The following is a 50,542-nucleotide window of genomic DNA, read 5'->3' on the forward strand; positions in this document are numbered from 1 at the left end:
GCGGGCGTAAACCATGCAGCTGTCCGAAAACCAGCTCAGCTTTTTGCAGTCCTTGCCGCCGGATTGGCGGCATTCCGCCACCGCCGCGGCCTCGGCCTGTTTGCCGTTGGTCTCGGGCAGGACCCAGTAGATCTTCGAATGCTTGCCGTCGGTGGCGATGCCGCCGTAGAGCTTTTCGGCGGCGGCGGGCGACGCCAGCCCCGCAACCAGAGCGAGAGCGGCGAATGCGGCGCGGATCAGGGGAAGAAAGCGGGCGGGCGTCATCGTCGGTTACCGGGATCCAGTGGATTGAGCGGGGACGATGTTAGCAAGCAGGTCCTCGTTCCGTCCCTCTATGCCTGAACAACCCGGGCATATTAGGTAACAAATTTCACAGTTCTCGGGCCGGACTCCGGCCCCGTTTCTCGGTAAGAATATCGAACTTTCTGAAGCGGGCCGTAATCAGCAAGGCGGCCCGCGCCAGGGCGCCGGACGCCATTGGGCGGTCCGCTTGTCACGAAGAGAAACAAATCGCGTTGAGGCCACCCGATGCGCTCTGCCCAGGCGGAGCGCTGGTCCGACCACCAACGGAGCACGGACAGCAAACCATGACGTCGCAACAGCATTCCCACGGTTCCCGCAGGTTGTTCCTTCTGCCGGCCTGCGTGATCGTCGCGCTGGCCCTGAGCGGCTGCGCCCCGATGCCCACCGGCGGCAGCTCCACCATGCCGTCGCTGGGACAGATCTTCAAGTCCGGCGTGTCTTTTTCGCCCAGCGTGAATGTGGCGAAGAACATGGAAGGCCGCTCCATCAACGACGCCATCGCAGCGCTGGGCGAACCGTCCAAGATTCGATCCGTCGGCAACACGATGGAACTCGAATGGTCCGACTACCAAACCGCCCCCTACACCGAATGGGTGGTCGACAGCTCCAGCCAGCAGGTCGTGGGCATGATCCCCGCCACCAACACGACGGCCGCCACCCCCGTGTTCCAGACAAACAGCACGGGCCACTACGCGAACCGCAGCCGCGTGTATGAATGCAAGGTGCTGATGCGCATGCAGGACAGCGTCATCGTCGACACCAGCGTCGACGGCAACGTCTGCCCGGAGTTCATCGCCGCGCTGCGCAAGTGGGCGGGCGAAGCCGACGCGAAGAACTACGTGGTCAAGTGACGCGGGGCGCACCCCGCCCCACTCAAGTCCCTGATGCCAGTGCCCGAGGCGCCCAGGCGCTATCCGCGGCGCCTCGGACAAGCCGGCGGCGCGTCGCGATAGCCATCCAGGCATAACCCAGCCCCAACGCCAGCGCAGTCGCATCCACCCCCAGGGTTGCGGGCGACGTATGCGCCCACAGGCCGCTAGCGGGATATACCGCTCCCAGCAGCGAGGTCGCCGGAATCGCCAGGGTCAGGGCCGACGCCAGCCACAGCAGATGAACGCCCCCTGCCGCCCCGCCGCGCAGGAACGACCACGCGATGCCAGCGAAGAACGCCAGGTAGTAAAGCCCCTGCAGCCAGGCGTTCAAGTCCCCGACCCGGCCGCTCAGCCATTTGGCGGCAATCATCATCAGCGAGATGCCGCACACGCTGCCCAGGCACACCCCCACGGTCGCCGACGCCATCAGCCGCGTGTCCAGGCGCTGCACGGGCAACTCCCCGGTCCGGCGGTCCGCTCGCTTGCGTCGCGTCTCGATCCAGAGCAGGTTCCCGCTATAGAACAGCCATGCGCCCGCCAGTCCCAGCAGGAAGTACAGCCATTGCACCGCCGCGCCGCCGAAGGACGCCATGTGCAGCGCAAAGAAGCTGCTGATCCACAGGTTGGCCGCGTCCTGCCTGCCCGGCAGGTAGTCCGTGTTCACGACCTTGCCGGAGTACGGGTCGATCGCCACGAATCCGCCGCGCGCCCGCGGCGACACTGCGGCCGGATCCTTGCCCCAGACCCGCACCATGGCGCGCGGCCCCGTCGCCTGCGTGTATTGCAGGGCGTAGGGCTCGAACGACGGCGACAGCCCGCGCACCCGCGCCAGCAGGTCCTGCGGCGCCAGCATGGACGACGGGTCACGCGGGGCCGCGTCCGGCGCGGCCCCGCCGGCCCGCTGGAACACCGATTCCAGCTTGCCGTCGTACATCAGCCGGTCCTGAATGTCGTAGATCCCGTCATGAAAGGCGAAGACGATTGAACTGAGCGCCATGACGATATGGAACGGCAGTGAAACAATGCCCACCACGTTGTGCGCGTCCAGCCACATGCGCTTGAGGTTCTTGCCCACGCGCAGCGCAAAGAAATCCTTGACCAGCGACGGCAGCAACACGATGACGCCGGACACCAGCGCGACGGCATACAGCGCAGCCACCACGCCCATGAACCAGCGGTTCGGATCGCTGTCCACGGGCAGGCCCACCACGCGATGCAGCACGTCGATGAAACCGCCCAGCCCGCTGGACTCGGCCTGTTCGACCTGCACCGCGCCGTCCGCGTCCAGCCGCGCCAGGTAGTGCCGCACGGACGATTCGTCATGATCGTCGGCCTGCGGATCGCGCACTTCCCACCCCAGGCGCGCCGGGATGTGCTCGGCCTCCTGCAGGTGGATGGTGAAACCCTTGGCCACCTCGGGCCGCGCCGCCAGCGTCGCGGCGATCAGCTTGGGGGCCGATTCCAGCGGCGCCATCGCGGCGGCCGGCTGGGGCGATGCCCAACGGACAATGGGTTCCTTGAACACGGTCAGCGCCCCCGCGTAGAACGCGATGAATAGCGCCATCCCGGTAAGGATGCCGGTCCAGGTGTGGACCGATTTGTAGATGCGGATGTAGTCGGCTCGCATGGTCGCGGCCCTCCTGCTCAGAGCGCCCCGGCGGCGTACAGCCCGCCATAGAGCGCCAGGCACGTCCCGCCCAGCCAGCCCCAGGCGCGCAAGCCGCTGCCGAAGAAATACACGGTGGAAAGAATGCCCATCCAGACGGGCGGCACCAGCCACATGGCGAGCTGCGAGCGCGTGGCGAGCGGCACGCCGGACGTCAGCGACGCCAGCAGCGCGCTGCATCCCAGCGCAATGGCGAAGCCCAGCACGGCCCCCGCCAGGCTCTTCGAAATCCAGTCGCGGCGGATGGGCGCGGGTTTAGCGGGCTTCATTCGCGTCTCCCCGGCGCAACTGCCGCATTACGCCGATGTACGGAATCAGGCAGAAGAACAGCATCAGCGCCGTACAGAATACGAACACGGCCGCCACCACCGAAAATCCAAGCAGGCAGCCCCAGCCGCCCAGCGCCAGCAGCGCGATGCCCGCGATCCTCGCGGGCGCGACGGGCCACGGCGCGCTGCCCCAGCGCTGGTTGGGCGAAGCGCGATAAATGCAGAAACAGCCCAGGAACACGGCAACCAGGCTGGAGAGAATAAGGACTTGCATGGTTGTCCTTCAATGAACAAACAATCTGGCCCGCCCCCGCATCCCGGCTCTGGCGAGCGGGATGCGGCGCGGGCTTGGCTGACGCCGCCCGTCAGAAGCTGATGGTGGCGGACGCCATGACGCTGCGGGCCGGCCCCAGGGTCGCGATCGGTGTCGTGTCGCTGAAGATGCCGGCGTAGTAGTACTTGTTGAACACGTTGTTGACGTTCAGGCGCAGCACCACGTCCTTGCCGTTGACCTTGGTGGCGTAGCGCGCGCCCAGGTCGACCTGGCCCCAGCCCGGAATCTCGATCTTGTTGGCCGAGTCCGCGTACTGGCTGGACGTTGCCTGGATGCGGCCGGAAAGCGTCAGGCCGGGCACCCAAGGCGTATCCCATTCCAGCCCCGTGTTGGCCTGCCAGCGCGGCGCGCCGACGGCGGTGTTGCCGTTATACCGGCCATACGAGGTCTTGACCTGTGTCCCCTGCGTGTAGGTCACGCCGCCCAGCACGCGCACGCCCTGCGCGATTTCCCCGAACGTATTCCACTCCACGCCGCGCACGCGCTTTTCGCCGCCGTCCGCGTAAGTGGGGTTCGACGTCGACCCCTCGGTCACCAGCATGGGCTTCTCGATTTCGAAGAGCGCCAGCGTGTTGGTGAAGGTGCCGGCGTTCCACTTCACGCCCAGTTCCTTCTGCTTGGTCTTGTACGGCGCGAAGACTTCGCCGAAGTTGGTCGCGGTGGTGTCGGTGACGCTGTCGCCCTTGCTCAAGCCTTCGACGTAGTTGGCATAGAACGACAGGTCCGGCCCCCAGGGCTTAACGACAATGGCCACCGCCGGCGTGACGGCGTCTTCGTCGTAGCGCGCCGTCGTCTTGCCCGTCTTGTCGAAATTGCTGGTCTTCACGCGCTGGTTGCGCAACCCGGCGGTCAAGAGCAGCTTGTCGTCCAGGAACGACATGGTGTCGACCAGCGCCACGCTGCTCAACGTGTTCTCGCTGGTCTTGGGCGCGCTGCCCGGCACCGCCGGCATGACCGGCGTGATCGGGTCATAGATGTTGGACTTGAACACCGAGGCCGGGCCGGTGGCCGAACCATCCTCAAGCTTCAGGATGGACGCCTGCAGCACCAGCTCGTGTCCCACGCTGCCGGTCTTGAAGCGCGAACGCAGGCCGCCCTCGGCGGTCATCGCGTCCGTGTAGGCGCGCTGGCCCACGATCTGGCCGGTGAAATTGCCGTTGGCGTCGATCTGCCGCGCATGCGTGCCATTGATAAGCCCCGACTGATCGCTATCACGCCAGCCCACGCCCGCGAAGGCCGACACCTTGTCATTGAAGCGGTACTCGGCCTGCGCCATCACGGCGTTGCTCTGTATGTTGCCGTAACCCGTGCTGAACTGGTTGATGCGGGGATCGGGCGCGACCGGCACGACCGGGCTGGCGAACCAGAACATGGCGGGAGTGCCGCCCGTGAACGATTCCTGGCTGTGGTACGCGTCGATGGACGCGGTCAGCGCGCTGCCGCGGTAGTCCAGTCCGGCGGAGAAGAACTCGCGCTTCCTGGACTGGCCGTCCAGCGTGGTGGCGCCGTCGCTGAACGAGCCATTGACGCGCGCGCCCCATTCATTGCTGGCGCCGTAGCGGCGGCCGGCGTCTATTGTGGTGCCGAGCTGCCCGTCGGACAGCCAGTTCACGCCGAACGTCGCATTGGGGGTGTCGGTGGCGCGCTTGGGCACCAGGTTCACCGTGCCGCCCACCGCGCCGCTGGGCGCCATGCCGCTGAACAGCGAATTGGGCCCCTTCAGCACCTCTACCCGCTCGACGAATTCCACCGGCGTGCGCCCCATGGGCGCCAGGCCGAACATGCCGTTGATGGCCACGTCGTTCTGGTTGACGTCGAACCCGCGGATGCGAAAGTTCTCGTACGCGTGGCCGCTGGACGTCGTGAACCGCACCGACGGGTCGTTGGCCATCACGTCCGCGAGCGTGCGAGCCTGCTGGTTCTTGATGAGTTCGGAGGTGTAGCTGGTGACGTTGAACGGCGTATCCATCACGGACTGATTGCCCATCAGGCCCAGCCGGGCGCCCTCCGCGACCTGCCCGCCCGCATAGGCCGGCGGCAAGTCTCCGCTGCTCACGGCGCCAGCGGTGACGGTCACCGGCTGCAGCGTAGTCGTTTGCTGCGCATCCTGCGCCCAGGCCGCCGGCAGCGGCAGCAACATGCTGAGCGCAAGGCAAGGCGCCATCCGCAGCGCCCGCGCCTCAATTGAAACAGCCCTCTCGTCAGACATTTTCCCTATCCCTTATTTGTAAATGCAAATGGGAATGATTGTCGATTATATAAGCTGACGAGCAACTGAACGAGGCAGGCTTCGCAGCCGCAACATGCGGCTGCCTTGCGTTTGGACAAATGCGCCCCCTTCCGGGGAATATCTCCAGGCCAGCACCTCTAGGCGAGCCGTGCCAATTCCTCGGCCAGAAAGTCGATGAACAGGCGGGCGCGCGCCGGCGCCTGGCGGCCGAACGCGTGCAGCACCGAAACCGGCACGCGCGGAAGCGGCGCCTGTGGCAGCAGCACGACCAGGCGGCCGGCGGCGATGTCGTCGCGCACCGCCAACCCAAGAATCTGGATGATGCCCAGCCCGCCCAGCGCCGCCGCACGCAGCGCCGTCCCATCATCCGTATCGAACACCCCGGGCGGGTCGACGACCTGGCCCGAGGCGAAGGTAATGGGGAACGCCCTGCCCGCCAGCAGATAACGCACGTGCCGGTGACCGGACAGATCGTCGATGTCGCGCGGCGCCCCATGGTGTTCCAGATAGCCCGGCGACGCCGCCAGCACCAGCGGCAGTTGCGCAAGCTGACGCGCGTTCAGCTCCGAATCGGCCACGCGGCCCGCGCGTATCGCCAAGTCGAAGCCCTCTCGGATCAGGTCGACATGGCGGTCGGCCAGGCTCATTTCCAGCTTCAAGGCCGGATGCGCCGGCAGGAACCGCCCGACGATGGGCTCCATCAGCAGCCGGCCCAAGTCGCCCGGCGCGGTCACGCGCAGGCGGCCCTGCGCGGTGGCCTCCGGCCGCATGACGTCGCCGGCGTCGCCCAGCGCCCGCAGCAGCGGCGAAACGCGCTCGTAATAGGCCTCGCCCTCGCGCGTCAGCGTGAGGACGCGGGTGGATCGCTGGAACAGCCTGATGCCGAATCGCTGCTCCAGCCGCGCGATGGCCTTGGAGACGGCCGACGGCGAAGTGCCCAGGATCCGGCCCGCCGCGCTGAACGAGCCAGCTTCAACCGTCGTGGCAAAGGCGACCAGCGCGGAGGCGTCGGGTAGCGCTTCCATTTTTGACCTTTAGGAACAAGTGATAGGAATCGAACCAGCTATTTAACGCCAATTGGAATAGATAAAGTGGGTTTCCCCTCATCATTCAGAGAAAAATCATGAACCAACTCTCGGGCAAGGTCGCGCTGGTCACCGGCGGCAACAGCGGCATCGGCCTGGCGTCGGCCACGGCGTTCGCGCAGGCCGGCGCGCAGGTCGTCATCGTGGGCAGAAGGCAGGACGCCGTTGATGCGGCCCTGAAATCCATTGGACACGGCGCCGTGGGCATCACGGGCGACGTGGCCGACCTGCACACGCACGATCGCATCATCGACGACGTACAGCGCCGCTTCGGCGGCCTCGATGTCTACATGGCGAACGCGGGCGTCGCCATCCTGGAGCCGTCGTTAGAGGTATCCGTCGACAGCTTCGACCGCCAGTTCTCGACCAACGCGCGCGGCGTCTTCTTCGGCGTGACGAAGGCCCTGCCCGCGATGAACGACGGCGCCTCCATCATCCTGGTCAGTTCGATTGCCAGCGCCAAAGTGCTAGAGGGCCACGCCGTCTACGCGGCCAGCAAGGCCGCGGTCGAAGCCTTCGCCCGCAGCTGGGCGCTGGAACTGAAGGACCGCCGCATCCGCGTAAACGTGATCAGTCCCGGCCCGGTGCAGACTCCTATCCTGGACAAGCTGGGCATCGGCGCCGAGGCGCGCGCGGGGCTGGACCAGGCCATGGCCGCGGCGATCCCCCTGAACCGCATGGGCCAGGCCGCCGAACTGGCGCGGGCCGCGCTGTTCCTTGCCAGCGACGAAAGCAGCTTCGTCACCGGCACCAACCTGAAGGTCGACGGCGGCATGGCGCTGACGTAACGGCTGCGCCGTGCCGGCCGCGTCACGCCGCGGCCGGCCCCCCGGCCGTTCCGGGCGGCGCCAGGCCGCCCGGCAATCGGCGCTACAATCCGCGCCGGATTCCCGCCGTCCCGCACCCGTGCCCGACGGCCGCGCCCAAGCGCATGGCATTGCCCCCCAAGCCAGGCGAACCATGACGCATTCCCCCCAACCCCACCTATCGTTTGTCCGGTCGCACCGGATGCTTTTGCTGTTCTGGAAATCGAGGATTTCATGTCTCGGCAGTTGTTGGGCCTGGTGCTCGGGCCCCTTCTTGGCTTGTTCGTTGTCTGCATCGGCAACGCTTTCATCTCTTCCCTTACCACCCTGCAACTGGACGCGGCCGGCGAATCGGCCACCGTCATCGGCATCATCTCGTCGTCGTACTTCATCGGCCTGACGCTGGGCGCCATCTTCAACGACCGCCTGATCCTGCGCATCGGCCACATCCGCGCCTACAGCAGCTTTGCCTCGCTCATCGCCGTGACGGTGCTGCTGCAGGGCCTGATCTTCAACCGCGAAGCCTGGTTCCTGCTGCGCCTGATCAACGGCTGGGCCAGCGTCGGCGTGTTCCTGGTCGTGGAAAGCTGGCTGCTGCTGGCTGGCGACGCCAAGATGCGCGGGCGCCTGCTGGCGCTGTACATGATCGCCCTGTACGGATCCGGCATGCTGGGCCAACTGGAACTGGGCGCGATCACGCGGCTGGGCGACATGGCGCCATTCATGGTGGCCGGCCTCTTGGCGTCGCTGTCGGTCCTGCCCATGGTCATCATCCCGCGCGTGTCGCCGCTGGTGGAACGCGTGGAGCCGCTGCTGCCGCACCACCTTGCCCGCATGACGCCCACCGGCGTAATGGGCTGCTTTGGCTCCGGCGTGGCGATCGCAGCCGTCTACACCCTGCTGCCGCTGTACCTGCAGCGCATCGGCCTGGACGTCGCGCAGGTGGGCAAGATGATGGGCGCCGTCATCCTCGGCGCCATGGTGCTGCAGTATCCCGTGGGTCGCTGGTCCGACCTGCGCGACCGCCAGGTCGTCCTGATCGCGCTGGCCGTGTTCTGCGCGGTGCTCAGCCTGCTGATCCTGCTGCTGCCGCCCTCGTCTTGGCTGCTCATGCCTCTGCTGTTCCTGCTGGGCGGCGGCGTGTTCGCCATCTACCCGGTAGCGGTCAGCCACGCGGCCGATCGGGCCCCCGCCGATGCCCTGGTGCGCATGATCCAGGGCCTGCTGCTGATCAACTCGCTGGGGTCGGCGCTGAGCCCGCTGGCGATCTCGCCCGTGATGGCGAAGTTCGGCGAGGCTGGCCTGTTCTGGTGCTTCGCCCTGCTCAACCTGTGCCTGGTCACCTTCTTTGTCTGGCGCCGCAACGAACGCCCGGCTCCGGCTCCCGTCGCCCCCTTCGCCGCAGCCGCGCAGATGTCGCCCGTGGGGGTGGAACTGCGCGTAACCGAAGACCTGATCCAGGGCGCGCTGGACCACGAAATGACCGAAGACCTGACGAATGCGGTGCCAGGCGCCGAGGCGGCCGAGCCGGTGCTGTCGGCCGCGCAGGACGCGCCTGCCACCCACTAGCGGGCTGGGCGTTGCCAGGGCGGCCGCTAGCGTGCGCGCCGTCCCCGCTACCCGCGCTGGCTCAGCGCCCGCCCGATGCGGTTGCGCGCCACGGTCGTGCGCGGCACCTTGAACGGGAACCAGCTGCGCACGTCCTCGTCCAGGCCGATGCCGTGCATGTAGTTGTAGATGGCCTTCTTCAGGCCCTTGCCCAGCGCGTCGTGATCCACGCCAGTGGGGTCATGGAAACCCACGTCGTTCTTGGCGAACGTAACTTCGGGCAGCGGCTTGAGCCGGATGCCGTATTCGTCGGGATTCTGCCCCACCGGCGAATGCACCGTACAGGCAAAGCGGTGAAAGAAACCGCTCTGGATGCAGTCGTTTTCAAAGAGCTGGCGCACGTATTCCAGCGCGTCCACGGTGTCCTGCACGGTCTGCGTCGGAAAGCCGTACATCAGGTAGGCGTGCACCAGCACGCCGGCATCGGTGAAGGCGCGCGTCACGCGCGCCACCTGGTCGATCGACACGCCCTTCTTCATCAGATTCAGCAGGCGGTCCGACGCCACTTCCAGCCCGCCCGACACGGCGATGCAGCCGCTATCGGCCAGCAGTTCGCACAGTTCCGGGCTGAAGGTTTTCTCGAAGCGGATGTTGCCCCACCAGGAAATGCCGGCATTGCGTTCAATGAGTTCGGTCGCCAGCGCCTTAAGCGCCTTGGGCGGCGCGGCCTCGTCGACGAAGTGAAAGCCGGTCTGGCCGGTCTCTTGCACGATGGCTTCGATGCGGTCCGCCAGCACCGTGGCCGACGCGCCTTCGTAGCGGCCGATGTAATCCAGGCCCACGTCGCAGAAGCTGCACTTCTTCCAGTAGCAGCCGTGCGCCACGGTCAGCTTGTTCCAGCGGCCATCGCTCCAGAGTCGGTGCATGGGGTTCAACATGTCCAGCAAGGACAGGTAGCGGTCCAGCGGCAGGCCATCCCAGGTCGGGGTGCCTACTTCAGCAAACGCCACGTCGGGCTCGACCATGTTCACGTAGCGGACCGCGCCGGTCTCGCCGTCGCGCAGGAAGGTGCGCACCAGCCGCTGGCGCGACCGTTTGCCCTGCACGTGCTCCAGCAGCGCCAGCAACGGGCGTTCGCCTGCATCGAGCGTGACGTAGTCCACGTAATCGAAGACGCGCGGGTCTTTCAGTTCACGCAGTTCGGTATTGACGAAGCCGCCGCCCAGCACGGTGATGATGCGCGGGTCGTGCGCCTTGATCGCCTGCGCAATGCGGAAGGCGGCGTATACCGCCCCCGGAAACGGCACCGACAGCAGCACCATCGTGGGCGCGTGGCGCGCCACCGCTTCCATGGTCAGTTCGCGCAGCGTCTCGTCGACCAGGTTCAGGGGCGCGGCCAGCGCCTCCGCCAGGGGGTCGAAGGTGGGCTGACTACCGGCCAGCGATTCGGCGTAGCGCACGAATTCGAAGCGCGGGTCGACGGCGTCGCGCAGCACGTCGGCCAGGTCGTTCAGATACAGGGTGGCCAGGTGTTTGGCCCGGTCGTGCAGGCCCAGCGCGCCGAACGCCCAACCCAAGGGATCGCCCCCGTCTTCATCCATGTAGACGTCCAGCGAGCTGAAGCGCGGGCCCTCGGGCAGGAAGTTGCGGCCGACGATACGGTGCGCCAGCGTGGGATCGCGGCCCTGCAGGAACGCGATCGCGGGCCCTATCGTGGCCAGGTAGCGAGCCTGCATGGCCACGAAGGCCTGGATGGCCGGCGTGTGCCGTTCAAGCGGGAGGGCGTCGATCTTCTGCGCCACGGCGCGCAGGCCGTCGGCCGACAGCAGGCGCAGCACCAGGGCAAGCGCCAGATCTTCCTGGAACGACGTCACCCCGCGCGAACGCAGGAAGCCGGTCAGGTAGGCGGTGGACGGATAAGGCGTATTCAGCTGCGTCATCGGCGGAATGACCGACAGCACGCGCAAAGGCAAGGTGGACATGAGACACGGCAAGGCTGCCGTCAAAAAAAGCGGGGATCGCCGCAATTATAGGCAGCGCGCCGCGCCAGGCCCCGTCCCCGGGGCTACAGCACGCCGTCCAGCCAGTCGAGCACCCGGCGGTTCAACTGCGACCGGTTGAGCGATTCGCAGTGCTCCCCCGCCCCCTCGTCCGCCGAAAAGCGCAGCATTTCCTTGGGGCACCGCAATTTATCGAAGATCGCCTGCACCCCGGCCGCCAGGGGATCGTCCTGGGCCTGCGTCAGCAGCGTCGGGCACGCAATGGCCTCGATTCGGCCGTCCAGCGTAAAGGGTTCGATGGCGCGCAGGTAATCGCGCAGGTTGCCGACCCCATGCACCCAGAAGCCGCGCTGGACGATTTTCCACCTCAATCCCGGGTCGGCCATCACGAACTGCTCTAGCTGCTGCAAGACGGGTTCCTCCAGCTCTCCCAAGTTGGCCGCCGTGGCCGGCGAGGCGCCCAGCTTGACCGCCAGGGGACGGAACAGATCCGCGATGCTCCATTGCCCGGGGTCCGCGACGCAGGCCGCAAGGCGATGCTCGCCGGAGGCCGCGCGCGGCGCAAGATGGCCGCCCAGGCTCCAGCCGCTGAGCGCGATGCGTTTGGGGTCAACGATGGGAAGCTGGACCGCGCAGTCGATCACCGCTCCCACGACGGTCTCCCAGTCGGGGCGCAGGCTGATGTTCTGTTCATAGAGCGTCCCGCCCTGACCGGGGCCGTCGAACAGCAGGCTGTGATAGCCCCTGCGCGCCGCGGCCACGGCGGACGCGAAGTACATGTCGGTCACCGTGGCGTCATACCCGTTGGTGAAGATGATGAGCGGCCGCACCTCGGTCTCGCGCCCCTCGGCGGGAATCAGGTAGGCCGGCATGACGGCGCGTTCAAAAGGAATGCTCATCGGCGCCACCGGATGGTCCCCCAGGGCCAGTCCCTGGTCGAACGCCGCAATCTGCTGGCGGAAGGCGGCCACCAGGCGCGGGTCCGCCGGCGCGCCATAGAGCGGCCGGTAGGACGTGGCGTAGAAGGCGCTGGCGCGCAGAAACAGTTCGCGGGCGCTGGCGAGCCGCCCGCCCCGCATGGCGTCGTCGGCCTGCGCCGCCAGCCGGTCGCCGGCGGCTACCCACGCCTGCAGAAAGGCCGCATCGTCGCCGTCACCCACCGCCCGGCCCACCGCCAAGATCTCGCCCAGGTCGGCCCCGCCATAGGGCAGATACGCAGCCGGCCGCATGCCGAAATCATCGTGCAGGGAATTCTTGAAGGCCAGGCCCATGATGACGCTCCGCAGCAATCGGGGTTAGCGCAACGCAGCGGGAGCGCGCATCGGCATGTCCCGGAATATGCAGCCTACCCGACCGCCGGATCCATGGCGATCCCCGCTATCCCTGATGCGGGACACGCGGCAGCGCAATCACAATCTTCAAACCGGCGGACTATCGTTCAATACGTCCCGATGGCCGGCTGGCACATTGCCGGGGTCCCTCACCCCAGGCATCCGAAGGAGCCACCCCATGCCCATCACCGCGACCCCCACCCCCGGCGCCAAGCTGCTGTCCCCGAAAGATCACACGCTCATCATGATCGACTTCCAGTCGCAGATGGCGTTCGCCACGCATTCGATCGACGCCGTCACGCTGCGCAGCAACGCCGCGCTGGTCGCGCATGCCGCCGCCGGCTTCGGCGCATCGGCCATCCTGACGACCGTGGCGGAAAAGAGCTTCTCCGGCCCGATGTTCGAGGAAGTCACCGCCCCGTTCCCCGGCCAGGCGCTGCTGGACCGCACGTCCATGAACACCTGGGAAGACGCCGCCGTCATCAAGCAGGTCAATGAAATCGGCAAGAAGCGCATCGTGCTGGCCGGCCTGTGGACCAGCGTGTGCATCGTGGGCCCGGCCCTGTCGGCGCTGGACCAGGGTTTCGAGGTCTATGTGATCACCGACGCCTGCGGCGACGTGTCGGCGGAAGCCCACAACCGTGCCGTTGAGCGTATCGTGCAAGCTGGCGGCCAGCCGATCACTGCCCTGCAGTACCTGCTGGAAATGCAGCGCGACTGGGCCCGCACGGACACCTACGACATGACGACCGGCATCGCCAAGAAGTTCGGCGGCGCCTATGGCCTGGGCATCATCTACGCCAAGTCCATGTTCAACGCGCACGAAGGCTGACCGGAGAACGCCGATGAAGGTCTACCTGGTATCGCTGGGGCTCGGCCTGCTGGTCGGGATCATCTATGCGCTCTTCAACGTGCGTTCACCGGCGCCGCCGGTGATCGCCCTGGTAGGCCTGCTCGGCATCCTGGCGGGGGAACAGATTCCCCCGCTGGTCAAGCGCCTGCTCGCGGACGAAGCCACGCGCACGTCCTGGATCCACGAGCAGGTCAAGCCCCATATGTTCGGCGAATTGCCCAGCTGCCCCAAGCCGGCCGCCGATTCCGCCCGCCAACCCGCCGATGCATGTGGAGACAAGCGCAATGGCTGACACTCTGGACCCCGCGCGCCAAGGCGCCCCCGACCTGATCCTGCACCAGGGCCGCTTCACCACCCTGGACCCCGCCAATCCCACGGCCGACGCCGTGGCCATCAAGGACGGCCGTTTCACGCGCGTGGGCGCGGCCGCCGACATCCTGCCCCTGGCCGGCTCCGCCACCCGCGTGATCGCGCTGAACGGGCGCGGCGTGCTGCCCGGCCTGATCGACAACCACCTGCACATCATCCGCGGCGGCCTGAACTACAACATGGAGCTGCGCTGGGACGGCGTGGCCAGCCTGGCCGACGCCATGGCCATGCTGCGCCGCCAGGTCGCCATCACGCCCGCCCCGCAGTGGGTGCGCGTGGTGGGCGGCTTCACGGAACATCAGTTCGCGGAAAAGCGCCTGCCCACCATCGAAGAGCTGAACGCCGCAGCGCCCGATACGCCCGTGTTCATCCTGCACCTGTACGACCGCGCCCTGCTCAATGCCGCCGCGCTGCGCGCCGTCGGCTACGACAAGAACACGCCCGCGCCGCCCGGCGGCGAGATCGTGCGCGATGCGGCAGACAACCCGACCGGCCTGCTGCTGGCCAAACCCAACGCCTCCATCCTGTACGCCACGCTGGCCAAGGGCCCCAAGCTGCCGATCGAGTACCAGCTGAACTCCACGCGCCATTTCATGCGCGAACTGAACCGCCTGGGCGTCACCGGCGCTATTGACGCCGGCGGAGGCTTTCAGAACTACCCCGAGGACTACCAGGTCATCCAGCAATTGGCCGACGCCGATCAGCTGACCATCCGCCTGGCCTACAACCTCTTTACCCAGAAGCCCAAGCAGGAAAAGGAAGACTTCCTGAACTGGACGGCCACGTCGCAGTACAAGCAAGGCACCGACTACTTCCGCCACAATGGCGCGGGCGAGATGCTGGTGTTCTCGGCCGCCGACTTCGAGGACTTCCGCCAGCCGCGCCCCGAGATGGGTCCGGAAATGGAAGGCGAGCTCGAGGAAGTGGTGCGCATCCTGGCGCAGAATCGCTGGCCCTGGCGCATGCACGCCACCTACGACGAAACCATCTCGCGTTCGCTCGACGTGTTCGAGCGTGTCAACAAGGACGTGCCGCTGGCCGGCCTGAACTGGTTCTTCGATCATGCCGAGACCATTTCGGAACGCTCGATCGACCGCATCGCCGCGCTGGGTGGCGGCGTTGCCGTGCAGCACCGCATGGCGTATCAAGGCGAATACTTCGTCGAGCGCTACGGCGCTGGCGCGGCCGAGGCCACGCCGCCCGTCAAGCGCATGCTGGAAAAAGGCGTGAACGTATCGGCCGGCACGGACGCAACCCGCGTCGCGTCCTACAACCCCTGGGTCTCGCTGTCCTGGCTGATCACCGGCAAGACGGTGGGCGGCCTGCGCCTGACGCCCCAGCGCAACTGCCTGGACCGCGACGCGGCCCTGCGCATGTGGACCGAGAACGTCACCTGGTTCTCCAACGAACAAGGCAAGAAGGGCCGCATCGCCGCGGGCCAGCTGGCCGACCTGATCGTGCCGGACCGCGACTTCTTCTCCTGCCCGGAATCGGACATCGCCGACACCACCAGTCTGCTCACCATCGTGGGCGGCAAGGTGGTCTGGGGCGCGGGCGAATTCGCCGCGCATGACGACGCCGCCCCGCCGCCAGCCATGCCGGACTGGTCTCCCACCCGTCTCTTCGGCGGCTATGGCGCCTGGGGCGACAACGAAGGCAAGCCGCTGCAGGCCACGCTACGCGAAGCCGCAGCCGCCTGCGCCTGCGCCAACGACTGCAACGTCCACGGCCACCAGCACGCCGGCGCGTGGGCCAGCAAGCTGCCCGTATCCGACCTGAAAGGGTTCTGGGGCGCGCTGGGCTGCGCGTGCTGGGCGGTATGACGGAGCGCCCGCATGTCCGGATCTGACCGCACTCCCCACGCGCCCGCCGCCGGCGGCATGGCCCCGCTCAAGCACACGCTGTTCGCGGTGCTGTGGGGCGCCACCATCCTGGGCAATATCGGCAGCTTCATGCGCGACGTGGCCAGCGCCTGGCTGGTGACCGACCTGTCGTCCAACCCCGCCGCGGTCGCCATGATGCAGACCGCGGCCACCCTGCCCGTCTTCCTGCTGGCGATTCCCGCAGGCGTGCTGTCCGACATCCTGGACCGGCGCCGCTTCCTCATCATCATCCAGGTGCTGCTGGCCTGCGTCAGCTTCACGCTGCTGATGATGGCCAAGACCAACACGCTGACCGTGGAATACCTGATCGCGCTGACCTTCCTGGGCGGCGTGGGCACGGCGCTGATGGGGCCAACCTGGCAGGCAATCGTGCCGGAACTGGTGCCCAAGCCCGAGCTGAAGGCCGCGGTGGGATTGAATTCGCTGGGCATCAACATCGCCCGCGCGCTGGGCCCGGCGCTGGGCGGTCTGCTGCTGGCGGCCTTCGGCGCCGCCGCCGCGTACGGCGCGGACGTGCTCAGCTATGTGTTCGTCATCGGGGCGCTGCTGTGGTGGAAGCGTCCGAAGAAGGTCGACGACGGATTGTCCGAGCAGTTCTTCGGCGCCTTCCGCGCCGGCGTGCGCTATGCCCGGGCCAGCCACGATTTGCACGTGGTGCTGTTGCGCGCCGCAGTGTTCTTCATATTCGCCAGCTCCGTCTGGGCGCTGCTGCCGCTGGTGGCGCGCCAGATGCTGGGCGGCACCGCCGGCTTCTACGGCCTGCTGCTGGGCGCGGTGGGCGTGGGCGCCATCCTGGGCGCGCTGGTCCTGCCCAAACTGCGCCAGAAGCTGAACACGGACGGCCTGGTGCTGGCCGCGGCCATTGCCGCGGCTCTGGTCATGGCCGCCCTGTCCTTCGCGCCGCCGCAGTGGGCCGCCGTGCTGCTGCTGTTGCTGCTGGGCATGGGCTGGATCGTCGCCCTCACCACGTTTAACGGCGTGGCGCAGGCCATCCTGCCCAACTGGGTGCGCGGCCGCGGACTGGCGATCTACCTGATGGTATTCAACGGCGCCATGGCCGCCGGCAGCCTGGGTTGGGGCCTGCTGGCGCGGCAGATCGGCGTACCCGCCACGCTGCTGGCCGGCGCCATCGGTCTGGTCGCGGCCGGAGTCGTGTTGCATCGCATGCGCCTGCCTCAAGGCGAAGCCAACCTGGACCCGTCCAACCACTGGCCCGAGCCGCTGCTGGACGCGCCGGTAGCGCATGACCGCGGCCCCGTCATGGTGCAGATCGAATACCGAATCCGCGTCCAGGACCGCCCCGCCTTCCTGCAGGCGCTCAAGGCGGTGGCCGAGGAACGCCGCCGCGACGGCGCGTACGCCTGGGGCATCGCGGAACACACGGGCGATCCGGAGCGGGTGCAGGAATGGTTCCTGGTGGAATCGTGGGCCGAGCATCTGCGCCAGCATCAGCGCGTGTCGCAGGCCGACGCCGACCTGCAGGGCGAAGCCCAGCGCTTTCACGTCGGCCCCGACAAGCCGGTCGTGCATCACTTCCTGGCGCTGGATATGAAATCTGCCGGGCCAGCAGCGGCCGGTTCCCACCCGGCCCCGCCCGTCTGAGCCGCGCCGGCGCTCAGTGCGCCGAGGCGTCGAGGAAGCGGTGCACCACCCGCACCGCGGCGGCGCCTTCGGCGATGCTGGCCAGCACATGCTTGACCGACCCGGCGCGCACCGCGCCGACCGCAAAAACGCCTGGCTGCGAGCTTTCATAGGCCCGGGCCTGCATCGAACCCGCGGCGGCGCGGCCGGTGTGGATGTAGCCCTGGTCGTCAGTGTCCAGCCAGCCGTCCAGCCATGCCGTGTTGGCTTCGGGCGCCGCATCCTCCGCCGCCGCATCTTGCCTGCCGGTGGCCACGATCAGGCTGCGCGCCTCGACCATCCGGCCATCGTCCAGCCATACGCGATACGGGTAGCAGCCGCCATCGAACCCGCTGACGGTGCACCGGGCCAGCACATGCGCGCCGAAACGACTGCTCTGGTTCTCGGCGCGGCGCAGCAGGCCGCCATCGCAGAGGCCCGAAATAGTGCCTGGGAATCCCGACAAGGCGTCCAGGCCGGGCGCCTCGCCACAGGACAACGAACCGCCCACCAGCAACGTCTGCAGCCCCTCGGACGCGGCGTAGGCCGCGGCGGCCAGGCCAGCCGGGCCGCCGCCGATGACCGCCAGGTCCATTACCGGGTCATCCTCGCCGACGCGGGCGGCGCAACGCAGGATGGCGCCGCCGTATGGGCGCTGCCGCAGGTAGCCGATGCGCCGCAGAATGAATGCGCGCAGCAGGATCCCCGCCAGTTCGCGCTCGGCCAGGATCAGTTCTTCCAGCGCCGCGCGGCTCACCCGCAACAGGCGGCTGGCGGACACGGCACGCACCGTAACCGCGTTGGGGCGGTCGGTGAACAGATCCAGGCTGCCCGTAAACTCCCCGTCACGATGCACGAGCAGACTGTGCATGGCCTGGTCGGCCTCGCATTCCAGCACCTCGATGTAGCCTTCCAGCACGATGTAGAAGGCGGCCTCGCGGGCGCCGCTGGCCAGCAGCACGCTGCCGGACTCGACCGAGATCTCCATGCCATAGGATGCGGCCCGGGCGATCATGGCGCGGTCCAGCATCGGAAACGCCTGCGCATGCAGCATGGCCAGGCTGGGCGGCGGGTTGGCCGGCGGAACGCCGGCCGTAAAGCGGTTCATGTGGACACTCCCGGATCATCCGAGGAAAGCGGCAGGATAGCGGACAAGTTAGCCCCGGCCGTGCGGACCAGTCTTGCGCACTTGCATCCTGGTTTGTATGAAAGAGTAATGATCGCACTCTTGCCCGAACGGGCTGCTGTAGCCTGTTTCAGGGCTATCAGTGCGCTTTTGTCCAAACCAGCGCACTTGCGTCCAAGCCTGCGCAGGCGCGCATCCCTAGCATGACGGCGTATTGCAACCAGCGCCTGACGCCAACGCAAACCCACCGAGATTCCAGCCTCCGGACCATGCCAGCCTTGCTTGACGCGCCAACCAGCCTGCTCGACGCCTATCCCGGCGCGTCGGTCCAGGCTATCCGCACCAGCCCTGGCTGCAAGGCCGCGCTGGAGATTGCGCGCGTGGGCTATGCGCGGCCGGGTTTCGGAACCGCCCGCTCCGCCGGGCACGGCGACGGCTTCCTGCTCAGCGTGTCGCTCACGGGCGCCCAGCGCGTGCTGTACACCCCGGACCTGCCTTGCTCCACGCCGCTGGCGCCCGACGAGATCACCATCCGGCGCGCAGGCGATCCCTATCGCGCCGAGCTGAGCTCGCCCTTCGACTTCCTGTATTTCCGGGTCGCGCCCGAATCGCTTTACCGGCTGTCCGACGACCTGGGCGTGCCGAACGTCCAAACGCTCTCGTGCGAACCCGGCACATCCGATCCCGTGCTTGCCCGGCTGGGCAATGCGCTGCTGCCGGCGCTGGCCGACCCCGCGCACGCAGACCCGCTGTTCGTGGACCAGATGGCATTGGCCGCGCAGGTCCACATGATCCAGGCCTACGGCGCCGCCATCGGCCCGCAGGCCGACCTGGCGCCCGCGCGCGGCGGACTGGCGGCCTGGCAAGAGAAGCTGGCCAGGGACATGCTGACGGCCGACCTGCATGCCGACGTGTCGATCTCGGATGTCGCCCAGGGCTGCGGGCTATCGCGCAGCTATTTCATCAAGGCCTTCCGCCAGACCATGGGCACCACGCCGCACCGCTGGCTGCTGGAATGCCGGGTCGAACAGGCGAAACTGATGTTGCTGCAATCGGATGCGCCGGTGTCGGACGTCGCCCGCGACTGCGGGTTCTCGGATCAGGCCCACCTCACCCGCGTCTTCGCCAGCGTGGTCGGCGCCCCGCCCGCGGCCTGGCGGCGGCAGAACCGCAGCTAGGGCCGGGCCGGCGCCTCAGCCCACGTTTTCCCTGCGCCACGCGCCCGGCGACACGCCCACCACGCTCGTGAACACCCGCGTCATGTGCGCCTGGTCGGCAAAGCCGCACAGCAGCGCCACATCGGTGATCGACCGGCCCGGCACGCGCAGGAGCTCCTGCGCCTTCTGGACGCGCTGCTCCAGCAGCCAGCGGTGCGGCGTGGTGCCAACCGTCTGGCGGAAGGCCTTGATGAAATAGCTGCGCGACAGATTGCAGGCCTCGGCGATGTCCGCGATGGACGCGTTCTCGCGCAGGGTCGCCAGCAGCATGTCTTTGGCCCGCGCCTCAAGCTTGCGCGACAGAACCCGCGCTCCGCCCGTGTCGGCCCACCCAGAGGTGGCGCCCGCGCCGTACTGGCCAAGCACGTGCGTCCCGATAGCCAGGCTGAGGTGATCCACGAACAGGCTGCTGCTGGCGGCGGGATCGGCCACCACGCCCGCCAGTACCTGCGACAGATGGGCCAGCACCGCATCGCCCTCGCCAGCGCGCGGCAGCAGGCTGCTGACGCGCGGACCGCCCTTTTCATCGTTCACGCGCTCGATGAAGTCGCGCGACAGCTCGATCAGCATGAAATCGAAACCGCCTTGCAGGTCCGCCCGATAATCGTCGGTGAAATCGCGGATGTAGATCGAGCCCTGGTCGAAATCGTGGGTCGACGCGTGGTTGCCGTGCAGGATACGGCGCCGATGACCGCCGCGCATCGCGACCCCCACCAGAAAGCCGCGGTCGGATGCCGGCGTCGCCACATTGCCAAAGCGCTCGTTGTCGGTGCTTTTGCGATAGAAGGTCAGCCCGCCTCCGTGGAACTCCTGGTTCAGCGCCAGTTTGCTGGCGGAGCAGCCCAGCGCATCGGTCGATGGCGCGGGCTGTGCTTCAAGAAATTGGCGCTGTTGGGCAGGCATGGCGGTAGTCCAGATCGCGGCTTGCGCGTTTCGGACTCGAAGATAGCAGGCCATGTTGCTTGGCAACAAGCAACAATTCGCAAAAATCGACGGCCCCGTAGCATGCCCTCTTCGCAGCCGCCGCAGGCCAGATAGAAAAGCACGGTGTCGCATGAGTGCAGATCCGCCGGGTTAGTATGAGACGCGGCAATCCAGCAACCCGCACGGACATAACATCAAGAACCGGGATCCCATGGCCACCGCTACGCCCCGCCCCACCGACAAAACAGCTCCATCCTGGCTGCGCTGGCTGCCCGGGCTGGCGGTCCTGAAGTCCTATCAGGCCGCCTGGCTGCCCAAGGATATTGCCGCGGGTCTTGTGCTGACGACGATGCTGGTGCCGGTGGGCATCGCCTACGCCGAGGCCTCGGGCGTGCCCGGCGTCTACGGCCTGTACGCCACCATCATCCCGATGCTGGTCTACGCGCTGTTCGGCCCCAGCCGCATCCTGGTGCTGGGACCGGATTCCGCGCTGGCGGCGCCCATCCTGGCGGTGGTGCTCAGCGTTTCCAACGGCGACCCCATGCGCGCCATCGCGGCCGCCAGCTTGATGGCCGTCGTGTCCGGACTCTTTTGCATCGTGCTGGGCCTGATGCGCCTGGGCTTTATCACCGAACTATTGTCCAAGCCCATCCGCTACGGCTACATGAACGGCATCGCGCTGACAGTGCTGGTAAGCCAGTTGCCCAAGCTTTTTGCCGTTTCCATCGACGACGCGGGGCCGCTGCGCGAAATGCAGCAGTTGGCGCAAGCCGTGATGGAAGGGCAGACCCATTGGCCCAGCTTCGCGGTGGGCGCGGCCAGCCTGGCGGTGATCCTGCTGCTCAAGCGCTTTGACCGCGTGCCGGGCATCCTGATCGCGGTGATCCTGGCGACGCTGGCGGTTAGCCTGTTCAATCTGGACCAGCAGGGCGTCAAGGTGCTGGGCGAGATTCCGCAAGGACTGCCCAAGTTTGTCTGGCCCTGGCTCAGCGACGCGGACCTGATCAAGATCGTGCTGGGCGGCTGCGCCGTGGCGCTGATCGCCTTCGCAGACACCAGCGTGCTGTCGCGCACCTATGCCGCGCGCACCAACACGCGCGTGGACCCCAACCAGGAAATGGTGGGATTGGGCGTGGCCAACCTGGCCGCGGGCTTCTTCCAGGGGTTCCCGATCAGCAGCAGTTCATCGCGCACGCCGGTGGCCGAGGCCTCGGGGTCGCGCACCCAGCTCACGGGCGTCGTCGGCGCCCTTGCCGTGGCCGCCCTGCTGGTGGCCGCGCCCAACCTGCTGCGCCATCTGCCCAACAGCGCGCTGGCGGCCGTGGTGATCGCCGCCGCCATCGGGCTGTTCGAATTCAAGGACCTGCGCCGCATCTACCGCATCCAGCAATGGGAATTCTGGCTGTCCATGCTGTGTTTCGCCGCCGTGGCGGTCTTCGGCGCAATACCGGGCATCTGCCTGGCCGTGGTCATCGCCGTCATCGAATTCCTGTGGGACGGCTGGCGTCCGCACTTCGCGGTGCTGGGCCGCGTGCCCAACCTGCGCGGCTACCACGACCTGAAGCGCTACCCGCATGCGGCGCTGATCGACGGACTGGTGCTGTTCCGCTGGGACGCGCCGCTGTTCTTCGCCAACGCCGAACTCTTTCAGCAGCGGCTGATGGAGGCCGTTCAGGCCTCGCCCACGCCCGTGCAGCGCGTGGTGGTGGCGGCCGAACCGGTCACCAGCGTCGACGTCACGTCGGCGGACATGCTGCGCGAGCTTTGCCAGAATCTGGCCCAGCAGGGTATCGCCCTGCACTTTGCCGAAATGAAGGACCCCGTGCGCGACAAGCTCAAGCGCTTTGAACTGGCGCGCCTGTTCCCGGACAACCATTTCCATCCTACGGTGGGAAGCGCGGTGGACGCCTACCTGGGCAAGACGGAAGCACGGCGTCCCGGCGTCTAGCGCGCCAGGCCGGGGCCCCCTCTGTCCTGGCGGCGCCGCGCTGCGCCTTCAGCCCGGCGCCATCGCCTTGACGTGTTCCTTCAGTACGCGAACGAAGCGCTGCACATGCCGGCTGGGCGTATCGAAGCGCGACCGGACCAGGCTCAGCGCCAGCGGGATAGATTCGCGCAGCGGCCGCACCACCACGCCCGGCCACCCCGCCCCGCCGACCGAGAACTGGTCGACAATCGCCACGCCCGCCCCCGCGCGCACCAGGGCGCAGGCCAGTTCCGCACGCACGATATCCACCGACGGATTCCAGTCCACGCCCGCCCGCTGGAACGCCGCGGCCACCAGCCTGCCGAACGGGATATTGCGGCTATACAGCACCAGCCGGCAGGCCGCCAGCTCCGCCAGGCCCACGTCCGCCTGCGCAGTCAGCGGATGTCCTTCGGGCAGGATGCAGACCATTTCGCCGGTGGCGAAGGGTTCGACGACGAGGTTGGGATGGTCGATGGGCAGCACCGATACCGCCAGCTCGGCCTTGCGCCCCAGCAGCTCGTGCGCCATGTCCGCCAGCAGCGTCGTGTGGAATTTCACGCGCACGTTCGGATAGCGCTCAAGATAGCCCGCCACCACCGGCGGCAGGAAATTCAGCGCCAGGCTGGGACTGGAACACAGCGTCAGCGCGCCTTCAGGCCTGGCCGCCAGGTCGCGCGCGAACTCGTCGATGCGCAGCGCTTCTTCGAACAGCGGCCCCACTTCCTCGAACAGCCGGTGCGCTTCCTGCGTGGGCGTGAGCTTGCCCTTGTCGCGGTCGAACAGCTGCAGCCCCAGGCTTTGCTCCGTATGCGCGATCAGCCGGCTCACGGCCGGCTGCGATACGAACAGCAGCTTGGCCGCCCCGTTCATGGACCCCGTCAGCATCACCGCCCGGAACACTTCCATCTGCCTCAGCTTGAACCGCATAGTCTCCATCCGATAATCATTTGTTATATCCCCGAGCCAACTTAGCATAAGAGAAAATCCGGCCGCATCGGTAGCATCCCAGGACGTCGCCGGACGTTTTGTCCGGTCGCTTCGATAAAGGAACTGCATGATGTTGAAGCTGGGATTCGTCGGCCTGGGAATGATGGGCCTGCCGATGCTAGAAAACCTGGCCGGCGCGCGCGACGTCGCCATCCTGGCCCATGACCGCGATCCGGCGCGGCTGGACCGCCTGAAATCGCACCCCGCCTGGGGCGTCACGCTGCGCCCGGCCGCCCGCCTGGCTGACCTGGCCGACTGCACCGTGGTGATCACCATGCTGCCCAACAGCGCCGTGACCAACGCGGTGATTGAAGGGCGCGCCGATGAACCCGGCCTGGCCGCCCTGCTGCCGCGCGGCGCCACGCTCATCGACATGGGCTCGTCCAACCCCGCCGAGACGCTGCGCCTGGCGCCCCTGCTGCGCGAAGCCGGCGTCACCCTGATCGACGCGCCGGTGTCCGGCGCAGTGGCCAAGGCCGCCAACGGCACACTGGCCATCATGGCGGGCGGCGACGCGGCGGATCTGGAACGCGTTCGTCCCGTCCTGTCGCACATGGGCGCGACGCTGATCCACACCGGCGCCGTGGGCTCGGCCCACGCCATGAAAGCGCTGAACAACTACGTCTACGCGGCCGGACTGTTCGCCGCCAGCGAGGCCATGCTGATCGCCCAGGCCATGGACCTGGACGCGGACATCTTCACGCAGGTGCTCAACGCATCCAGTGGCCGCAACGTCGCCACCGAAACCAAGCTGGCGCAATTCATCGTGCCGCGCACCTTCAACGGCGGCTTCGCGCTGGCCCTGATGGCCAAGGACCTGCGCACGGCCGACAGCCTGCAGCAGCTGAGCGGCATGCCCGCGCCGCTGCTGTCCCTGTGCGCCAGCACCTGGGGCCAGGCGCAGGAAGCGCTGCCGGCCACGGCCGACAACACCGAGATCTACCGCTACCTGGAAGCGCAGCGCGACGCCGCCTGACGCCATCCCGCAAGCGGAACCACGGATGGACCGGCCGCCCGCCACGCGGACCGCGACACCGACAACGACACCCATAGAGGGGAGACAATCCATGCACAGAAACACCACCTCCATTGCCCTGGCGCTTGCCGCGGCATTGACCGCCGCCGGCCCCGCGCTGGCGGCGCCCTATCCCGAACATCCGATCCGGATGGTGGTGCCCTTCCCGCCTGGCAGCATTACCGACGTCGTCGCGCGCAGCCTGGGCAAGCACATGGCCAGCGACCTGGGCCAGCCCGTGGTCGTGGAGAACAAGCCGGGCGCAAACGGCATCATCGGCACCCACGACGTCGCCCGCAGCAAGCCGGACGGATACACGCTGGTGGTGGTTGGCGTGTCCACGGCGGCCAGCGGCGTCAGCCTGTTCAAAGACCTGCCGTACAACCCCGCCAAGGACCTGGCGCCCATCGGCGCGGTGGCGGAAACGCCTTATCTGCTGGTGGGCACGCCCAAGGTCGCCGGCGCCAACGTGGACGAACTGTTCGCCTATGGCCGCCAGCACCCCGGCAAGCTGACCTATGCCTACGGCTCGGGCAGCGCGCAGGTGTTCGGCGCCAAGCTGGCGGCGATGGGCAATATCAACGTGACCGCGGTGCCCTATCGCGGCGGCCCCCAGGCGCTGACCGACGTCATCGGCGGCACGGTCGACCTGACCTTTACCGATATGGCCAACGGCCTGCAGCAGGCGCGCGCCGGCAAGGTAAAGGCCTATGGCGTCAGCACGCCCGAACGTTTTGCGCTGGCTCCCGACATTCCCACGCTGAACGAAAGCGGCGCGCCCGGCTTCGACCTGACGGTCTGGTTCGGCCTGATGGGGCCCGCCGGCCTGCCGCAGCCCGTCGCGGACCGCCTGGCCAAGTCGCTGAACCTGGCGCTGGCCGACAAGGAACTGCAGGAAACCTATGCCCGCCAGGGGCTCACCGTCAAAACCCAAAGCCCCGCCGAGTTCGGCGCCTTTATCGGCGCCGAGATCGACAAGTGGGCCGCCATCGTCAAGGAAACCGGCATCCCGCCGCAATGACTCCCCAGAAGGAACCGCAATGTCGTTGATCGCTATCCGCAAACGCTGCCTGATCGTCGAAACCAGTTTTCACGAAAACGGCCCGCCCCCTGCGCGGCCGCTGAAACTGGCCGCGTCCTGCGCCGTCATCAAGAACCCGTACGCCGGACGCTACGAACCGGACCTCATGCCCTTCATGGCGGAACTGCGCGAACTGGGCACCCTGTTGGCCACGGAACTCGTGGACACCCTGGGCAAGGACAACGTGGAGGTCTACAGCAAGGCCGCCATCGTCGGCCTGAACGGCGAAATGGAGCATGGCGCGGTGTGGCACGAAGCCGGCGGCTGGGCCATGCGCACCGTGCTGGGCGAACCCAAAGCCATGGTGCCGGCGGTCAAGGCCGTGGCCGTGGCCGGCTACCGCATGATGGTCCCGGTCCACTACATCCACGCGTCCTACGTGCGCAGCCACTTCAACAGCATCGAGATCGGCATCCAGGACGCGCCGCGCGCCAACGAAATCCTGTTCGCCCTGGTAATGGGCACAGGCGGCCGCGTGCATTCGCGGCTGGGCGGCCTGACCAAGGAAGCCGTGTCGGTGCACGACGGCCAGCGCTGACGGATCCGCTGGCCGGGCGCTTCAGGCGTCGCGCAGATACGTCTCGGCCAGCCGGCTCCAGAACGCCGCCCCCACGCACAGGTTGTCGTCGTTGAAGTCGTAATTGGCGTTATGCAAGGCGCGCCCGCCGTCGGCGGGCCCGTTGCCGATCCGCACCAGCGCGCCCGGGACGGCCTGCATCATGTACGCGAAATCCTCGCTGCCCATCAGCGCGGGCATGTCGCCGATCACCTGTTCCTGGCCGACCAGCGCCCGGGCCACTTCCAGGGCCAGCGCGGTTGGCGCAGCCGCGTTGTCCACCACCGGATAGCCCTCCACATAGTCGATCTGCACGCTGGCCTCGTGGCTTTCGGCGGTGGATTCGCAGATCCGCACGATACGCTCGCGCAGCCGCGCCCGCACCTGCGGGCTGAATGAACGCACCGAGATACCGATCTCGGCCTCGCCCGGAATCACGTTCAGCGCATCGCCCGCCCGCAGCCTGCCAACAGACACCACGGCCGCCTGCGAGGGATCAATGTTGCGCGACACGACCGTCTGCAGCGCCATCACAATGGCCGCCGCCGCCACCACCGGATCGGTCGCCAGCTGCGGGCGCGCGGCATGCCCGCCGTTGCCGATGACCTTCACGAACACCCGGTCGCCCGCCGCCATGAACGATCCGCTGCGCGTGAGGAACTGGCCCACGGGCGCGCCCGGATGATTGTGCATCGCCAGCACCATATCGCAGGGGAACCGCTTGAACAGCCCCTCTTCCACCATGCGCTTGGCGCCGCTGTCAAAACCGCGCTCTTCCGCGGGCTGGAAGATCAGGTGCAGCACGCCCGAGAACTTGCGCGTACGCGCCAAATGGCGGGCCGCGCCCAGCAGCATGGCCATATGGCCGTCGTGTCCGCAGGCATGCATGCGCCCTTCGGCCTGGCTGGCATAGGGCAGCCCCGTCGTCTCGCCGATGGGCAGCGCGTCCATATCGGCGCGCAGGCCCAGCCGCCTGGCCCCGGAACCGGCGCGCAGCGAGGCCACCAGCCCGGTGCCCGCCAGGCCCGTCATGACCTCATACCCCCATTCCGTCAGCAGCCCGGCCAGTCGGGATGCGGTGGCGTGCTCCTGGAACGCCAGCTCGGGGCGCTGGTGCAGCGACCGGCGCAACGCCGTCAGCTCGGGCTTCAGGTCTTCCAGGTCTGCCACCGTGGTGGGCGCTGCGGCGTTGCGGGCGGCCATCACGCGATCCCGTTGGCGCCGACCAGCTTCACCAGCGCGCCCCATTTCTCGTACTCGCGCTTGAAGAACGCGTCTAGCTCGGCCTGCGACATGGGCGCATACGGCGGCACGCCTTCGTTTTCCAGGCGCGTACGGATCGCGGGATCCTCCATCGTGCCCTGCACCGCCTCGCGCAGCTTTGCGACGATCTCCGCGGGCACGCCCTTGGGCAGGCAGAACGCATTCCAGGTCACGATGTCGTAGTCCGTCTCCAGCACTTCGGCGACCGTCGGGATCTCGGGCGCAGCCTTGAGCCGCTCCGTTCCCGACACCGCCAGCGCCACCAGCCGACCCGCCTTGACCTGCGGCCCCAACACCGACCATGCGTCAAAGGCGAACGTAAGCTGGCCGCCGGTCAGGTCGGTCAGCACCTGCGGACCCTGTTTGTACGGCACGTGCAGCAGCTTGGGCACACCCATCTTCTGCGCCAGCACGTGGCACGCAATATGGCTGGACGTGCCGTTGCCATTCGAGCCATAGCTGGCCTTTTCCGGATTGGCCTTGACGTGCGCCATCAGTTCCTTGAGCGTCTTGATTCCCGAGCTGGCCGACACGACCAGCACGACGGGAACCTGGATCGTCACCGCCAGGGGCTCGAACGCCTTGACCGGGTCAAAGGGCAGGTTCGCGTAAATGTGCGGGTTGATCGCGTAGGTGCTGGCGGTGCTGTACAGAACGGTGTAGCCGTCGGGCCTGGCGCGCGCCACGGACGCCGCGCCGATGTTGCCGCCGGCGCCGGCCTTGTTCTCCACCACGATATTGGCATCGAGCCGCTTCGCCAGCCCCGTGCCGATCATCCGCGCCACGATATCCGTGTTGCCGCCGGGAGCGAACGGAACCACGACCGACACCGGCTTGTCCGGATAGCCCTGCGCGGCCTGCGCGCTGCGCCACGGCATGGCGCCCGCCAGCGTAAGCAGGGGCAGCCCGGCCAGTTGTGCGCAAAGAGCGCGACGTTTTTCATTCATGATTTCCCCTTGTAGGTTTATTTGGTGGCATCCGGCGCAAACCGGCCCACGTGTGCGCTCACCTCGAAGCGGCCGGCATTGGCCGATGCGCGGTGATAGTCGCTAAGCGCCATCGGCGTCGCCCACCACACGCCCTCGGCCTTGGCGATATGGGCAAAGAACTTGTCCAGCAGCCGCAGGCGCTGCGCGCGGCCCGAGATCCAGTCGTGGACGGTGATCATGCACAGGCCGCCCCACTCGCGCACGCCCTCGAATTCCTCGATCCAGCTTTCTAGCACCGCGTTCGGATTGGCCGGATGCGTCTTGTCGCGCGGGCCGTTGGTGTAGCGGAAATACAAGGCGTCGTCGATGGTCCAGGTGACAGGAACCTGCACCAGGCCGTCGATCGTGTACGGGTGGTCAAAGCCCATCAGCGAACTGTCGTAGGCCAAGCCCGCGCGGCGCAACGACGCCAGGCTGGCGGGCGAATGCTCGAACGACGGCGCGCGGTAGCCGCGGCAGGCCGTTCCGGTCTGCTTCTGGAAGACCTCGATGCTGCGGCCCAGATAATCGTCCAGCGTGGCATCGTCCAGCGTATCCAGCCGCTCGTGGAAATACCCGTGATAGCCGACCTCGTGTCCCGCCTTCAGCAGCGTAGGCAGCAGATCCGGATAGGTTGCGGCCACCACGCCCGGCACGTAGAACGCGCCCTTGATGCCCCACTTGTCCAAGAGCGCCAGGATCCGCGCCACGCCCTGCCGCGGGCCGTACCGGCGCTGTTCCAGCTCGCCCAGCGCCAGGGGCTGCCGGTCGCGCGCGGTCCAGAAATACGGGGACTCCGCGTCCAGGTCCAGCGTGAACGCCACCGCGCAGCGCTTGCCCTCGGGCCACGCGTACGCCGGAAACGAAATGCGGCTGTCTTCATGCATCGTGATTGCGCGCATGGAGGTATCCATCGGTTTTCTCCTTGATGATTCGTTGGTCAGACCTGGGCGCGGCGATTGATGCCGCCCCCGCCGTCCACCGACAGCACCTGGCCCGTCGTGAACGACGCCGCGTCGCTGGCAAGAAACAGCACCGCCCGCGACAGTTCCCCCGGCTGGATCATGCGTCCCAGCGGAATCGCGGCCGCGATGCTGTCCAGATGCGTCTGCGGCAGCAAGGCGCTGTTCTCGCCCTGCGCCAGGCCCGGGCGGACGGCGTTGACGCGGATGCCATGCGGGGCAAGCCTGACCGCCAGAATGCGCGTCATCTGCTCCAGCGCCGCTTTCGACGGCCCGTAGATCGCGCCGTTGCCGCGCGCCACCTCGGCCGACGCCGAACTCACATTGACCACCACCCCGCGGATCCCGGCGGCGATCCAGCGCCGCGCCAGCGCCTGCGTCAGCTGCAGCGGACCCAGCAGGTTCACGTCCAGGATGGCGCGGCACAGTTCCGGCGGCGCATCCAGGATGTCCGCGAACGGAAAGATCGCCGCGTTGTTCACCAGCACCCGGGGCAGCGACGCATCGTCCCAGCCGGCCACCAGGCGTTCGATCGCCGCGCCGTCCGTCACATCCAGCGCCACGTGCCGCCCGGCGCCGGCGTCTTTGGGCTCGACGGCGCGGTCGGCGCCGGTCACCGCCGCGCCCGCCTGCGCAAAGGCTTGCACCAGTTCGCGCCCGAAATGCCCGTTGCTGCCGGTCACCAGCACGTGCTGATCCAAAAACGCGCTCATGCCGCGGTCTCCATCAGCGCGTCGAGGTTGGCGTTGCCGAAGTCGCGGCCGCCAGACTCCATCTCGCGGATTATCGCGATCAGGCGCGACACCGTCGGCGTTTCGATGCCGGCGGCCTGCCCGTGCGCCACGATGTCCGTGATCTGCGGATCCACTTCCGTCGGACGCTTGCGCACGGCCAGGTCGCGCCACACGCCGCTGCGCGGCTTGCCCACCCAGCGGCGGCAATGGTCCGTGATCTGCTGCATCTGCGCCCAGGCGTCGTCGATGCTGGCCGACGCGGTAAAGGCGTCAGGCGCAAAACCGTCGAACGGCGCCGGATCCACGCCGCTGGCGCGGGCCACTGTCACCACTTCACGGCACAGCGCGCGCCACAGCGGCAGGTAATGCCGGTTGCCAAGCTGCTCCACGATCGTGTCGTTCGACATCGCGGTCGTGAACAGCAACGACCCGATCGCCACCTTGCTCCACTTGTAGCCCATCAGGCGGTCCGTCCAGCCGGACTGCGGATCCACCTGGCGCAGCAGCGCCTCCACCTGGCGCGACCGGGCCGTATCGGCGCCGTCGATCTCGCCCACCCGCAGGCTGCCCTGGCCGCCGAACTGGATGCGCCCGGGACCCACATAGTCCGACGCAAAATTCACTAGCGCGCCCAGCGTGCGCTCCTGTCCCACCACCCCAGCGATCGTCGCCTCGGTCAGGCCGTTCTGCAGCGCCAGCACCCAGCCGCCGGCGGCGAGGCGCGGCGCAATCATCTGCATGGCCTGGCGGGTGTGCTGCCCCTTCACAGACAACATGATCCGCGAATACGTGCCCTGCGCCTCGGACGCCAGGCAGGCCTGCATCCGCGAGAACGTGCTCTTGCCGTCCGGACCGACGATCTCCAGCCCATGGGCGCGTACCGCCTCCACATGCTCGGGCACCACGTCCACCAGCAGCACATCCTGACCGGCGTCCGCCAGCTTCGCCGCCACCACGCCGCCAATCGCGCCGCCGCCCCACACCACAATCGGATCCTGACTCACTGCCTACCACTCCCTTGTTACCCGCGCACGTCCAACGGCCGGCGTCAGGGAGAAATTCTGAAAGCAGCAGACATATAATTCAATTTCGAAATTTGCTCGAATACTTGCGCATTGCGCATGTATTTCCGAAGAGGGGAAAACCGGCATGAACTACCGCGCCTATGAGGCGCTGCACGCCTTCGTCGTGGGCGGCAGCGTTGCCCAGGCGGCGCTGCGCCTGCACCGCACCCAGCCCCAGGTCAGCCGCCTGCTGGCCCAGCTGGAAGAAGAAGCGGGCTTCGAAATCCTGCGCAAGACCGGCCGCCGCCTGGAACTGACCGACGACGGATACGAGTTCTACAAGCGTATCTACGGCCTGCTCCGCGCCCAGGACGCCGTGGCCGATTACGCCGAAGACATGCGCCAGGGCCGCCGCGACCGCGTCCGCGTCCTGGCCGCCAACCACATCATCGACGGCCTGGCCATCGAAGCCCTGGGCCGCTGCCGCCTGAAGACGCCCGGCTTCACCGCCGCGCTCAACGCGCGCATGCCCGCCGAACTGCAGTGGTGGCTGGCCCAACAGCAATTCGACCTGGCCCTGGTCCAGCTTCCGCTGGACCATCCCGCCATCGAAACCGAACTGCTGTGCAAAAGCGAAATCGTCGCCGTCATGCACCCCAGCCACCCCTACGCCAGCCGCACGCAGATAGGCCCCGAAGACCTGCAGACCGAGCCCTACATCAGCCTGGGCCGCCGCAGCATTCTTGAACAGCGCTGCCTGGCTGCCTTCGAAGCCACCAACGCCGCCGCGCACAGCGAACTGGAAGTCTCCTTCAGCACCATGGCCATCCAGCTTGCGGCCATGAACTGCGGTATTGCGCTGGCGGACCCCATGGCTACACTAGCCCAGCGGCACCTGGACATCGCCGTCCGGAAATTCCGCCCCGCCATCAAGCTGCACTACGGTCTGGTCTTTCCCAAAGGCAAGCGCCGCAGCCCCGCCACCGAGCAGCTCGTCGACGAATTGCGCCACGTCGCAAAGGCCAAGATCGCCGACCTGCAGCGACTGTTGGATGAGCGATCACTGGAGACGACATGAGCGAACAGACACGCAAGGAAACGCCCGCCCGCAAAAAAGCCTTGGCGCCACCCGGAGAAGTCGTCCTCCTGTCGGGCGGCAACCCGCAGATCCCCAAGGGAGACGGCGACGAGCCCGTGCAGGCCTACATCGCGGCCATGCCCGGCTGGAAATCCGAAATCGGTCGACGCATCGACGCCGTGATCGAGCAGACCGTTCCCGGCGTCGCCAAAGCCGTCAAATGGAATTCCCCCTTCTACGGCATCGCGGGCGACGGCTGGTTCCTCAGCGTCCACTGCTTCAACAAATACGTCAAAGTGACCTTCTTCCAGGGCGCCTCGCTGCAACCGCCGCCTTCCGGAAAATCCAAGTATCCCGCCGTGCGGTACCTAGACATTCACGAGGGCGAATTCGACGAAACCCAATTCGCCGACTGGGTCAGCCAGGCCAGCAAACTGCCCGGCGAAAAGCTGTAGGCGCCCGCCATCCCCGCGCAACGACCTCAACGTCAGACGTAAACACGCATGCAATCAGGCACCCTGGAAAAACAGCTGGATTTCCTCAGGGAAATCGACCGCCTCAAAACCGTCATCCGGCAATCCCCGCTGCTGGACAAGAGCCGCAAGGAAAACTCCGCCGAACACTCCTGGCACCTGGCCATGTATGCCCTGGTGCTGAGCGAGTACGCCTGTGGAACCGTCGATGCGAAGCGCGTCATACAGATGCTGCTCTTGCACGACATCGTCGAGATCGACGCGGGCGATGTGCCGATACATGGCGGGTCAGGCCAGGCATTGCAGGCGCAAAAGGAAGCCGACGCCGCGGCGCGCTTGTTCGGGATGCTGCCGGGTCGGCAATGCGAAGAGTTTCTGAGTCTGTGGCAAGAGTTCGAACAGGCGGAAACCGACGACGCAAAATTCGCAAAGGCGCTGGACCGGTTCCAGCCTTTGCTGATCAACGTGTTCACGGACGGCGGGACGTGGACGGAGAATGGCGTGTCGCTTGAGCAGGTGCTGTCCCGCTATGGTCCAGCCATTCATAGCGGTGCGCCGCAGTTGTGGGCGGTTTGCGAACAGTGGGTGAAGCGACACTTTGCACAGGCCGCGTCACGCGCTGGCGAGGCGCGCTGAGCCGGGCGCTGGCGAGGTTCACGGTTTCTTCGGTCCTCGCCGTGGCGGCAATCGGCAGATTGCCGCCGCCGGACAGGCAGTCAGTCTGCAGCTCTTACTTCAGCATGCAGCCAGTTCAAAGCTGGAATACATTGCTTCAGGGCGTAACTTGATAGCCCTTCTGCTGCATGCAACTGCTATAGACCGGCGACACGGCGGCTTTCTGCTGCGACTGATTCGCCCGGTCCTGCCGCCGATCCTGACGCTGCCGCGAACGGCCCACCACCCGCCCCGGTTACGTCCGCATCCTTCGCCTGATTTTGCCAATACTGCTGCTAAGTGTCGTCATCCATACGACCATAGACTTCCTCATGCTGCTGCCCGCGCGCGCCGGCAACCACCGCTCCGGCAGTTGCTCCAACTGCGGCGCCCCGGGGCGCGACCACCGCCCGCGTTCGGATTGTTTGAGCTGGTGCTAGGCGTGCCAGCCTTGACCTGGCGATGTCTTGCTGGGTGGTTTCCAGCGACCGGCGTTTGAACGGTGTCACAGTCGGGCCCGGGTGGATGGGCAAAATCCGGAGAGGATGAGCGCCACGCATGGAGTTATGGACATTTTCATGAAAAGCTCCATTGGTATTAGAGGGCCCTGGAGGATTCAAATTAGCGCTGAGGGTGCAGCGTGAGCAAGGTCGAACGTATTCTAATCCGGACACTGCCATACCATCCAACGTCAGCCATCGGCTAAGAATGGACTTGGATCACGACTTCTGCTCATTAGTAGCCCAACAACGCCTTCCGCTAAAACGCATTTCAATGTTTGAGCAAGGGAGCAGCCGACTCCTTACGCAACATATAGCGCGTCGACACCAATACTCAATATTAAGTATTCCGTCCCCGCTCTATCCTCCATAGCATTTTTCTCAAAGCCACACCGCGAAAGACAAATATTGGTGCATTACAAGTTCGCCAAAAATTTACCAATCCTAAAATTTTCTCAACAAAAGTTCGGTTTCATCTCACCATATTGTGTCGCAAAAGGCAAAAAAAGTGGAAAACAATGGCACTGAAGTTTCCGAAAGAGAAAAATGGGAAGTTGAGAAGAATTTTCGGCAACGGGAGATGACACTTCGTGAAGTCCAAATTGAAATTTCTAGGCAAGAAAGCACACAGTCCCAATGGAAAAATCCACTGGTCCTAGCAATACTTGCCGCGTCAATAGCCGCAGCAGGAAATGCAGTTGTGGCGGTTGTCAATGGAAATCTTCAGCGAGACTTGGAAGAACTGAAGTCCGAGCAAACTCGCATACTGGAAGTCATAAAAGTGGGAGGCAACCCGGATAAAGCTGCTGAAAATCTCGACTTCCTACTGAAATCTGGGCTTATTCGGAGCCCAATCCAAGTCAGTTCCCTTGGAAAATTCCTCTCTCAACGAGTGCCTGGAACCGGCCCTTCTTTACCAAGCGCCGGCGTAACAAATACACCAAGCACCGAAGCAGCGAACAAGGACGCGGCCGAGAAAAGTGCAACGATCATAATATCTATGCTCGAAAAAGCACAATATTCGGATTTGTGGGATTTCAACACCAGTGATTGGTTCAAAAAGCTAACGACCAAGGACGCGTTCGTAGCCAACTTGACATTAGGTCGGGCGAGATTAGGCCGCCTAATTGAAAGCAAGGTCTTGAGTAACGATTTCTCCAGTTTCGATCCGAGTAGCGGATACACGGGTCCTATTTACGCCATCACGTTTGTAAACTCGTACGCCGGCAGTAGAATCTTCGAACGCATTATCGTGATCCAAGAAAAGGATGGCAATTTTCGGCTCAGCGGGATATGGACTGACAAAGCAGACAAGGGGCGTTAATTAAATATAGGCACCTAGGCAAAAGGAACTAATCGCGCGCGAATTGCCGTACGACCGCAGGTTCGAAAGAGACTTCCACACAGGGAAAGCGGCTATGTTTATTTTATTTAAAAGCGTCACTTTACTAGCCCTCTCGCTATATTGCCTGGCTGCCCCAAGCAACGCACAGCCCCCCACCAGCTTCGATTACAGAAGATACCCACCGATTCACCATGCAGTGCCATTTCATCCGCAGCAGACTATGGTTTGGTGCTGGGTTGCCGCTGCGAAAATGGTGGCAGAATTTTATGGACGCAGCCCCGTCCCAGATCAGTGCTCAATGCTCCAAATACAATATCGTGCGCCTTGCTGCCAAAATCCACAGTTGTGTTCCCGACCGGGGCATATCACTGAAGTTCAAGCTTTAATTAGCAGATTTGGAGGACGATTTTCCACTGTTTCTCCGCCGGCCGACGGTTTCGCCTTATATGACATATTAAAGCACGGCCCCATCGTGATGCATACTCGACAAGGTGCCGGGCATTTCGTGATCGCGACTGGCATGCGAGTGGTTCCGTCCCCCTTCGGACCGCTTGGACGGGTGTCAATCAACGACCCTTTTTATGGCCAATACGAGGTCGACTTCCCAAGCCTGATGCAAGCGTGGACCGCCGCATTGGTTGTTTATTGAAGTGGTCACCCAATCAACAAGAAAAACAGTGCGCCAGCTGCTTCTTGCATCGCTTAGCAACACTTAGAATTGTGCATGCATTCATTCGCAGATATACCAACACGTAGTAATAACAGATTGCGGGAAGGCCGCTGCCGTAATGACTGGAGTGCAATTGCAGCCTGACACGCATTCCAGACACTCATTCAGCCCCCACCCTTAACCGTTCTTTAACAGGAACAGGACCAATCCAAGTAGGTCTGCAACGGCACCATACACGATGGCCAGAACAGCGAGCACGGCACACAAAACAGCTGCATAGGGAGCAACAGCATCAAGCAGCCGATGAGGCGTGAAACCAACTTTGTTGTACCAGCTAAAGAAGAGACCTGGAACGCCAAATCCGCAAAACGCAAGCATTACGATTGAAAATCCGATCCACGCCTCCCGCCCGGCGAGCACTGGATACATGCCTATTCCGGCAAGGAGCATAAACATGGTGAAAAGAAACGTCCCAATTCCCCTAGTGAGAATGGACGCGTATCCGAGGCACGCGTTAAGGTCAGCCACCGTGTCCTTGAACTTGCCATAAACACCGAAAGCAAACGCCCATACTGCAAAAAGTACGGCGGAATGTCGCACAAGTTGATCAATTATCCAGTCTCCTGGGTCCAACACATGTCGCAGGAGAGGATCGGCGGCGGTGTGGTCGATAAGCGATTGGAATGCGGCAGAGCTAAGAAACGGACCAAACACGCATAATCCGATGAGAAAAACCGTCAGATATGTTGCCCACCGAATAACTCGCCCCAAAATCGAGCGGGCCAAGTAGAAGGTTTGCAGTAGCGAGCTGATGTATTGCATTTTCGACCTAATCAAACTCTCCATGCCAAGCGAGCCACTGAGCTTGCGACCCAGTATTCAACCGATTGGCAGATGATCAAGAATAATTCATTGAAGTTGAGAACTGCCCTGACGGTCAGGGATGTGCGAAACGGCCAAAAATCCCTCGATCACACTTGGACGATTACAAGATGTTGGTCAGCGAGTTTTTTTGGAAACCTGTTCATACTCGAATGCGCTTTTTTCCTCCGTTGTCTCGCCTAGCAGAGCGGGATGATCCTGGTACTGCTCTCCACGCTGGTAAAGCCAGCGAGACAAGATGCTGGCGCCGCTACCCGCGTACAGAGTCTCGCCAACGTATGGATCAAAGTCAAAGCGTCGGTTTACGGCGTGGAGAGCATCCAGACGCCGCACTTTATGAAACGCGATGAACTCGGATTCGGAATATCCAGCCGAATCGGTAACCACGCTTCAGATATGCAAGATACTGAGAGGGTTGGATTCTTCAGTCTGGCGGCCAATCGAGGTGCGAGCTCATATCTTCCGGCTCGTATCGATTCAAAAGAATCCACTAATTTCTTTAGGTGGGATACGGCACCAGGAATAAGCATGAAAACTTCGCCCCTGCCGTGCTTCAGCCGGTGAATCTTCTGCAACAGATTGGTGGGCGATAGCGACAGATCTTTTAGGCTGTACGTACTTCCGATGCTCAGTAACTGAACGGGCGCCCCGCCTGGTCTATCTACGCTCAGCAACTGATCTGGCACCGTGATAGAAAGGTCGGGGAAATAGGCGATCACCGTCATACGACTTTCCGGTAATGTGGGGATCGCACCCGTCGCATTAAGCGCAGCTCCGGACTAGGCATCAGCAAGGATATCAGCAGCACATTGCACCCGACCCGACTGGATAAGATGAAAAAGGCCGCGCTCGATGTCCACTACCCGTAGGCTCGGAAGGTAAAGCCTCCGGATCTGCGCCAACCGCGCACACCATGCCTCATAGGCTGCCGAGTTGCTCGTATTGACGGGAATGGCGGTCTTCAACGCTCGCACGGCAGCAAGTACGGTAGTTGGTCGCAGCCTATGAATCTTCATGATCTGTTTGTCAAGCGTGGCTGAACCATTTGGGTCCAGAAACATTCGCACCTTGCTAACAAACGAGACACCGGAAAACTGCGGTAGTTTAAGACGCGCGATGGACACAAGACTCGGACATCGGCTGACGGCGAATAACTGCGCTGCCGAGGCGAGCTGGTCTTGGGTAACCGACGAACGGAAGCGGTCTGCGCGAATGACCGCTAATCCACCCATTTGGGCAAAGCCCCAGTAGAGGACGTTCGACAACCCGTCTTTCACCCCCTTCTCGCTCAGTAAATTTTGCCGAATCCGGCTTTCTACTTGCGCCATGGTCAATCCCATGACGGGGCTATTCATCGAAAAGTCATAATACGCAGGAGGGAAAGCGTAGGCGTCCACGGCTTCACTTAGGGAAGCTGCTTGAGTCGGAGTGAGTGGCATGACCCGCAATCAGTTTACGTTGCAATTGTTGCAATTAGTATAAACTAAATACCAAACTAAGGCCATGAAGCGACGTGGCTCAAGATCAACTTCCCTCTCGCAATGCAAGATGCGTACGTGTCACGGATATCTCTACCTGCTCGTCCAGCGTGACAGCGGAGTGTTCAAAGTCGGAATCAGCGAGGTGCCTACCCGACGTCTGTATAAACACGACCGCCAAGGTTTCGACGTCGCTGAGGGCGCTCTGTACAAACTGCCAAGTATTCAGGCAGCACGTCACATAGAAACGCTGATTCTGCGCTCACAACCCAACGCACGAGGCAAGGGAGCTAGTCATATCGCTGATGGTAGATCGGAGTGCTTTCGCCTCGGTTATTTGAACCTTGTTCGCTGCATTTTTGCTCGCAGCGCTGGAATCTCCATTGGGCGAGGGCTACGAAGAGTGCGACATCGACGGCCACGTTAAGGTTCGGTCGGCGCTGAATGGATGGGACATTCCGGAAGTACGCGCCGCACGCCGGCACAGCCCGCCATGCCGGGTGAACGGAGTAATGTACAAGTCATTTCGAGCCGCCTGGATCGCCCTCTTTGGCGAGACGATTCCAGGCCGTCAAACGGCCCGGCTCAGGTGGAAAGAGGCAGGTAAGCTGGGACCGCATGATCCCGTTCTTTACGTTCCCGCCAGCGATCCGCAAGGTGATTTACACCACCAACGCCATCGAGAGCATCAACGCGCAATTGCGCCGGGCGGTGAAAACGCGAGGACACTTCCCCAGCGACGAGGCCGCCACCAAGCTGCTGTGGCTAGTCCTGCGCAACATCACGGACGGCTGGGGCAGCGCCACGCATGACTGGAAGGCTGCCATGAACCGGTTCGCCATCATTTACGCTGAACGCTTCACCGATCCGTATCGCTGAGATAGCATCAACACGCCTGATCCTCCCTGGGATCAGGCATTGAGTGCCTTAAACACAAAAAACTGACACTCCCGGAAATCCGAGGCCTGTTGTTCGAAAAAATTTGAGGGACTTGGAAGAGCTTTTCCATTTGTAGTGCCGCAGCCGCACATTCGCCCAGGCGTACTCACAATCGAGCAAACCAATCGTGTGTCAGCGACTTCGTCCATCCATTCGTCCTCGGCAGCATGCAGTCTTGATTCCGTTCACAGCCCCGCCGCCACCTACTGCCCTCCCGCAACCTACTGCCCTCCCGTCACCTCCGACACATACTTCGCCAACGCCTGCACATCCGCATCGCTCAACGCATCGAACGCCGGCATCACCCCGATGCCATTGCGCACAGCCTGCGCCACCCGTCCGGCATCCGGCTTCAATTCATCCAGGTTTGGACCAATGGTTCCGGCCGCCCCGGCGTCCGCCAAGGTGTGGCACACAGCACAGGCCGGTGCAGTAGTACCTTTCAGGAATAGCGCGCGGCCGGCTTCTGCGTCATTGGCTTCGGCCGCAAGGGCCGAGCCACCTGCCAGAAACAGCAAACATGCCGCCGCGGCCCGCGACCGCCGCCCGACCGGGCGGCGGCGCACGACAGACTGCATCAAAATACTGCGCATCGACACCGCCATGACTAAGACACGTTGACCGTCAGACCGTGGTCGCGCCAGCTGCTGTTGACGTAACCGTCCGCGTTCTCGACCCGCGCTTCCACCTGCACGTTGCCCTCCGAGTCTTCGACCCTGCTGACCAGCACGTGCTGCCCCGCGGACAATTCAACCGGCAGCGCAAACTGCCGCCACGCGTATTTGCCCAGGTCCGGCCCGATCAGCGCAGCCTGCTTCCAGGTCTTGCCGCCGTCGATGGACACGTCGACCCGCTTGACCGCATGCATGCCGCCAAAGGCCACGCCGCGCACGACGGCGCGCCCGGCTTTGAGCGCCTGGCGATCCGCGCCGGGCGCCGTGATCCACGACTTGGGCTCCATGCCCCACACCGACGGGTTGTCGGGGCCCGGCTTGGAGCCGATGGCCGCCATCCGATAGCTGGTCTGCTGGATTTTTGCGGGGCTTTGTTCGGCAGTGAAGGCCAGCCGCTTGATGTACTTGACGTTGTTGACGCCGGTGTAGCCCGGCACGATCAGCCGCAGCGGACCGCCGTGAGCCAGCGTCAGCGGCTCGTTGTTCATTTCCCAGGCCAGCATGGCGTCCTGCATGGCCTCGCGCGGCACGGAGCGTTCCACCAGCAAGGTCTTGGGGTCCAGGCCTTCGGGCAGCGTTTCCCCGCCGGTGCCTGTCATGAAGCTGGGCGAGCCTTCCACGCCGCCCAGGTATTCGACCAGCGCGCGCACCGGCACGCCCGTCCACATAACGCAGCCGGCCGCGCCAACCTCCCAGGGCGTACCGCTGGGCTTGTGCGGAAAGAACTTGCGGCCATTGCCGGAGCATTGCAGCACGGTGGCCATCGTCTCCACACCCAGGGTCTTGAGTTCGCCGACGGTCAGGGTGCGGGGCTGCTTGACGCCCAGTATCTCCACGGTCCAGGCATCGCGGTCGTCAAGAATGGACGGGTTGGGCGGCGGCAGGTTGTTGCGCACGTAGAGCTGGCGCGTTGGCGTGATGATGCCGTCGCCAAAGGCGCTGCGCTTTGTCTCGATGGTGTTGGGGGTGTGCACGATGACGCTGTCGGCGTCTTTCCAGGCCGCATACGGCGGCAGCGGCTTGGCCGCCGGCGCGGGCGGTTTGGCGGGCGCGTCGCTGGCCTGCGCAATGCCCGTGGCGCCCAGGCCAGCCGCAGCCAGGGCGCTGGCGCTGCCCGCCAACAGGCGGCGCCGCGCGGGGTTGAGGGGGGTTGTCTCCATGGCATGCCTCTCTGGTGGCCGCACTGTTGCGCAGCGAACGCGGCGCTGTGCTTATCTTGGCCCGCCGGGTTGCGGGCCTCTGCATGATCGGCAATGCCTTTCTTTATGTCAACAGGTTCTAAAGAACTATAGATTTAGGGTCTGTTCAGATATAAGAATTTTGGATATCGGTCTGGCTTGCCCGGCGGCGCCCGTGACGTGCGGCGCCGCCAGCTTGCCTCACGGGCCGCCAGCCGTCAGAACTGATAGCGCGCCGTCAGCATCATGTTGCGCGGGTCGCCATAGACGTTGCTCGGGAAGCCAACGCTGCCGGACAGCGCGTTGTAGTACTTCTTGTCGAACACGTTGTTGATGTTCAGCTGCATGTCCAGCTTCGGCGTCGCCTGCCAGCCCACCACCAGATCCGTTACGGTGTAGCCGCCCTGGCTGATGCGGAACGGCACGCCGCTCGTGGCGCCCTGGTTGTAGATGGAATCCTGATGGTAGATCGAGCCCCCGACTCGCCAGCCCTGCAGGGCGCCGGACAGCCTGTACATGGTCGACATCTTGAACAGGTGCCGTGGCGTGTCGGTGTCGAACAGCTCGCCCACATTGTTGGGGTTCGCGTCCTTGCGATAGCGTGCGATGGCCACCGTGTAGCCAAGACTCACCTGCCAGTTGGGCGTAATGGCGCCCTGCACTTCAAACTCCACGCCCTGGCTGCGCACTTCGCCGGCGGCCGAATAGCAGGCGACGGTCGGGTAACCGGCGCACTGGCTTTGGTCCGTGCTGCGGAAGGCGCGATTCTTCTGGTCCATGCGGAACAATGCGGCCGAGGCGTTCAGCGCACCGTCGAAGTATTCGCCCTTGATACCGACTTCGTAGTTCTTGCCCACGACCGGATCCAGCAGATTGTTGCTGGCATCCAGGTAGTTCTGGGGCTTGAAGATATCGGTATAGCTGACATAGACCGAGTGCTGGGCGTTCAGGTCGTAGATCAGGCCCGCGTATTTAGTCAGCTGGTTGTTGATGCTGTAGCGGTTATGGGCGCTGACGGAAGGCGTGTTGGCGGCAAAATTCGGATAGGTGTTGACGGTGTCCTTGTAGTCAAACCAGTCCAGCCGCCCGCCCAGTATCAGCTTCAGCCGGTCGGCCAGATTCAGGCGTGTCGTGGCGTACACGCTTTGCTGGGTGATGTTGGCATCCATCCAGTCCCGCAGCGGGATGTTGGGATCGGGAACAGCGCTCGGGTCGAAGTTGTAAAGGTCCAGGTTGCTGTTAAGAACCAGGCCCTGGCGGCTATTGCCGTCGAAGTCGACGTTGCGGTAGCTGGCGCCCAGCACCAGCTCGTGCGTGCGGCCCAGCAAATCGAAGGGACCGTTCGCGTACAGGTCCACGCTGCTTTGCTTTTCCTTGTGGGCGTTGCGCGCGCCCAGCTGGCTGTATCTGCCCGTAGGCATGCTGTAGCTTAGATAGTGGCCTTCCATGTCGACCTCGGCCTGCGCGTAATAGGCTGACAGATGCGTACGCCAGCCGTTGCCGAATCGGTGGTCCAGCCCCGCGAAAGCCGAATTGGTGGTCTTGTTCCAATGTTCCCAGTCATTGGCGTAGGACGTGGACCGGGGCAGCCCCAGGTCGCTGCCGTCGCGGCCAACGGGAAGGCCGGTGAAACCGTTGCCGTGCAGCCGGTTCTCCTGGTGCAGCCCGCTGAGCGTGAGCGTGGTGGACGCGCCCAGGTCTTTCTCCAGGATGCCGTAGAAAATCTGGCCGTCGCTGCTTTCTCCGCGCTTGTAGCTTCCATAGTCCTGGGTTGCGACCACTGCGCGGCCGCGCAGACTGCCGTCTTTCGACAACGGCCCCGAGGCGTCCAATTCCGCCCTGTAGCGATCCCAATTGCCGGCGCTAGCGCTCAGGGATACCTGCGGCTCCGCAGTCGGCCGCTTGCGCACCAGGTTGATGGCGGCCGACGGGTTGCCCGCTCCCTGCACCAGTCCGGTCGCGCCTCGCACGATCTCCACACGGTCGTAGATCGCCATGTCGGTCGCCAGCAGGTCCTGCGACAGGTTGGAGCTGTCCAGGCCCACGGGCAGGCCGTCGTACATGATGTTGTCCACGTACATGCCGCGCGAGTAGAACGAGGCGCGCTCGGGTCCGAAGCGCCGGAAGGTCAGCCCGGTCGCGGTCTGCACCACGTCGTTGACCGTCGCCAGCCCCTGGTCCTGGATGCGTTGGCGGGTGATGACGGTGACCGATTGCGGCGTCTCGCGCATGGACAGGTTCAGCCGGGTGGCGGTGCTCATGCTGGCAGTGGTGTACGACTGCGTGCCTTCGGTAGTGCTGTCGGCCGCGCTTGCGCCGGTCACGGTGACAACGGGCAGCGTGGCGGCTTCGGCCGCCCCGGATTCGCGCCTACGATCGACGCGCAGCACGAACGCGCCAGTGTCCACCCGCACGGCTTCCAGGCCGCTGCCCGCCAGCAAGCGGGCCAGCGCGTCGATGGCCGAATATTTGCCATTCACGCCGGCCGTCTGTTTGCCCTCGGTCTGCTCGGCCGTAAAGGTCAGCATGATGCCGGCCGTGCTGGCCAGCTGGCGCAGGGCCGGCGCCAGTGGCCCGGCGGCAATATTGAAGTCCGCCGCGGCGCTCCCCGCGACAACTGCGGCGTCTTGCGCGCGTGCGGGGGCCGGCGCGCCGGCCGCAAGGGCGACAATCAGCGCCAGGGGCGCAAGCGCCATGGGAGATGGATGTTGGCGGCCCGAATCTTGGGCGCGGTGCGGCTTCGGCATGTTCTTCCTCTTGATTGGACCTCCGAAATTTCCGGTCCTCAGTAGGTAGGTGCCGCGAGAATGCCGATCGGGCAGTCGACATTCAAAAAAATTTTCGTGGCCCTAGCCCGCCGGTACTACCGTCGCCCAGAATCGCGTGCGCCACTCCACGCGTACGGGCAGCACGCTGGGCAGCGTGTCCAGGATGCGGTCGGTGTCCGCCAAGGGAAAAACACCTGAAAGGCGCAGGCCCGCAATCCGTGGATCGACGCGCAGTACGCCCCGCCGGTAACGATCCAGTTCGGCCAGGAAGTCGTCCAACCGCTGTTCGTCAGCCACCAGTTGCCCCCGTGCCCACGCCTGCGCGTGATCATCGGCCGACCGCGGCGCGTCGACCGCGTCGCGGCTGAACTGGGTCTGCTCGCCAGCGCGAAGCAGACGCGCACCGCCGGACCCGGCCCACGGAAAAATTTCCACCGCGCTTTCCAGCACCGCCACGCTGGTGCGATCGGCGCGCTGTCTTACGGTGAACCGGGTGCCCAGGGACCGGATGCTGCCTTCGGCGGTTGCCACCAGCAGCGGCCGCGGATCGGACTGCCCCGGGCCGTGCCGGGTGGCGATCATGATTTCGCCCGCCACCAGCTGGATGCGGCGCTGATTCGCATCGAAGCGCACGTTCACCGCGCTGTCCGTGTTGAGCGTTAGCTGCGTGCCATCATCCAAGGTGAAGTTGCGCCGTTCGCCCGTGCCGCTGCGCAGATCGGCCATGCTGGTCCGCCAGGCGCTGGTGCGGGAAGCGAGCAGCCCGGCGCCAACGGCCATCCCCCCCCACAGCAGCATTCGGGTCGCTCGCCGGCGGCCGGCGGAGGACGGCCGGCTGCTCGCCGCGTAGGACGACAGCGCCGTGTACGCCGGGGCGCGCTCCAGCAATTTCATCCGGCCCGTGACGGCCTCGACGTGCTGCCAGGCGGCTTCATGGTCGACATGCGCCTGGCGCCATTGGCGCCACTGGTCTTGCTGTTCATCGCCCGCCTCGCCGGACATCAGCAGGGTAAGCCAGTCCGCGGCGGCGTCCGCGGTGGCCCGGCTGATGATTCGACCGCTGGGCAGGGTCAGCGTATTTCTACTGGCGGCCATGGCGTCAGACCGCCAGCGCAAACATGCATTCGCGATTGGCCCGGGTCAGATATTGCTTGACCGAACTGGTCGACGCCCCCAAACGTTCCGCGATTTCGGCGTAGCTCAGTTCGACCAGGTGCGCCAACAGAAAGGCTTCCCGCACCTTGGGAGGCAGACCATCCAGCACGCGGTCGATCTGCTGCAGGCTCTCGACCGCCATCAGACGCGCTTCAGGCGATGGCGCCACTTCCTCCGGCAGGCGTGCAAGGGCCTCGAGGTAAGCGGTTTCGAGCAGTTGCCGGCGGTGGCGGTGCGCCAGGAGCCGCCCGGCCACTGTCGCCAGAAATGGACGCGGCTGCCGGATGTCGACAGCCGCGGTCTTGCGGTCAAGCAGGCTTAGAAACGTGTCCTGCGCCAGGTCAGCCGCCGCGAACGTGTCGCCTACGCGCCGGCGCAGCCAACCCTGGAGCCACGTGTTGTGCTCGACATACAGCCCCGCCAAATCTTCGGTGATAGGTTGATTCTGCGCAGGCATGGAGGCTGGACAATGGAGGCACAAATGCAATGAGAATTGATCTCATTATACATAATGCACCAACCAGCCTCGCAGCCCCGCCATCGAGTGTCCACGCCGGGGACATTTCGGCCCCCGGCAAGCGCTTGGATCAGCAGCGGCCGATGTTCAAGTCCGAGATCAGGTTGTTGAAATTCTGGCGCAGGCTGTTGCCGTCGTCCTCAATCGTGGGACGCATCATCTTGAACGCGCCGGTGCGCGCCGCATCTTCCTTGTAGCGGCCATTGTTGGTGTGTTCCAGGATCTTGCGGCCGGACGCCAGGAAGCCGTTGACGTTCATCATCATGCCGCTGCACCCCTTGGGGTCGGCTTCCCGCGTCTTCTTGTCGAAGCCCAGGGCCATTTCATTCATCTTGTCCAGCTGCTGCTTGAACGCTTCCTGGTCGGCGCCCAGGCCCTGACCGTCGAACACGCCCGACGCCTTGTCCATCGTAGCCTTGCCGTAATAGACCATGCCCGCGCGGTAGTAGGCGACCGTGTCCTTCTTGGCCTTCTCGAACGCTTCCTTCGTGTTGGCCGTGTCCTTGATAGAGATGCCGCGGTAGAAACCGTTTTCCGCCTTCACCACTTCCGTCAGTGCCGCCACGTAGGCCGGGCTTTTCTCGCGCGCCAGCGCGCCATTGTCCGACAGGAAGGTCTTTGCCGCCGAATAGTTCTGCAGTTCGTTGCTCAGGGGCGCCAGCTTGCCCAACGCATCGGAGAACGCCTTGGCCGGTGCGTCGATCTCGGCGATGGGGGCTTTCATCGCCAGCGCGCGGTCGAGCTTTTCTTTGGTGCGCAGGATCGTCGTGTCATTGCTGATGACGAAATCCTTGAGCGGTTTGCTGCTCTTCAGCGCTGGGACAGCATAGGTCTCGTACCGGTCCAGCGCCTCTTCAAACGTCGTGGAGATGCTGTTGGCAGTATCGACATACTGGTTGTACTTGACGATCTCGGCCTGAGCGGCGGTCGGCTCGGGCGCCTTCGCTTCCTTGTTGGCGCTATCGTCGCCGCACGCGGCGAGCGCCAGCGTGACGGCCAGAATTGCGAACGAGCGCAAGGGGCGCGGCATATACATCTTTGTTTCCTGTGGCGGGTTGCTATGAAGGGGACGCATCATATGCCCATCAACTGCTTAACACGCTACAAAGTCATTCAGCTTGGTCACAAGAATTTTCAAACCGTCTCTGGCCGTGATTCGGCCGCCGTTGCTTGCCCTGCGGAGCCTCTGTTTAGGGGGACATCGTGCCTGCTGGCGCTGAGCGACGTAAAATGTCGGGCCTCCACAGCCTCAACATGCTTTTCTTATGAACCTTGACCGCCTGCGTCGCGAATTTCCCGACTACGACATATCAACGCTGCCGCCCCTGCCCGAAGGGTATATCGACTCGTCGAGCTACATAGATGCAGCGCCTTCATTCGAAAACGAAGCGCGCGGCTTGAAGGTGTATATCGACTACGCCAACTATGCCGACCGCGAATCCGGCAGGAGCCAGCGCTTCTGTGTTTCGCGCTACGACGACGAAGAAGGCGACTACGAGGACGTCGCCCTGTCGACGAACGATTGGGCCGAAGTCACGCGCTTCCTGACCGCCTGAATGCCCTCGCCCGGCGGCGATTCATCCTTGCAAGGATAGGCACATGTCCACCCGTCTGCGCGCCATCCAGTCGGACATTACGAAGCTTCATGTCGAAGCCATCGTCAATGCCGCAAACTCATCCCTGCTGGGCGGCGGCGGAGTCGATGGCGCGATCCACCGCGCCGCAGGCCCGGATCTTGTGCATGAATGCAGGCTGCTCGGCGGCTGCAAGACGGGCGATGCGAAGGTGACCAAAGGCTATCGCCTTTCGGCTCAATACATCATTCATACCGTGGGCCCGGTATGGCGGGGCGGAGACAGCGGCGAACCCGCACTGCTGTCCAGCTGCTATCGCCGATGTATTGAGCTGGCCGAAGAAAGGGCCATCGCTTCGATTGCGTTTCCCAGCATCAGCACCGGCATATACGGCTACCCCATCGAGTTGGCGGCCGAGGTCGCCGTCCAAAGCGTTCGCGACAGCCTGGCTCGGGACTCGTCCATTCAAGACGTGATCTTCTGCTGCTTCTCGGCGCAAGACCTGCTTCACTACGAACGCATCTTGAATCGGCCGTCTGCTTGATTCGATGCGCGGCGCGATATGGGCGACGCCTACACGGCGCCAGTGCGCGGAACAGCAGTGCATTTGATCTCAACCAGCAGTCCGGGGCGAGCCAGCTCGGATACGCCGATGCAGGTCCATGGGCACGTCTTTCGTGGGAACAGGCTGTCCTTGACTGTCCTGAAGACGCCCATATGTTCACGCATATTGACGTGATAGGTGGTCATGTCGACCACATCATCGAAGGTGCATCCCGCTTCGGCCAACACGATGCGCAGGTTTTCCCATGCCGCCATGAACTGCTGTTCCGGGTCTTCGATGACTGCCAAATCCGACGTGCGACCGACCTGGCCCGCACAATAGACAATCCCATTGACCATCACCGCGGGCGCGTATCCAGCCTTCTCTGCAAGCGCTTCCATCGCTTTGGGAACAATGACTTTTCGGTCTGACATGGCAAATGATGGCTAAGACGTTATAAAGAAATCGAATTTCTGACACGGCCGGTCCCACCCGGACCGGCCCGACGCTTCAATCCAGCTGGATCTTAGCGCTGTCGATAATCTGCTTCCAGCGTCGCGTCTCCTCGGCGGACAGTTTCGCCAGGTCTTCGCTGGCGCCGGGGAATGGCACCGCGCCCTGCTCGGCCAGTTGCCCCACCAGCGCCTTGTCGTTGGCAATCGCGACGACCGTGTCCTGCAGCTTGCGCAGGACCTGCGGATCGGTGCCGGCAGGCGCCATTACCCCATACCAGGATTCGACCACCGCGTCCTTAACGCCCGCTTCGGCCAGCGTCGGCACATCGGCGATGGAATCGCTGCGCTTGTCGCTGGCCACCGCCAGCACCCTGACCTGCCCTGACTTCACGTAGGGCAGCACATTCGGCAAGTTGGCGAACAGCACCTGCACCTGGCCCGACAGCAGGTCCGACGTAGCCGGCCCCGCGCCGCGATACGGCACATGCTCGAAGCGGGCGCCCGAGCGGAACATGAACAGCTCGCCCGTCATGTGATTGACCGAACCGATGCCGGCCGACGCCATGTTCAGCTTGCCGGGATTGGCACGGCCATAGGCCACCAGCTCGGCCACGGTCGTCGCCGGCGTGTCCTTGGACACCGCCAGGACATTGGGCACGGTGGAAAACAGCGCCACCGGCGCGAAGTCCTTGTCGGCGTTGTACGGCAGGTTCTTCGAAATCAGCGGCAGGATCGACTGCTGTCCCATCGTCGCCAGCAGCAGCGTGTAGCCGTCCGGCGCCGCCTTGGCCACGAAGTTGGCGCCGATGCTGCCGCCCCCGCCGGGCTTGTTCTCGACGATCACCGTCTGCCCGAGCGCCTCGGACATGCGGTTGGCGAGCAGGCGCCCCATCAGGTTGACGGTGCCGCCCGGCGCGAACGGCACAACCAGCGTGATCGGCTTGTTGGGATAGGCCGGGGCCGCGTGGGCCGCCGGGTTGAGGCTGATGACCGCGGCCAGCGCCACGGCGAATCTGGAAAGCGCTTTGAACATGATTGAATTCCCCTTGCTTGGTTTGATTTATACGGCGGCGCCTCAGGCGGCGGCCATGCCGGTTTCCGGGTTGACCAGGGCATCGACGCGCCGGCGCAGCGTCTCGCTGGCGTCGGCGGCCCGTTGCCGCGCGGTGTCGATCTCTGCCTGGCGCGCATCGAGCATCGATTGCTGTTCGCGCAGGTGCGCCCGCACCGATTGGGGCGCCGGGCCACCGAGCGACAGGCGCGCGGCCACGTTGCGCACGGGATCGAGGCAGGCGGCGATGTCGTCGGCCGCCAGCGCCACCGGCCGGCCCAACTGTTCCTGTGCGGCCGCGGAAATCATCGCCGGCGTGATGCCGCGCGCCGCCAGCCCCTGCTCCAGCGCCTGCCGCACCACGGCGCCGATGATGTGGTGCGCGTCGCGGAACGAAGCGCCGGCCTTGCGCACCAGCAGGTCCGCAAGGTCGGTCACGGTCGAGAAGTCATCTGCCGCCCGAGACGCCATGCGCGCCCGGTCGGGCTGGACCTGCTCCACCAGCAGCTGCATCAGTTCCAACGCCTTCGATGCTTCTTCGCAGGCTTCCCAGCAGGTGCGAGTGCTTTCGCGGCTGCTGTCGCCGGAGTGCGTGAAATGGGTCGATTTGACCGTGGACAACGCCGCGCCGGTCAGGCCGATCAGGTGGCCCGTCTTGCCGCGCAGATACTCCAGCACCGCCGGATTCTTCTTCTGCGGCATGATGCTGGAGGTGCTGGCGATGCTGTCCGGGAACGTCAGGTAGCCGAACTCGGGCGTGGACCAGATGTAGAAGTCCTGCACCATGCGGCTGCAGGTGACCATCATGATCGACAGCGTCGCGCTGAGTTCCAGTGCGAAATCGCGCGACGCCACCCCATCCAGCGCATTGGCCAGCGGCGCGCTGAAGCCCAGCATGGCGCTGGTGTCGACGCGGTCAATCGGGAACGACGTGCCCGCCAGTGCGCAGGCCCCCAGCGGCGAGGCGTCAGCGGTTTGCAGCGCGTGCGCCAGCCGGCCGATATCGCGCGACCAGGCATCGACCAGCGCCGACAGGTAATAGCCATACGTGATGGGCTGCGCCGCCTGCATGTGCGTGTAGCCCGGCATCACCCAATCGGCGTAGCGCTCGGCCTGGGCCAGGGCGGCGCGCGACACCCCGATCAGCGCGGCGCCGATACGGACGGCGAAATCGCGCGCCCGCATGCGGTCGATGGTGGCGCCGATGTCATTGCGGCTGCGGGCGGTGTGCAGCCGGCCACCCAGCTCCTGGCCGACCGCCTTTATCAGGTGCGCCTCGTAGTTGAAATAGGCTTCCTCGCGCGCCGGGTCCAGTTCGACCGCATGGGGGCCGTCGGCCTGCATCGCAAGCAGCGCACGCGCCAGGCGCAGCGCGGCGTCGTGGTCGACGATGCCTTGCTCGCGCAGCATCAGCAGGTGCGCCAGGTTGATCTGGGTGAGCATCTCGAAATTGGCGAAGAACTCCCGGTTCAGGCGCGGCAGGAAAATGTGCTGCAGCACCTCTTTGGCAAGGGGTTGCTTGAGGCGGGCACTGACTTTGGATTCCATATCGGTCCGGTGGCTATGAGGCTGAAAACCGTAGTCTCCCGCTGGGCCAATTCATACGTCAAATCAGATTCTTACGGCTTTTAA

General features: G+C 64.9%; 48 protein-coding genes and 1 pseudogene. 22 read left to right on the plus strand and 27 right to left on the minus strand.

What is annotated here, in order from left to right; translation table 11 throughout:
• Positions 1-264, minus strand: a 264-nt coding sequence (locus KYC_RS03860; protein ID WP_008159072.1) for a DUF4189 domain-containing protein, incomplete at its 3' end; no start/stop codon positions are given.
• 323 nt (positions 265-587) lie between these two features.
• Here KYC_RS03860 and KYC_RS03865 point away from each other — a divergent pair.
• Complete coding sequence (locus tag KYC_RS03865; RefSeq protein WP_008159075.1) at positions 588-1,154, plus strand: hypothetical protein; 567 nt, start codon at positions 588-590, stop codon at positions 1,152-1,154.
• A gap of 22 nt (positions 1,155-1,176) precedes the next feature.
• On the opposite strand, the gene KYC_RS03870 is transcribed toward KYC_RS03865, so the two are convergent.
• The 5 genes from KYC_RS03870 to KYC_RS03890 all read right to left on the minus strand — a co-directional run bounded on the left by KYC_RS03870 (position 1,177) and on the right by KYC_RS03890 (position 6,699).
• A complete protein-coding gene (locus KYC_RS03870; RefSeq protein ID WP_008159077.1) occupies positions 1,177-2,802 on the minus strand; it encodes a PepSY-associated TM helix domain-containing protein in 1,626 nt (541 codons plus the stop codon).
• A 17-nt stretch (positions 2,803-2,819) separates the two neighbouring features.
• Positions 2,820-3,110 carry a hypothetical protein gene (locus KYC_RS03875; RefSeq protein WP_008159079.1) on the minus strand — a complete coding sequence of 97 codons (291 nt, stop codon included), beginning with the start codon at positions 3,108-3,110 and terminating at the stop codon, positions 2,820-2,822.
• Positions 3,097-3,384 (minus strand): hypothetical protein, encoded by a 288-nt coding sequence (locus KYC_RS03880; RefSeq protein ID WP_008159082.1) that lies wholly within the window; start codon positions 3,382-3,384, stop codon positions 3,097-3,099. The genes KYC_RS03875 and KYC_RS03880 overlap by 14 nt, the downstream gene beginning before the upstream one ends.
• Positions 3,385-3,475: 91 nt before the next feature.
• Entirely contained in the window at positions 3,476-5,584 is a 2,109-nt protein-coding gene (locus tag KYC_RS03885) for a TonB-dependent receptor (protein WP_008159084.1), read from the minus strand.
• 227 nt (positions 5,585-5,811) lie between these two features.
• A complete protein-coding gene (locus tag KYC_RS03890; RefSeq protein ID WP_008159085.1) occupies positions 5,812-6,699 on the minus strand; it encodes a LysR family transcriptional regulator in 888 nt (295 codons plus the stop codon).
• A gap of 98 nt (positions 6,700-6,797) precedes the next feature.
• Here KYC_RS03890 and KYC_RS03895 point away from each other — a divergent pair, with 98 nt between their 5' ends.
• Both KYC_RS03895 and KYC_RS03900 read left to right on the plus strand, forming a co-directional pair.
• A complete protein-coding gene (locus tag KYC_RS03895) occupies positions 6,798-7,547 on the plus strand; it encodes an SDR family NAD(P)-dependent oxidoreductase (RefSeq protein ID WP_008159087.1) in 750 nt (249 codons plus the stop codon).
• Positions 7,548-7,799: 252 nt separating this feature from the next.
• Positions 7,800-9,134 (plus strand): MFS transporter, encoded by a 1,335-nt coding sequence (locus tag KYC_RS03900; protein ID WP_008159089.1) that lies wholly within the window; start codon positions 7,800-7,802, stop codon positions 9,132-9,134.
• 47 nt (positions 9,135-9,181) lie between these two features.
• Here the strand turns inward: KYC_RS03900 and KYC_RS03905 are convergent, their stop codons facing one another.
• Both KYC_RS03905 and KYC_RS03910 read right to left on the minus strand, forming a co-directional pair.
• Entirely contained in the window at positions 9,182-11,095 is a 1,914-nt protein-coding gene (locus KYC_RS03905) for a B12-binding domain-containing radical SAM protein (protein WP_008159092.1), read from the minus strand.
• 83 nt (positions 11,096-11,178) lie between these two features.
• Positions 11,179-12,384, minus strand: a complete 1,206-nt coding sequence (locus KYC_RS03910) for an alpha/beta hydrolase family protein (protein WP_008159095.1) — start codon at positions 12,382-12,384, stop codon at positions 11,179-11,181.
• Between the two features lie 238 nt (positions 12,385-12,622).
• Here KYC_RS03910 and KYC_RS03915 point away from each other — a divergent pair, with 238 nt between their 5' ends.
• The 4 genes from KYC_RS03915 to KYC_RS03930 are packed head-to-tail and all read left to right on the plus strand — an operon-like array spanning position 12,623 to position 17,151.
• On the plus strand, positions 12,623-13,276 hold the full coding sequence (locus KYC_RS03915; protein ID WP_008159096.1) for an isochorismatase family protein: 654 nt from the start codon (positions 12,623-12,625) through the stop codon (positions 13,274-13,276).
• A gap of 13 nt (positions 13,277-13,289) precedes the next feature.
• The gene (locus KYC_RS03920; RefSeq protein ID WP_008159098.1) at positions 13,290-13,589 is read left to right on the plus strand and encodes a XapX domain-containing protein; all 300 of its coding nucleotides are present in this window, start codon (positions 13,290-13,292) and stop codon (positions 13,587-13,589) included.
• Positions 13,582-15,489, plus strand: coding sequence for an amidohydrolase (locus KYC_RS03925; RefSeq protein ID WP_008159100.1), 1,908 nt, complete (start codon positions 13,582-13,584; stop codon positions 15,487-15,489). The genes KYC_RS03920 and KYC_RS03925 overlap by 8 nt, the downstream gene beginning before the upstream one ends.
• Before the next feature lie 12 nt (positions 15,490-15,501).
• Positions 15,502-17,151 carry an MFS transporter gene (locus KYC_RS03930; protein WP_008159101.1) on the plus strand — a complete coding sequence of 550 codons (1,650 nt, stop codon included), beginning with the start codon at positions 15,502-15,504 and terminating at the stop codon, positions 17,149-17,151.
• A gap of 13 nt (positions 17,152-17,164) precedes the next feature.
• Here the strand turns inward: KYC_RS03930 and KYC_RS03935 are convergent, their stop codons facing one another.
• Positions 17,165-18,277, minus strand: coding sequence for a Crp/Fnr family transcriptional regulator (locus tag KYC_RS03935; protein WP_008159102.1), 1,113 nt, complete (start codon positions 18,275-18,277; stop codon positions 17,165-17,167).
• 287 nt (positions 18,278-18,564) lie between these two features.
• On the opposite strand from KYC_RS03935, the gene KYC_RS03940 reads away from it, so the two are divergent.
• The gene (locus tag KYC_RS03940; protein WP_043517481.1) at positions 18,565-19,473 is read left to right on the plus strand and encodes a helix-turn-helix domain-containing protein; all 909 of its coding nucleotides are present in this window, start codon (positions 18,565-18,567) and stop codon (positions 19,471-19,473) included.
• 15 nt (positions 19,474-19,488) lie between these two features.
• Here the strand turns inward: KYC_RS03940 and KYC_RS03945 are convergent, their stop codons facing one another.
• Positions 19,489-20,415: a helix-turn-helix domain-containing protein gene (locus KYC_RS03945; RefSeq protein ID WP_008159104.1), complete on the minus strand. Its 927-nt coding sequence runs from the start codon at positions 20,413-20,415 to the stop codon at positions 19,489-19,491.
• A 232-nt stretch (positions 20,416-20,647) separates the two neighbouring features.
• Between KYC_RS03945 and KYC_RS03950 the strand changes: the two genes are divergently transcribed.
• Entirely contained in the window at positions 20,648-22,384 is a 1,737-nt protein-coding gene (locus KYC_RS03950) for a SulP family inorganic anion transporter (protein ID WP_008159105.1), read from the plus strand.
• A 48-nt stretch (positions 22,385-22,432) separates the two neighbouring features.
• Here the strand turns inward: KYC_RS03950 and KYC_RS03955 are convergent, their stop codons facing one another.
• Positions 22,433-23,332: a LysR substrate-binding domain-containing protein gene (locus tag KYC_RS03955; RefSeq protein WP_008159106.1), complete on the minus strand. Its 900-nt coding sequence runs from the start codon at positions 23,330-23,332 to the stop codon at positions 22,433-22,435.
• Between the two features lie 127 nt (positions 23,333-23,459).
• Here KYC_RS03955 and KYC_RS03960 point away from each other — a divergent pair, with 127 nt between their 5' ends.
• The 3 genes from KYC_RS03960 (at position 23,460) to KYC_RS03970 (ending at position 26,026) form a co-directional block, all read left to right on the plus strand.
• Positions 23,460-24,368 (plus strand): NAD(P)-dependent oxidoreductase, encoded by a 909-nt coding sequence (locus tag KYC_RS03960; RefSeq protein ID WP_043517483.1) that lies wholly within the window; start codon positions 23,460-23,462, stop codon positions 24,366-24,368.
• A 91-nt stretch (positions 24,369-24,459) separates the two neighbouring features.
• Positions 24,460-25,428: a Bug family tripartite tricarboxylate transporter substrate binding protein gene (locus KYC_RS03965; RefSeq protein WP_008159108.1), complete on the plus strand. Its 969-nt coding sequence runs from the start codon at positions 24,460-24,462 to the stop codon at positions 25,426-25,428.
• Between the two features lie 19 nt (positions 25,429-25,447).
• Positions 25,448-26,026 carry an amino acid synthesis family protein gene (locus KYC_RS03970; RefSeq protein ID WP_008159109.1) on the plus strand — a complete coding sequence of 193 codons (579 nt, stop codon included), beginning with the start codon at positions 25,448-25,450 and terminating at the stop codon, positions 26,024-26,026.
• A 21-nt stretch (positions 26,027-26,047) separates the two neighbouring features.
• On the opposite strand, the gene KYC_RS03975 is transcribed toward KYC_RS03970, so the two are convergent.
• Genes KYC_RS03975 through KYC_RS03995 form a run of 5 tightly spaced genes read right to left on the minus strand, consistent with a single transcriptional unit; the run spans position 26,048 to position 30,975 of the window.
• Entirely contained in the window at positions 26,048-27,247 is a 1,200-nt protein-coding gene (locus KYC_RS03975) for a M20 aminoacylase family protein (RefSeq protein ID WP_008159110.1), read from the minus strand.
• Positions 27,247-28,254 (minus strand): Bug family tripartite tricarboxylate transporter substrate binding protein, encoded by a 1,008-nt coding sequence (locus KYC_RS03980; protein ID WP_008159111.1) that lies wholly within the window; start codon positions 28,252-28,254, stop codon positions 27,247-27,249. The genes KYC_RS03975 and KYC_RS03980 overlap by 1 nt, the downstream gene beginning before the upstream one ends.
• A 17-nt stretch (positions 28,255-28,271) precedes the next feature.
• Entirely contained in the window at positions 28,272-29,189 is a 918-nt protein-coding gene (locus KYC_RS03985) for a polysaccharide deacetylase family protein (RefSeq protein WP_008159112.1), read from the minus strand.
• 26 nt (positions 29,190-29,215) lie between these two features.
• A complete protein-coding gene (locus tag KYC_RS03990; RefSeq protein WP_008159113.1) occupies positions 29,216-29,950 on the minus strand; it encodes an SDR family NAD(P)-dependent oxidoreductase in 735 nt (244 codons plus the stop codon).
• The gene (locus KYC_RS03995; RefSeq protein ID WP_043517485.1) at positions 29,947-30,975 is read right to left on the minus strand and encodes a ketopantoate reductase family protein; all 1,029 of its coding nucleotides are present in this window, start codon (positions 30,973-30,975) and stop codon (positions 29,947-29,949) included. The genes KYC_RS03990 and KYC_RS03995 overlap by 4 nt, the downstream gene beginning before the upstream one ends.
• Before the next feature lie 145 nt (positions 30,976-31,120).
• Here KYC_RS03995 and KYC_RS04000 point away from each other — a divergent pair, with 145 nt between their 5' ends.
• From KYC_RS04000 to KYC_RS30110, 5 genes are all read left to right on the plus strand, one after another.
• Positions 31,121-32,053, plus strand: coding sequence for a LysR family transcriptional regulator (locus tag KYC_RS04000; RefSeq protein WP_008159115.1), 933 nt, complete (start codon positions 31,121-31,123; stop codon positions 32,051-32,053).
• Positions 32,050-32,508 (plus strand): DUF1801 domain-containing protein, encoded by a 459-nt coding sequence (locus tag KYC_RS04005; protein WP_008159116.1) that lies wholly within the window; start codon positions 32,050-32,052, stop codon positions 32,506-32,508. Before KYC_RS04000 ends, KYC_RS04005 begins: the two co-directional genes overlap by 4 nt.
• A gap of 48 nt (positions 32,509-32,556) precedes the next feature.
• Positions 32,557-33,162: an HD domain-containing protein gene (locus KYC_RS04010; RefSeq protein WP_008159117.1), complete on the plus strand. Its 606-nt coding sequence runs from the start codon at positions 32,557-32,559 to the stop codon at positions 33,160-33,162.
• Positions 33,163-34,188: 1,026 nt separating this feature from the next.
• Positions 34,189-35,004 carry a DUF4019 domain-containing protein gene (locus KYC_RS28570; RefSeq protein WP_139026494.1) on the plus strand — a complete coding sequence of 272 codons (816 nt, stop codon included), beginning with the start codon at positions 34,189-34,191 and terminating at the stop codon, positions 35,002-35,004.
• 94 nt (positions 35,005-35,098) lie between these two features.
• Positions 35,099-35,674, plus strand: coding sequence for a papain-like cysteine protease family protein (locus tag KYC_RS30110; protein ID WP_139026495.1), 576 nt, complete (start codon positions 35,099-35,101; stop codon positions 35,672-35,674).
• Between the two features lie 198 nt (positions 35,675-35,872).
• On the opposite strand, the gene KYC_RS04020 is transcribed toward KYC_RS30110, so the two are convergent.
• Positions 35,873-36,517 carry a hypothetical protein gene (locus KYC_RS04020; protein ID WP_008159121.1) on the minus strand — a complete coding sequence of 215 codons (645 nt, stop codon included), beginning with the start codon at positions 36,515-36,517 and terminating at the stop codon, positions 35,873-35,875.
• 252 nt (positions 36,518-36,769) lie between these two features.
• Between KYC_RS04020 and KYC_RS29425 the strand changes: the two genes are divergently transcribed.
• Positions 36,770-37,141, plus strand: a complete 372-nt coding sequence (locus tag KYC_RS29425; RefSeq protein ID WP_139026496.1) for a hypothetical protein — start codon at positions 36,770-36,772, stop codon at positions 37,139-37,141.
• A 215-nt stretch (positions 37,142-37,356) separates the two neighbouring features.
• Here KYC_RS29425 and KYC_RS04025 read toward each other — a convergent pair whose 3' ends face one another.
• A complete protein-coding gene (locus KYC_RS04025; protein WP_202946574.1) occupies positions 37,357-37,932 on the minus strand; it encodes a hypothetical protein in 576 nt (191 codons plus the stop codon).
• 193 nt (positions 37,933-38,125) lie between these two features.
• Here KYC_RS04025 and KYC_RS30185 point away from each other — a divergent pair, with 193 nt between their 5' ends.
• Entirely contained in the window at positions 38,126-38,482 is a 357-nt protein-coding gene (locus KYC_RS30185; RefSeq protein ID WP_476499119.1) for a GIY-YIG nuclease family protein, read from the plus strand.
• A 179-nt stretch (positions 38,483-38,661) separates the two neighbouring features.
• Positions 38,662-38,934 (plus strand): annotated as a pseudogene (locus tag KYC_RS04030) (transposase); the annotation flags it as partial.
• Between the two features lie 281 nt (positions 38,935-39,215).
• Here the strand turns inward: KYC_RS04030 and sorU are convergent.
• The 6 genes from sorU to KYC_RS04060 form a co-directional block, all read right to left on the minus strand.
• On the minus strand, positions 39,216-39,599 hold the full coding sequence (sorU, locus tag KYC_RS04035; protein ID WP_008159124.1) for a SorU family sulfite dehydrogenase c-type cytochrome subunit: 384 nt from the start codon (positions 39,597-39,599) through the stop codon (positions 39,216-39,218).
• Between the two features lie 2 nt (positions 39,600-39,601).
• Complete coding sequence (gene sorT, locus KYC_RS04040) at positions 39,602-40,828, minus strand: SorT family sulfite dehydrogenase catalytic subunit (protein ID WP_008159125.1); 1,227 nt, start codon at positions 40,826-40,828, stop codon at positions 39,602-39,604.
• A 236-nt stretch (positions 40,829-41,064) separates the two neighbouring features.
• On the minus strand, positions 41,065-43,593 hold the full coding sequence (locus KYC_RS04045) for a TonB-dependent siderophore receptor (protein ID WP_008159126.1): 2,529 nt from the start codon (positions 43,591-43,593) through the stop codon (positions 41,065-41,067).
• Positions 43,594-43,695: 102 nt separating this feature from the next.
• A complete protein-coding gene (locus tag KYC_RS04050; RefSeq protein ID WP_008159127.1) occupies positions 43,696-44,709 on the minus strand; it encodes a FecR domain-containing protein in 1,014 nt (337 codons plus the stop codon).
• 4 nt (positions 44,710-44,713) lie between these two features.
• Positions 44,714-45,226: a sigma-70 family RNA polymerase sigma factor gene (locus KYC_RS04055; RefSeq protein WP_008159128.1), complete on the minus strand. Its 513-nt coding sequence runs from the start codon at positions 45,224-45,226 to the stop codon at positions 44,714-44,716.
• 130 nt (positions 45,227-45,356) lie between these two features.
• Positions 45,357-46,322: a DUF3829 domain-containing protein gene (locus tag KYC_RS04060; protein WP_008159129.1), complete on the minus strand. Its 966-nt coding sequence runs from the start codon at positions 46,320-46,322 to the stop codon at positions 45,357-45,359.
• A gap of 229 nt (positions 46,323-46,551) precedes the next feature.
• Here KYC_RS04060 and KYC_RS04065 point away from each other — a divergent pair, with 229 nt between their 5' ends.
• A complete protein-coding gene (locus tag KYC_RS04065; protein WP_008159131.1) occupies positions 46,552-46,842 on the plus strand; it encodes a hypothetical protein in 291 nt (96 codons plus the stop codon).
• 43 nt (positions 46,843-46,885) lie between these two features.
• A complete protein-coding gene (locus KYC_RS04070; RefSeq protein ID WP_008159132.1) occupies positions 46,886-47,404 on the plus strand; it encodes an O-acetyl-ADP-ribose deacetylase in 519 nt (172 codons plus the stop codon).
• Positions 47,405-47,433: 29 nt separating this feature from the next.
• On the opposite strand, the gene KYC_RS04075 is transcribed toward KYC_RS04070, so the two are convergent.
• The 3 genes from KYC_RS04075 to argH all read right to left on the minus strand — a co-directional run bounded on the left by KYC_RS04075 (position 47,434) and on the right by argH (position 50,458).
• The gene (locus KYC_RS04075) at positions 47,434-47,838 is read right to left on the minus strand and encodes a RidA family protein (protein WP_043517493.1); all 405 of its coding nucleotides are present in this window, start codon (positions 47,836-47,838) and stop codon (positions 47,434-47,436) included.
• A 76-nt stretch (positions 47,839-47,914) separates the two neighbouring features.
• Positions 47,915-48,892 carry a Bug family tripartite tricarboxylate transporter substrate binding protein gene (locus KYC_RS04080; protein ID WP_008159134.1) on the minus strand — a complete coding sequence of 326 codons (978 nt, stop codon included), beginning with the start codon at positions 48,890-48,892 and terminating at the stop codon, positions 47,915-47,917.
• Between the two features lie 42 nt (positions 48,893-48,934).
• Complete coding sequence (argH, locus tag KYC_RS04085) at positions 48,935-50,458, minus strand: argininosuccinate lyase (RefSeq protein WP_008159135.1); 1,524 nt, start codon at positions 50,456-50,458, stop codon at positions 48,935-48,937.
• Positions 50,459-50,542: the final 84 nt, after the last annotated feature.

The organism is Achromobacter arsenitoxydans SY8, assembly GCF_000236785.1.
Classification (GTDB): domain Bacteria; phylum Pseudomonadota; class Gammaproteobacteria; order Burkholderiales; family Burkholderiaceae_B; genus Achromobacter; species Achromobacter arsenitoxydans.

What these genes read in the sequence shown, in the direction of transcription:
- KYC_RS30185 (WP_476499119.1), top strand. Translation starts at nt 38,126, where the DNA reads ATGCGTACGTGTCACGGATATCTCTACCTGCTCGTCCAGCGTGACAGC.
- KYC_RS03910 (WP_008159095.1), bottom strand. Translation starts at nt 12,384, where the DNA reads ATGGGCCTGGCCTTCAAGAATTCCCTGCACGATGATTTCGGCATGCGG.
- KYC_RS04025 (WP_202946574.1), bottom strand. Translation starts at nt 37,932, where the DNA reads ATGAATAGCCCCGTCATGGGATTGACCATGGCGCAAGTAGAAAGCCGG.
- KYC_RS29425 (WP_139026496.1), top strand. Translation starts at nt 36,770, where the DNA reads ATGATCCTGGTACTGCTCTCCACGCTGGTAAAGCCAGCGAGACAAGAT.
- KYC_RS03960 (WP_043517483.1), top strand. Translation starts at nt 23,460, where the DNA reads ATGATGTTGAAGCTGGGATTCGTCGGCCTGGGAATGATGGGCCTGCCG.
- KYC_RS03870 (WP_008159077.1), bottom strand. Translation starts at nt 2,802, where the DNA reads ATGCGAGCCGACTACATCCGCATCTACAAATCGGTCCACACCTGGACC.
- KYC_RS03975 (WP_008159110.1), bottom strand. Translation starts at nt 27,247, where the DNA reads ATGGCCGCCCGCAACGCCGCAGCGCCCACCACGGTGGCAGACCTGGAA.
- KYC_RS03900 (WP_008159089.1), top strand. Translation starts at nt 7,800, where the DNA reads ATGTCTCGGCAGTTGTTGGGCCTGGTGCTCGGGCCCCTTCTTGGCTTG.
- KYC_RS04060 (WP_008159129.1), bottom strand. Translation starts at nt 46,322, where the DNA reads ATGTATATGCCGCGCCCCTTGCGCTCGTTCGCAATTCTGGCCGTCACG.
- KYC_RS03865 (WP_008159075.1), top strand. Translation starts at nt 588, where the DNA reads ATGACGTCGCAACAGCATTCCCACGGTTCCCGCAGGTTGTTCCTTCTG.
- KYC_RS04020 (WP_008159121.1), bottom strand. Translation starts at nt 36,517, where the DNA reads ATGCAATACATCAGCTCGCTACTGCAAACCTTCTACTTGGCCCGCTCG.
- KYC_RS04045 (WP_008159126.1), bottom strand. Translation starts at nt 43,593, where the DNA reads ATGCCGAAGCCGCACCGCGCCCAAGATTCGGGCCGCCAACATCCATCT.
- KYC_RS03980 (WP_008159111.1), bottom strand. Translation starts at nt 28,254, where the DNA reads ATGAATGAAAAACGTCGCGCTCTTTGCGCACAACTGGCCGGGCTGCCC.
- KYC_RS03950 (WP_008159105.1), top strand. Translation starts at nt 20,648, where the DNA reads ATGGCCACCGCTACGCCCCGCCCCACCGACAAAACAGCTCCATCCTGG.
- KYC_RS04050 (WP_008159127.1), bottom strand. Translation starts at nt 44,709, where the DNA reads ATGGCCGCCAGTAGAAATACGCTGACCCTGCCCAGCGGTCGAATCATC.
- sorU (WP_008159124.1), bottom strand. Translation starts at nt 39,599, where the DNA reads ATGGCGGTGTCGATGCGCAGTATTTTGATGCAGTCTGTCGTGCGCCGC.
- KYC_RS03990 (WP_008159113.1), bottom strand. Translation starts at nt 29,950, where the DNA reads ATGAGCGCGTTTTTGGATCAGCACGTGCTGGTGACCGGCAGCAACGGG.
- KYC_RS04000 (WP_008159115.1), top strand. Translation starts at nt 31,121, where the DNA reads ATGAACTACCGCGCCTATGAGGCGCTGCACGCCTTCGTCGTGGGCGGC.
- KYC_RS03895 (WP_008159087.1), top strand. Translation starts at nt 6,798, where the DNA reads ATGAACCAACTCTCGGGCAAGGTCGCGCTGGTCACCGGCGGCAACAGC.
- KYC_RS03970 (WP_008159109.1), top strand. Translation starts at nt 25,448, where the DNA reads ATGTCGTTGATCGCTATCCGCAAACGCTGCCTGATCGTCGAAACCAGT.
- KYC_RS03875 (WP_008159079.1), bottom strand. Translation starts at nt 3,110, where the DNA reads ATGAAGCCCGCTAAACCCGCGCCCATCCGCCGCGACTGGATTTCGAAG.
- KYC_RS03880 (WP_008159082.1), bottom strand. Translation starts at nt 3,384, where the DNA reads ATGCAAGTCCTTATTCTCTCCAGCCTGGTTGCCGTGTTCCTGGGCTGT.
- KYC_RS04010 (WP_008159117.1), top strand. Translation starts at nt 32,557, where the DNA reads ATGCAATCAGGCACCCTGGAAAAACAGCTGGATTTCCTCAGGGAAATC.
- KYC_RS04080 (WP_008159134.1), bottom strand. Translation starts at nt 48,892, where the DNA reads ATGTTCAAAGCGCTTTCCAGATTCGCCGTGGCGCTGGCCGCGGTCATC.
- KYC_RS03935 (WP_008159102.1), bottom strand. Translation starts at nt 18,277, where the DNA reads ATGAACCGCTTTACGGCCGGCGTTCCGCCGGCCAACCCGCCGCCCAGC.
- KYC_RS03930 (WP_008159101.1), top strand. Translation starts at nt 15,502, where the DNA reads ATGTCCGGATCTGACCGCACTCCCCACGCGCCCGCCGCCGGCGGCATG.
- KYC_RS03985 (WP_008159112.1), bottom strand. Translation starts at nt 29,189, where the DNA reads ATGGATACCTCCATGCGCGCAATCACGATGCATGAAGACAGCCGCATT.
- KYC_RS30110 (WP_139026495.1), top strand. Translation starts at nt 35,099, where the DNA reads ATGTTTATTTTATTTAAAAGCGTCACTTTACTAGCCCTCTCGCTATAT.
- KYC_RS03955 (WP_008159106.1), bottom strand. Translation starts at nt 23,332, where the DNA reads ATGCGGTTCAAGCTGAGGCAGATGGAAGTGTTCCGGGCGGTGATGCTG.
- KYC_RS03915 (WP_008159096.1), top strand. Translation starts at nt 12,623, where the DNA reads ATGCCCATCACCGCGACCCCCACCCCCGGCGCCAAGCTGCTGTCCCCG.
- KYC_RS03965 (WP_008159108.1), top strand. Translation starts at nt 24,460, where the DNA reads ATGCACAGAAACACCACCTCCATTGCCCTGGCGCTTGCCGCGGCATTG.
- sorT (WP_008159125.1), bottom strand. Translation starts at nt 40,828, where the DNA reads ATGGAGACAACCCCCCTCAACCCCGCGCGGCGCCGCCTGTTGGCGGGC.
- KYC_RS04065 (WP_008159131.1), top strand. Translation starts at nt 46,552, where the DNA reads ATGAACCTTGACCGCCTGCGTCGCGAATTTCCCGACTACGACATATCA.
- KYC_RS03945 (WP_008159104.1), bottom strand. Translation starts at nt 20,415, where the DNA reads ATGCCTGCCCAACAGCGCCAATTTCTTGAAGCACAGCCCGCGCCATCG.
- KYC_RS03905 (WP_008159092.1), bottom strand. Translation starts at nt 11,095, where the DNA reads ATGTCCACCTTGCCTTTGCGCGTGCTGTCGGTCATTCCGCCGATGACG.
- KYC_RS03925 (WP_008159100.1), top strand. Translation starts at nt 13,582, where the DNA reads ATGGCTGACACTCTGGACCCCGCGCGCCAAGGCGCCCCCGACCTGATC.
- KYC_RS03920 (WP_008159098.1), top strand. Translation starts at nt 13,290, where the DNA reads ATGAAGGTCTACCTGGTATCGCTGGGGCTCGGCCTGCTGGTCGGGATC.
- KYC_RS04070 (WP_008159132.1), top strand. Translation starts at nt 46,886, where the DNA reads ATGTCCACCCGTCTGCGCGCCATCCAGTCGGACATTACGAAGCTTCAT.
- KYC_RS03885 (WP_008159084.1), bottom strand. Translation starts at nt 5,584, where the DNA reads ATGTTGCTGCCGCTGCCGGCGGCCTGGGCGCAGGATGCGCAGCAAACG.
- KYC_RS03890 (WP_008159085.1), bottom strand. Translation starts at nt 6,699, where the DNA reads ATGGAAGCGCTACCCGACGCCTCCGCGCTGGTCGCCTTTGCCACGACG.
- KYC_RS04075 (WP_043517493.1), bottom strand. Translation starts at nt 47,838, where the DNA reads ATGTCAGACCGAAAAGTCATTGTTCCCAAAGCGATGGAAGCGCTTGCA.
- argH (WP_008159135.1), bottom strand. Translation starts at nt 50,458, where the DNA reads ATGGAATCCAAAGTCAGTGCCCGCCTCAAGCAACCCCTTGCCAAAGAG.
- KYC_RS04005 (WP_008159116.1), top strand. Translation starts at nt 32,050, where the DNA reads ATGAGCGAACAGACACGCAAGGAAACGCCCGCCCGCAAAAAAGCCTTG.
- KYC_RS03940 (WP_043517481.1), top strand. Translation starts at nt 18,565, where the DNA reads ATGCCAGCCTTGCTTGACGCGCCAACCAGCCTGCTCGACGCCTATCCC.
- KYC_RS04055 (WP_008159128.1), bottom strand. Translation starts at nt 45,226, where the DNA reads ATGCCTGCGCAGAATCAACCTATCACCGAAGATTTGGCGGGGCTGTAT.